31 protein-coding genes and 9 pseudogenes are annotated in these 44,676 nt (G+C 44.0%); 27 read left to right on the top strand and 13 right to left on the bottom strand.

The annotated features are described in order from the left end of the window. Positions 1-185, top strand: a 185-nt coding sequence (locus AACU19_RS21150) for a hypothetical protein (RefSeq protein ID WP_105278500.1), incomplete at its 5' end; no start/stop codon positions are given. Further along, a complete protein-coding gene (locus tag AACU19_RS21145; RefSeq protein ID WP_105278499.1) occupies positions 179-436 on the top strand; it encodes a hypothetical protein in 258 nt (85 codons plus the stop codon). The genes AACU19_RS21150 and AACU19_RS21145, both read left to right, overlap by 7 nt. Positions 437-472: 36 nt before the next feature. On the opposite strand, the pseudogene AACU19_RS21140 reads toward AACU19_RS21145, so the two are convergent. Then, positions 473-1,395: pseudogene (locus AACU19_RS21140) on the bottom strand (IS5 family transposase). Between the two features lie 110 nt (positions 1,396-1,505). Between AACU19_RS21140 and AACU19_RS21135 the strand changes: the two are divergent. Next, positions 1,506-2,568: pseudogene (locus AACU19_RS21135) on the top strand (IS3 family transposase). Positions 2,569-2,645: 77 nt separating this feature from the next. Here AACU19_RS21135 and AACU19_RS21130 read toward each other — a convergent pair. Next, positions 2,646-3,173 (bottom strand): hypothetical protein, encoded by a 528-nt coding sequence (locus AACU19_RS21130; protein ID WP_105278498.1) that lies wholly within the window; start codon positions 3,171-3,173, stop codon positions 2,646-2,648. Between the two features lie 165 nt (positions 3,174-3,338). Here AACU19_RS21130 and AACU19_RS21125 point away from each other — a divergent pair. The 3 pseudogenes from AACU19_RS21125 to AACU19_RS21115 form a co-directional block, all read left to right on the top strand. Beyond that, positions 3,339-3,422, top strand: a pseudogene (locus tag AACU19_RS21125) (transposase); the annotation flags it as partial. Positions 3,423-3,425: 3 nt separating this feature from the next. Further along, positions 3,426-3,545 (top strand): annotated as a pseudogene (locus tag AACU19_RS21120) (transposase); the annotation flags it as partial. Positions 3,546-3,558: 13 nt separating this feature from the next. Beyond that, positions 3,559-3,925: pseudogene (locus AACU19_RS21115) on the top strand (DDE-type integrase/transposase/recombinase); the annotation flags it as partial. A gap of 121 nt (positions 3,926-4,046) precedes the next feature. Here AACU19_RS21115 and AACU19_RS21110 read toward each other — a convergent pair. The 3 genes from AACU19_RS21110 to AACU19_RS21100 are packed head-to-tail and all read right to left on the bottom strand — an operon-like array spanning position 4,047 to position 9,050. Beyond that, complete coding sequence (locus tag AACU19_RS21110; protein ID WP_023157064.1) at positions 4,047-5,237, bottom strand: 5'-methylthioadenosine/S-adenosylhomocysteine nucleosidase family protein; 1,191 nt, start codon at positions 5,235-5,237, stop codon at positions 4,047-4,049. Beyond that, positions 5,234-5,695, bottom strand: a complete 462-nt coding sequence (locus AACU19_RS21105) for a response regulator (protein ID WP_000593665.1) — start codon at positions 5,693-5,695, stop codon at positions 5,234-5,236. Before AACU19_RS21105 ends, AACU19_RS21110 begins: the two co-directional genes overlap by 4 nt. Further along, entirely contained in the window at positions 5,688-9,050 is a 3,363-nt protein-coding gene (locus AACU19_RS21100) for an ATP-binding protein (protein WP_029404079.1), read from the bottom strand. Before AACU19_RS21100 ends, AACU19_RS21105 begins: the two co-directional genes overlap by 8 nt. An 839-nt stretch (positions 9,051-9,889) precedes the next feature. Here AACU19_RS21100 and tcuR point away from each other — a divergent pair. From tcuR to AACU19_RS21080, 4 genes are all read left to right on the top strand, one after another. Then, a complete protein-coding gene (gene tcuR / locus AACU19_RS21095) occupies positions 9,890-10,816 on the top strand; it encodes a tricarballylate utilization LysR family transcriptional regulator TcuR (RefSeq protein WP_050153619.1) in 927 nt (308 codons plus the stop codon). A 97-nt stretch (positions 10,817-10,913) separates the two neighbouring features. Further along, complete coding sequence (gene tcuA / locus AACU19_RS21090; RefSeq protein ID WP_050153618.1) at positions 10,914-12,317, top strand: FAD-dependent tricarballylate dehydrogenase TcuA; 1,404 nt, start codon at positions 10,914-10,916, stop codon at positions 12,315-12,317. Then, positions 12,304-13,443: a tricarballylate utilization 4Fe-4S protein TcuB gene (gene tcuB / locus AACU19_RS21085; RefSeq protein WP_105278497.1), complete on the top strand. Its 1,140-nt coding sequence runs from the start codon at positions 12,304-12,306 to the stop codon at positions 13,441-13,443. Before tcuA ends, tcuB begins: the two co-directional genes overlap by 14 nt. A 54-nt stretch (positions 13,444-13,497) precedes the next feature. After that, entirely contained in the window at positions 13,498-14,793 is a 1,296-nt protein-coding gene (locus AACU19_RS21080; RefSeq protein ID WP_000193886.1) for an MFS transporter, read from the top strand. 766 nt (positions 14,794-15,559) lie between these two features. Here the strand turns inward: AACU19_RS21080 and AACU19_RS23775 are convergent. Continuing rightward, positions 15,560-15,694, bottom strand: a complete 135-nt coding sequence (locus tag AACU19_RS23775) for a type II toxin-antitoxin system PrlF family antitoxin (protein ID WP_445236466.1) — start codon at positions 15,692-15,694, stop codon at positions 15,560-15,562. A 275-nt stretch (positions 15,695-15,969) separates the two neighbouring features. On the opposite strand from AACU19_RS23775, the gene AACU19_RS21075 reads away from it, so the two are divergent. Continuing rightward, complete coding sequence (locus AACU19_RS21075) at positions 15,970-16,356, top strand: hypothetical protein (protein WP_105278496.1); 387 nt, start codon at positions 15,970-15,972, stop codon at positions 16,354-16,356. 115 nt (positions 16,357-16,471) lie between these two features. On the opposite strand, the gene AACU19_RS21070 is transcribed toward AACU19_RS21075, so the two are convergent. From AACU19_RS21070 to AACU19_RS21060, 3 genes and pseudogenes are all read right to left on the bottom strand, one after another. Beyond that, the gene (locus AACU19_RS21070) at positions 16,472-16,666 is read right to left on the bottom strand and encodes an MbcA/ParS/Xre antitoxin family protein (protein ID WP_105278495.1); all 195 of its coding nucleotides are present in this window, start codon (positions 16,664-16,666) and stop codon (positions 16,472-16,474) included. 880 nt (positions 16,667-17,546) lie between these two features. Next, positions 17,547-19,169, bottom strand: a complete 1,623-nt coding sequence (locus AACU19_RS21065; protein ID WP_105278494.1) for a hypothetical protein — start codon at positions 19,167-19,169, stop codon at positions 17,547-17,549. A 243-nt stretch (positions 19,170-19,412) separates the two neighbouring features. After that, positions 19,413-19,559: pseudogene (locus AACU19_RS21060) on the bottom strand (helix-turn-helix domain-containing protein); the annotation flags it as partial. 311 nt (positions 19,560-19,870) lie between these two features. Between AACU19_RS21060 and AACU19_RS21055 the strand changes: the two are divergent. Then, complete coding sequence (locus tag AACU19_RS21055; protein ID WP_105278493.1) at positions 19,871-21,826, top strand: ankyrin repeat domain-containing protein; 1,956 nt, start codon at positions 19,871-19,873, stop codon at positions 21,824-21,826. Between the two features lie 55 nt (positions 21,827-21,881). On the opposite strand, the pseudogene AACU19_RS21050 reads toward AACU19_RS21055, so the two are convergent. The 3 pseudogenes from AACU19_RS21050 to AACU19_RS21040 form a co-directional block, all read right to left on the bottom strand. Further along, positions 21,882-22,019 (bottom strand): annotated as a pseudogene (locus tag AACU19_RS21050) (helix-turn-helix domain-containing protein); the annotation flags it as partial. A gap of 85 nt (positions 22,020-22,104) precedes the next feature. After that, positions 22,105-22,251: pseudogene (locus AACU19_RS21045) on the bottom strand (IS481 family transposase); the annotation flags it as partial. A gap of 89 nt (positions 22,252-22,340) precedes the next feature. Continuing rightward, a pseudogene (locus tag AACU19_RS21040) lies at positions 22,341-22,511 on the bottom strand (alpha/beta hydrolase); the annotation flags it as partial. A gap of 456 nt (positions 22,512-22,967) precedes the next feature. Between AACU19_RS21040 and fimA the strand changes: the two are divergent. The 11 genes from fimA to AACU19_RS20985 all read left to right on the top strand — a co-directional run bounded on the left by fimA (position 22,968) and on the right by AACU19_RS20985 (position 36,527). Further along, positions 22,968-23,531 (top strand): type 1 fimbrial major subunit FimA, encoded by a 564-nt coding sequence (gene fimA / locus AACU19_RS21035; RefSeq protein WP_024218640.1) that lies wholly within the window; start codon positions 22,968-22,970, stop codon positions 23,529-23,531. 360 nt (positions 23,532-23,891) lie between these two features. After that, positions 23,892-24,602: a fimbria/pilus periplasmic chaperone gene (locus AACU19_RS21030; protein WP_105278492.1), complete on the top strand. Its 711-nt coding sequence runs from the start codon at positions 23,892-23,894 to the stop codon at positions 24,600-24,602. Between the two features lie 41 nt (positions 24,603-24,643). Beyond that, positions 24,644-27,295: a fimbria/pilus outer membrane usher protein gene (locus AACU19_RS21025; protein WP_105278491.1), complete on the top strand. Its 2,652-nt coding sequence runs from the start codon at positions 24,644-24,646 to the stop codon at positions 27,293-27,295. A gap of 13 nt (positions 27,296-27,308) precedes the next feature. Next, positions 27,309-27,839 carry a fimbrial protein gene (locus AACU19_RS21020; RefSeq protein WP_000682252.1) on the top strand — a complete coding sequence of 177 codons (531 nt, stop codon included), beginning with the start codon at positions 27,309-27,311 and terminating at the stop codon, positions 27,837-27,839. Positions 27,840-27,851: 12 nt separating this feature from the next. Beyond that, the gene (locus AACU19_RS21015; RefSeq protein WP_105278490.1) at positions 27,852-28,355 is read left to right on the top strand and encodes a fimbrial protein; all 504 of its coding nucleotides are present in this window, start codon (positions 27,852-27,854) and stop codon (positions 28,353-28,355) included. A gap of 58 nt (positions 28,356-28,413) precedes the next feature. Further along, positions 28,414-29,328 carry a fimbrial protein gene (locus AACU19_RS21010; protein ID WP_039021850.1) on the top strand — a complete coding sequence of 305 codons (915 nt, stop codon included), beginning with the start codon at positions 28,414-28,416 and terminating at the stop codon, positions 29,326-29,328. A gap of 348 nt (positions 29,329-29,676) precedes the next feature. Next, entirely contained in the window at positions 29,677-31,956 is a 2,280-nt protein-coding gene (gene ydeP / locus AACU19_RS21005) for an acid resistance putative oxidoreductase YdeP (protein WP_039021851.1), read from the top strand. A 247-nt stretch (positions 31,957-32,203) separates the two neighbouring features. Further along, entirely contained in the window at positions 32,204-32,401 is a 198-nt protein-coding gene (gene safA, locus AACU19_RS21000) for a two-component system connector SafA (protein WP_000543389.1), read from the top strand. A 74-nt stretch (positions 32,402-32,475) separates the two neighbouring features. Beyond that, on the top strand, positions 32,476-33,237 hold the full coding sequence (gene ydeO / locus AACU19_RS20995) for an acid stress response transcriptional regulator YdeO (protein ID WP_000060467.1): 762 nt from the start codon (positions 32,476-32,478) through the stop codon (positions 33,235-33,237). 398 nt (positions 33,238-33,635) lie between these two features. Then, positions 33,636-35,318 (top strand): sulfatase-like hydrolase/transferase, encoded by a 1,683-nt coding sequence (locus tag AACU19_RS20990; protein WP_039021852.1) that lies wholly within the window; start codon positions 33,636-33,638, stop codon positions 35,316-35,318. Between the two features lie 51 nt (positions 35,319-35,369). Continuing rightward, positions 35,370-36,527 carry an anaerobic sulfatase maturase gene (locus AACU19_RS20985; RefSeq protein WP_001299007.1) on the top strand — a complete coding sequence of 386 codons (1,158 nt, stop codon included), beginning with the start codon at positions 35,370-35,372 and terminating at the stop codon, positions 36,525-36,527. Here the strand turns inward: AACU19_RS20985 and AACU19_RS20980 are convergent. Then, positions 36,493-36,618 (bottom strand): hypothetical protein, encoded by a 126-nt coding sequence (locus AACU19_RS20980; RefSeq protein ID WP_122083086.1) that lies wholly within the window; start codon positions 36,616-36,618, stop codon positions 36,493-36,495. The genes AACU19_RS20985 and AACU19_RS20980 overlap by 35 nt on opposite strands. Before the next feature lie 199 nt (positions 36,619-36,817). On the opposite strand from AACU19_RS20980, the gene AACU19_RS20975 reads away from it, so the two are divergent. From AACU19_RS20975 to AACU19_RS20960, 4 genes are all read left to right on the top strand, one after another. Next, positions 36,818-38,503, top strand: a complete 1,686-nt coding sequence (locus tag AACU19_RS20975; RefSeq protein ID WP_105278489.1) for an ABC transporter ATP-binding protein/permease — start codon at positions 36,818-36,820, stop codon at positions 38,501-38,503. Positions 38,504-38,540: 37 nt separating this feature from the next. Further along, on the top strand, positions 38,541-40,913 hold the full coding sequence (locus AACU19_RS20970) for a TonB-dependent receptor plug domain-containing protein (protein ID WP_105278488.1): 2,373 nt from the start codon (positions 38,541-38,543) through the stop codon (positions 40,911-40,913). Positions 40,914-40,969: 56 nt separating this feature from the next. Then, the gene (locus AACU19_RS20965; RefSeq protein WP_198599082.1) at positions 40,970-43,753 is read left to right on the top strand and encodes a M16 family metallopeptidase; all 2,784 of its coding nucleotides are present in this window, start codon (positions 40,970-40,972) and stop codon (positions 43,751-43,753) included. 361 nt (positions 43,754-44,114) lie between these two features. Then, positions 44,115-44,676: pyridoxal-dependent decarboxylase (locus AACU19_RS20960; RefSeq protein WP_077516045.1), on the top strand; the 562-nt coding region annotated here is incomplete at its 3' end.

Genomic DNA, 44,676 nt, shown 5'->3' with positions numbered 1-44,676 from the left:
GGGCATTATCTGAACATAAAACACTATCAATAAGTTGGAGTCATCACCTTGAGCGTCTATACAAAGTTTTAAATATTTTAGGAGTGGAGATTTCGCTTAGTTCTGCACCACTTTCTACTTATACAAAGCCTGCAAATTTTGTAGAAAAGGAGTTTGATTCACCGGCAAGGCGTGAAGAATGGTGATAGAAGCCTGGCTATTTGATAAGCCTGTACATCAGGCACAGTCCCTAAATGGTGTTTATCATGCCGTCAGGTTAACAACTTTATCAATTGGAAGATCAATGCAGTCTGACGGGAAAGCGCTTTCAGAAAAGAGTTTAAAAACAGGGCCAGTAAGCTTCGCTCTTTCCACATTGCCCATTTGCTCCGGCGCTTGCAGTAATGTAAAAATCTCCTTCGAAAACAATCATCCTAAGGCTTTGTTGAATAAATAAGATTTCGTGCGAACGACCCTGTAGCTGGCTGGATTTTCAGGCAATACGCACGCTTTCTGGCATCCCAGCCTTTGTCATCCTGTTCAACGCACGCACCATGGCCATAGCTTCCGCTACCTGACCATCGTAGTCACGCTGCGTCAGTGAATCTCCCAACAACTGCTTCATTCTGTACATTGCCGTTTCCGCTATCGAGCGACGGTTATATTCCGTTGTCCATTTCCACCGTGCATTGCTTCCGCTCAGCCGCTGATTAGCAACGGCACGGTTGCGGTCTGCGTACTCACCGGGCCAGTAACCTGCTCCTTTTCGGGGAGGAATAAGCGCGCTGATTTTTTTGCGGCGCAGTTCATCGTGACAGAGCCGGGTATCGTAAGCCCCGTCTGCCGCGGCTGCCCTGATTTTTCTGTGAGTCTGCCGGATAAGGCCCGGGAAGGCTTCTGAGTCCGTGACGTTATTCAGCGACAGGTCTGCACAGACAACTTCATGTGTGTTGCTGTCAACAGCAAGATGCAACTTTCGCCAGATACGACGGCGCTCTTTGCCGTGCTTTCTGACTTTCCATTCGCCTTCACCAAAGACCTTCAGCCCGGTGGAATCAATCACCAGGTGTGCGATTTCACCCCGGGTGGACGTTTTGAAACTGACATTAACCGACTTTGCCCGCTTACTGACACTGGTGTAATCCGGGCAGCGCAACGGAACGTTCATCAGGGCAAAAATGGAATCAATAAAACCCTGCGCAGCCCGCAGGGTCAGCCGGAATACGCGTTTAATCACCAGAACGGTGGTGATGGCGAGATCAGAATAGCGCTGGGCCTTCCTCGTGATGAAGGCGTTGCCGACTCATACCAGGCCTGAATCGCTTCATCATCCAGCCAGAAAGTGAGGGAGCCACGGTTGATGAGAGCTTTGTTGTAGGTGGACCAGTTGGTGATTCTGAACTTTTGCTTTGCCACGGAATGGTCTGTGTTGTCGGGAGGATGCGTGATCTGATCCTTCAACTCAGCAAAAGTTCGATTTATTCAACAAAGCCCTTTCTTTTATCAAACAAAGAGGCCATTCCGTCATGAAAAAGACCCGCTATACAGAAGAACAGATCGCTTTTGCGCTGAAACAGGCCGAAACTGGCACTCGGGTGGAAGAAGTGTGCAGAAAGATGGGCATTTCTGAAGTTTGGCGGGATGGGCGTGACAGAACTGCGCCGTCTGCGGCAACTGGAGGATGAAAATCAGCGCCTCCGTCGTTTGGTGGCGGACCTCAGTCTGGACAAGGAAATGCTCCAGGATGTCATTCGAAAAAAGTTCTGAGGCCCGTCCAGAAACGGGAAGCGGTGGCTTATCTGCTGGATTGGTCTGCGCCGTGGCTGCCGTCTGATGATGCAGAGTCGTACGGTATACAACTACCGTAGCTGCCGCGATGACAGGGCCCTGACTCAGAGGATAAGAGAGATTGCAGAAGCGCGAGTTCGCTACGGTTGCCAGCGTATTCATATTCTTTTACGACGGGAAGGCTGGTTAATAAATCATAAGAAAACACATCAGATTTACTGTCTGGAAGGACTGAATCTGCGGACAAAACGACCCCGCCGACATGTCACTGCCAGACACCGGCGCGTCCGTCCGGAAGTTAGCGCAGTAGATCAGTGCTGGAGCATGGATTTTGTTGCTGATAATCTGTTCAACGGACGCCGGATCCGGGCGCTGGCTATAGTCGATAATTTTAGTCGGGAATGTCTGGCGATCCAGGTTGGACAGGGGTTACGTGGTGAGGATGTGGTGGTCGTTATGGAGCGTCTGAAGCAAATGAAGCGCCGTGTACCACTCCGGTTGCAGACGGACAATGGCAGCGAATTTATCTCCAAATCTCTGGACCGATGGGCCTATGAGAATAAGGTGACGATGGACTTCTCACGGCCTGGAAAGCCCACAGACAATGCACTGGTCGAGTCATTTAATGACAGACTTCGTGATGAATGTCTGAATGTGCACTGGTTCCTGTCACTGGAAGATGCTCAGGAGAAGATCGAGTGCTGGAGACAGGAATATAACCAGCAACGACCTCATTCATCATTAAACAACCTGACACCGGAGGAATTTATCCGAAGTCTGCAAAAAGGCCCGGATCTCTGATTTAACCTGGCACCGATATTGGGAATGGATCAGCAGCGCCAGCCCATATAAAAAATTTCGAATTTAAACTCCACGCATTAATCAAGGAAATCAGGATGTTGCTTTGATATGCATTCTGATACTTCGGTTATCACAGCAAGACAATTTTGAATAAAATCATCATCCACAAGGACCAAACCCTCAACACCTGAAACATCACCCTCTTCCTGAACAGGTGTAGTAGGTGTATCAACTACAAAATCAAGATTATTGAATTTAGCGACCAAATTGTTATAGCTAGCCCCATCACCATGCTTTAACGCATTGATTGCAAGATAGTAATCATGAAACTTATCTTTCAGCGAAATCTCGCCTGCCTGTTCGAGAATAGATTTAGCCTCTTTGAAACCGTCTCTACAGTGTAACCTGCGCTGTAAGTGAGCTTCGTAAACAGAAAACAACCCCACTGCATGAATCATTTTTTGCAGATTAAGAGCTTGCATATTTTTTAAAGGTGGTGTGGCACCAGTTTCAGATAATGCTTTAACTGATAAATCATAGCCTTCATTAATTTTTGCTAATGAGAAATTTGTGCATCTGTATGCTAACTCAGAAAATGAATGCATAGGTTCCTTAAAATCCCTGTTTAGTCAAAACAGTATTGATTCTAATTTGTAGTTGAAATAAGATCTATATCAGGTGCTCAAAATGTAAGTATCCTGACCTGCTCTCCGTTGATTAATACACCGCGATGTTAGTAATGTCTTCATAAGCTACATGAGGACATCCCCATGAAGAAGCGTTTTTCCGACGAGCAGATTGTCAGTATCCTCCGCGAAGCTGAAGCCGGGGTTTCTGCCCGTGAACTCTGCCGCAGTATGGACACACCACGATTTACACCTGAATTTAAGGAAGAAGCCGCCCGTCAGATAACGGAGCGCGGTTATTCCGTCGCTGAAGTATCTGACCGTCTGGGCGTCTCTACACACAGCCTCTACTAATCTACTCTCAGCAGGAAATCGCTGGTTCTCACTGGTAGTGGTTATAGACCTTTTCCCTCAAAGGTTATCGGTAGGAGCCTGTTAGCAAATACCGATACTGCTCTAATAAGCATTGCCTTACGGATGGCGTATGAGGTGTGTGGTCAGCCGCAGGACGTCATGTTTCAAAGCGCTCAAGGAAGTCAGTACACAGGACTGAAATATCATAACTTCTTTGGCGTTAGAGGATTAAGCCAAGTGTCAGCCGACGGGAAAACTGTTTGGATAACAGTCCCATAGAACGTTTCTTCCGCAGTATGAAAAAAGAATGGGTGCCAACTAATAGCTACGCAGGCAAGAACGAGGCCCGCCAACAAACTAGCGGTTATTTTCTGAATTAGTACAACAGAATCACACCTCACCTCCGTACTTATCGGTACATAGGCTGGTTAACGCCCTACACTAATTTGCATATAATGGCCTAGTCAAATATGGAAAAGTAAATCACATAAACATTTATTAAATTAAATTATGATACTTATCAATGATGAGTTTTATAGCCACGGAAGCACTAGAATAAGCACAGTAGTTTTGAATCTCATCAGCTTTATGCTTATTCCCTAAATCACAAACTGATTTAATAACGGCACAAGGAATATCATAAGAAAAGGCCGCGGCCATTACTGCATAAGACTCCATTTCAATAGCTGTTACTTTACGATGTTTATCTGCAATATCATCTACAGTAGCTTGAGTTGCAATGACCGATGATCCACAAGCCATTGGGGCTATTAATATTTGCGGTGCCGATGTTAAAGTGTTGTGTGGCCAAGAAATAACTAAAGACTTCAAAAAAACAGTGTCTTGCGATAAATCTCTTAGCTGTTCCTTCACTTTTCTGTTGAGAGCCAATTGATGAGGGTCTGGCAAGAAAATTGTATTACCTTCGTGATCTTCAGATATTTTACCAGCTCCCCAATCCCAAACAGGATCGCCGACGATAATATCTCCTAACGAAGTTTTTCCTGATACACCGGCGCAAATCCCTGTCATCAGTATTATTCTTGGTTTGAATTTTTCAATAATTCTAGTTGCTAGTTGTGACGACCATGTAACGCCCATTCTCTCTGCAGAAGATGAAACAACTTTTAGTTTAGTTCCATTAACTGTAGTTACTTCATAGAAATAATACCTGTAGCCATCAATATTTGAAGAAGTGTATGATGGTGCTAGCTTTAATAATTCCTCTAACTCTGTATCTTCTAACGCCGTTATGATAGCAACATCAGCACTCATGTAATTTATATTTTTTTCAATTGCACGAGCTTTTGTGACAAGCAAGTCTTTCCAACAATCAGCATCGTTTCTTAAGTCAAACAAAGGCCAACCAAATTTTTTGAAAGTATCAAAGTGTGAGCTTACATCCGAGGAGTTTGATGTTAATCCAAAAATATATCGTGGTATTTTTGAATGAGTCAGATGTTCAACATTATTCAACAACTCCACGCCTCCTTGAGGGTTTATATCGCCCCCATCTATATCAGGAATCTGAATATCGATAATCATGATATCAAAGAGTGTCTTACTAAGCTCATCCAATGCATCACAAACAGAAGCTACTTTGGTAAAGTTTATATTATCAAAAATACTTAACGTTTTATTAATAATTGGATATTTGTCGTAATTATCTTCAACTAAAAGAATATTCAATTTAATACCTCGTATAATTTTTCTTTAAGCAATACTTTCCACTCATTAGAAATTGAGCGAAAGAAAATAGATCCTTTGTAAATTTCCGGGTGTTTTTTTGAAAGTTTATTATCTAATATTTTCAACGGAAAGGAATCATCTCCGGCACCAAACGTATCATATTGAGTAACGACGAGAATTGGAATTTTATAACCTAATAATTCCATTTGAGCTAAAAAATCCTCACCAGCAAAACTCTCAGGTATACCACCAACGGGATCTTTGTCAGAAATGTCATATGTTGACATGCTCATATCTAATAGGATTAGATCATAGTCAGGATTGTCAAGCACTTCAAATACACCGCTTGATAAAGATTCTCGGCATGTAATGTTATTTATATTTAGTTCATCACGAAGATATTCAGAAATTGCATTTGATTTATACAAATCATCTTCTATTATTAAAAGTTTAATCATAGATTAATCCTTTTGCATTTCTAAAGGAAGCAGTAGCTGAGAAATTGTTTTCTGACAAATAACGTAAGGTTACTTCCTCGCGAGCGTTTAATTCATAACGTATAGCACTTTTAACTCTAGCAATTCCAGTATTCCCCCCCTCTCGCTGCATTAAACTTCTTAGATTCTCAGAGGAAACAGGAGCACTATACTTTATTAACTCTTGGTTTTTTTCTTCGTAATTGCAGACTGCTAAACAGTCATTTCTGACTTCGATTGAAACTTTGTTGGTTGTTTTATCAGCGATACATTCAATCTCAATATTTACATTAGATGGATGCAAAAGAGAGTATTTGATAGCATTATTCACTAAATTATAAACTATATCAACAATTGCAGATAATATGTCATATTTTATTTTAATTTTGTTGTTATCTATTACTTTAATATTTTCAATTTGAACCATGTTTTTTATAATGCCAGTTATTATTTCCATATCATAACTTTCTTCATGGAAGTCCTGCTTAAGCTTGAACCAATTTATAATAACATCTAGTTGATTAAGGACATGTTGTTTTGAAATTGTTACTAGTCTATTGAATTCATATGAAACACTACAGCCACTTTCACGCTGTATTTCATAAAGAAAATCTTCAAAATCATCAAATAACGCTAATATATCAGTTCTGCTTTTATTATCTAATGATGATATTACTCGTAAACAGGAAGAGGCAAGTTTATCTTCAATAAATTCATCTAAATAACCACAGCATTCATTGAAACTCTGTGAGAGTTCTATTTTCTTTGTGATTCTAATTAAATCATATTCATCAAAATAAAAATTAAATTTTTGTTTTGTAGGTATTGGCGAATCTATAGATATTTGCAACCAGTCATTAATAATCTCATTTATAATGAAGTAAAGTTTTTCCTTGAACTCATTCCTTTTTCTTTTTAATTGCGCGATCAAATCTTCTGGCGTATCTTTTAATAGATTGTAGAATTGCCTATCTTCATCATTATCATCGGCAGGCATGAACCCATTACTTACTAGACTACTTGTAATGGTTGATTCTAACGTGCCGTGTCGAATTCTTGTACTAAGATATGTATTAAGTCCTTTCAGTCCAAAACAATACTCCTCAATGTACGTCTTAATCATTTGAAATATTGCTTTTAACTTATAATTTTGTCCAAGAGCTGCATATTGGAGTATGTGTACGGGTAAAATATTTAACCCCATGTTTGTCACGGTGCTTATATCAACCTTTTCTAGATCCAAGTTTTTTAAAACTCGTTCAATCTCGCTATCGAGAATATCTCCAAACTCACTTCGTTTTTCTACTATGTCTTTAAAAAGAAAGTTCAACTGCTCCCAAATATTATTTAGTATATAATCTTTATCCGCATAGATCTTAGTGCTATTAACTTGTTTTTCTGCAACTTCTAGAACTTTTCTTTTAGACAATATCTTCGACTCATTTACTAATTTATCTTGATTGCCCATTTTGTTGCTAACTAGTATGTTGCAAATTCTAATTCTTTCATCATATGCTTCGCTTTGAGTTCTATACAACCATGATTTAGTTAATATATCCTTTTCGCAAACATCAGATAAATAGAAACTTAACATTCCATCAGCCTTATCAATTGGCAATTCTGAAGGATGTTTTAATCCCATATATCTAATTGATTTACCTATAGCGATACCTGTAGCGTTGATATTCATTTTTTTATCGACAAAACTATCTTTGCATAAATATAAGCAAATGGCCGTGTCAATATTAGTTGCATTTTTAGCACTTGACTCAAGTGCAGAGTAAAATTCTTCAGTAATAAAGTAGTTGATTGCTGAAGGCGAAATCTTGTACATATCTAAAAAACATCTGCATGCATCTTCTATTCTTCCCGTCATCGATTTGATTTTTATGTATAGCTGAGATAATTCCTTGTCTTTATAAGTTACTTTATCGACAAGATAATTCGATGCCTCACTGACTTTATTTTCATTCATTAACTGAAATATGAAGTACTTGAGCCTTCTTTCATTATGATGGATATCATGAGGTTCTTCTTTTTTCATGAAGATGTCTGCAGTTACTCCTTTTAGTTTGTAACTATTACTTCCCTGTGCTCTATTAGATAAAATGATAGACTTCAAAGGGGTATTATCTTTTGAAAATAAAAGTTCAGCCTTGATAATATAGGATTCTTTCTCGTTATAATATCCTTTTGACTCAATATTAATTCTGTGTTTTATCAAATTAAAAACTAAGGTTCCTCTAAACGCCAAATTTAAATTAGATAGTCTAGTTGACGAATGTTGGAATTTTTCATTTTTTGAATAGACATCAGACATCAGATTTGATTGCAAGAAATAAAAACATTCCTCAGGTAATTTTGTATCAGTTAATGATAGTGATTTTGTGAAAATCTTGAATCTTGAAGGATCGAACTCCTTTGTTTTAGATAATAGATTGATAGTGACAGCATAATCATTCAGCGTATAGCTATCATAAATCAACTGTGCTTCTTCTGATAAATCTTCATTTGAGTTTAAGTTTCTAAAAAGATAGTGATCTATAGAAGAAATATATTTCAGTATGTCGTCATAATATGGTTCATAACCACTGTATATGCCGGTAATGGTCATGTAACAGAGTGTTTCAAATGCCTTGTATAAATCTACTAATGTTGAACTTAACTCATGTTTAATTACTTGAAAAATGTCAAACGTAATATCACTGCTATTTAAACCAAAAATTCTATAGTTGATGAAGCTATAAATACCGTTCTTCAAAGCTTCTGAGTCTATTATTTCCGGGGCGATTAAAATCCCATCATTTATTTCATTTAAGTTGCTTTGGTGAATTTTTATTAAAATGTCATCAACATCATTATAATTTTTTGTTTCATCACCAATTCGAACCTCTCCATACATTAGGTATTCTATGTTATTTCTTTGGGTAATACTCCAAAAACTTAGACCAAAACTCGAATCAATTTCGTCTAAAATATCAAGTGCATCTTTCGGTTTATCGAATAGCAAACTGTCAATATATTTTTTCTCTAAAGAGATGAGTTTAGATATTGAATTTTGATTTCGATTAAGAATTCCAATCACATAATGAAATAGTACATTGTTACTAGCAGATTTCACAGGCTCAGGTATAAATATTTTGAATTCATATATCGTTCTGTTTTCAATTGCTTCGCCGATACTAGTCACATTATTGAAAGGAAATTTTTTATACATAATCTTAGAAAAAGTTTGAAGAGTTTTTGGTTCTAGTTCTTTAAATGCCTTTTTCAAGATAACATTTTTATTTCCGCTGCTTTTGAATATTTTGTCTAAAGTGCTTATTTTTCTTGCCATTTTTGGCTCCACTTAAGGTGGCATATTTATTCATTCAGTATCAGGAATAACTGTTCAGACCTAGTATGTTTTCACCTGTTCAAGTCAGGGAGTAACCTTTCGCTTCACAGTTTTGTAGGAAAACCTGTTAATTTGTTAAAATTCCGTTGCCTTAGCGCTCCGTGTGCAATGTTGATGGCACAATGCTACCGCCCTCAGAGGCAAGAGCCCTTGATAAACTCTATGCTAGCGCAACCTACACTTTATTCAATAGATCAATCAGATAACTAATCAAAACAATGAGATGATTGTTTTGAAAATGTGATGAGAAATGATTAATGAACTGTAGTTAGGCCTATCAGCTAAAAACATCCATACGGGTTGTGCAGGACCAGTTCATGAAGCGAGGTAACAAAATATTATGTTTTTTTATGGAAATCAATTATAAAAACAATACATTAATCGGCGCGATGTCAGTGAACTAGCGTTGCAATCAACATAAGTTAAATATGGTGGGTTTGCTCTTAAGTTCATAAGACACTCCCACTAACTGATAAATCAATACGTTAGGATTTCTGATCTCCCCTCTCGTTTCTTGCATTAGGTACAGAGTACATTCTCTTCATGTTGTTCTGAGGTGAGCATATCACCTCTGTTCAGGTGGCCAAATTCAGTGTGCCACTTCAGTATTGATCGGAAGGTCGTTAGTGAACACTCGCACGAAGCGAAATAATTTGCACTATTTTGAAAAGCCAACCTGTCGGTTTTTTTGTTATGCGCGCCATTCGCCACTCAGCGCTTTCTTCTGACAGCATGTTGCTTTAATGTAAAATATACTCAGCCTTCTCCGGAGAATCGAAATGGAACTTCGCCAGTTACGTTATTTTGTCCGTATTGTGGAAACCGGCAGTATGGGCAGCGCGGCGCTTGATCTCGACATCGGTGTCTCAGCGCTCAGTCAACAGATGACAAGGCTGGAAAATGAACTCGCCATTCGTCTGTTGCAACGAACCTCGCGTGGTGTAACGCCAACTAACTCGGGTCTGGCCTTTTACTCACAGGCACAGCTGGCGTTGCGTCATGCTGATGATGCCATTCTTGCTGCGCGCGATGCGCGTCTGTCCGGACACGTCAGCGTCGGTATGGCCCCCAGTACAGCCTCCGTCCTGGGTGTGCCGTTTATTCATGCCATGCGGGCACATTACGCCGACGTTCGCCTGCATGTGGTGGAAAGCCTGTCAGGTAATCTGGAACGGATGATCAACACCCGTCAGATTGATCTGGCCGTTGTTTTTCGGAAAGAAAAGCACCTGCGCTGGAGCGCCAGGCCAGTTCTCGAAGAGCAGCTTTTTCTGATTGGCACACATGATCTGCTGACGGATATTCCGGATGACACCATAACCCCTGCTCAACTGGCGAATATTCCCCTGATCATGCCAAGCTCAGGCCACGGCTTGCGCGGCCTACTGGAGGCTATTAGTCAGGAACACGGGCTGAAGGTTGATATCGCCACGGAAATTGACGGCCTGGCGTTACTGATGCGCGCCGTTGGCAGCGGACTCGGCGCAACATTACAACCCGGAGCAGCCATTTCGCATCTTGAGAGTGAATCATTAAGAGTGATCGGCATCCATAATCCCATACTCAGTCGCCCCAATTTTCTGGTCAGCCTATCGGACGATGAACTCCCACCCGCCGCTCTTGCAGCCCGCGTGATACTTACAAAAGTCATGCGTAAACTTGTTGAAATCGGCCATTGGCCGGGCGCAACCATTTACGCTCCCTAAACCCCCCTTTAGTTATTCGTTATAGCGCTTACACAACACATAAATATACACTTCATTTACAAATTTAACAGACAGTTAAAAGGTAGTGGAGTAGACGATGGTTGATGTACTGGTGATTGGCGGTGGTAATGCCGCGCTATGCGCCGCCTTAACCGCTCGTGAGGCAGGAGCTTCCGTGCTGCTGTTAGAGGCTGCGCCTAGGGAATGGCGCGGCGGGAATTCCCAACACACGCGCAATTTACGCTGTATGCACGATGCACCACAGGATGTGCTGGTCGAGAGTTATCCCGAAGAGGAATTCTGGCAGGATCTCTGGCGTGTCACCGAAGGCAATACCAATGAAGCGTTGGCGCGCTTGGTGATTCGAACCTCTTCCCAGTGTCGTGACTGGATGCGTAAGCATGGGGTTAATTTTCAGCCTCCGCTTTCCGGCGCGCTGCATGTGGCGCGCACCAATGCCTTCTTCATGGGCGGTGGTAAAGCCCTCGTGAACGCCTATTACCGCAGTGCAGAAAAGCTGGGGGTACAGATTCGCTACAGCACGCCGGTACAGGCGCTTGAATTGCACAACGGCAAATTCGTCGCAGCCCTGGCAGGTCACGAACGCATTGAGGCGAAAGCCTGCGTACTCGCCGCCGGCGGGTTTGAATCCAACCGTGAATGGCTACGCGACGCCTGGGGAGAGAACACTCGTGGCGAATGGCCAGCCGATAATTTCCTTATCCGCGGCACCCGCTTTAATCAGGGCGTATTGCTCAAATTTATGATCAATGCCGGGGCAGACATTATCGGTGATCCGTCTCAGTCCCACTGTGTGGCGATCGACGCACGGGCACCGTTGTACGACGGCGGAATTTGTACCCGCGTGGATTGTGTCTCACTGGGTGTGGTAGTCAACCGGGATGCAGAACGCTTTTACGATGAAGGGGAAGATTTTTGGCCGAAACGCTATGCCATCTGGGGACGACTGGTTGCCCACCAACCGGGGCAGATTGGCTACTCCATTATCGACAGCAAAGCGATCGGTCACTTTATGCCGCCAGTTTTCCCCGGCGCACAGGCCAATACGCTAAGAGATCTGGCCCGCCAGTTGGGGCTGGATCCCGAACACTTTACCCACACCGTGGAACACTACAATCAGGCCTGTCAGCTGGGTCAGTTTGATCACACTAAGCTGGACAACTGCGCGACGCAGGGCCTGACGCCACCGAAAACTCACTGGGCACGGCCTATTGATACCCCCCCCTACTACGGTTATGCCCTGCGACCAGGGATCACCTTTACCTATCTCGGACTGAAAGTGAATGAACACGCTGCGGTCCATTTCGCAGGCACGCCCAGCTGTAACCTTTTCGTTGCCGGTGAAATGATGGCTGGCAACGTACTGGGCAAGGGCTATACCGCCGGGGTCGGCATGTCCATTGGCACCACGTTTGGTCGCATCGCAGGTAAAGAAGCCGCGCAGGCAGCACGCAAGGAGGCGCATCATGAAGCAGCTTGAAAAGTTGATTATCGAGGCCAAAATTCTCACCGAACCAGAGGCTGAAGTCGAGCGGGTGATGCAGGTTTGTAACGCATGTCGCTACTGTGAAGGATTTTGCGCCGTGTTCCCGGCAATGACTCAACGACTGGAATTTGGCAAAGCCGACATTAACTATCTGGCAAACCTGTGCCATAACTGCGGCGCTTGCCTGCACGCCTGCCAGTATGCCCCACCCCATGAGTTTGCGATCAACGTGCCGAAAGCAATGGCGGAAGTGCGTCTGGAAACGTATCAACACTACGCGCAACCGGCGGCCTTCGGAGCGCTGTATCGCCAGGCTGGCGTTACCGTGACGCTGGCACTGGTCTTTAGTCTGATCCTCTTTTTACTCCTCGCGATGGGGCTGAAGGGATCGCTACTCCATCCGCCGCTGGCCGGTGATTTCTACCAAATCTTCCCGCACAACCTGCTGGCATGGATGTTTGGATCGGTTTTCATGCTGGCGATCGGTTTACTAATGGCAGGGGTGATCCGCTTCTGGCGCGAGATCTCTCCCGTCGGGCCGCGTCCGGTGGAAATTGCCGAAGCGTCGCACAACGCGCTGACGCTGAAATACCTCGATGGCGGACATGGAAAAGGCTGCAACGAGGCGGACGATGCTTTCACATTGATGCGTCGTCGTTTCCACCATTTCACCTTCTACGGCTTTATGCTCTGTTTCGCTGCGACCGTGGTGGCGACGGGTTACCACTACTTCGCCGGCTGGGAAGCCCCCTACCCGTTCTTCAGCGTGCCGGTCATGCTTGGCACGCTCGGAGGAATCGGTTTAATTGTCGGCCCGGCAGGCCTGCTGTGGTTAAACCTTAAGCGCTCGCCACTGCATGGCGACGCGCGACAGAAACCGATGGATCGCGGTTTTATTTTACTGCTGCTCCTGACCAGCCTGACCGGTATAGGTTTGCTGGCGGGAAGAGACACCTCATGGATGGGGATCCTGCTTGCCATCCATCTTGGCGTGGTCATGGCGCTTTTTTTGACCATTCCATACGGAAAATTTGCCCACGGATTTTACCGCTGCGCGTCTTTACTCAAATGGGCGATTGAGAAGCGACGTGGAAAACAGGCGGGGGTCGCAGGCGACTAACCCGCAAACTCTTACCTCTATACATAATTATGATAAGACAGTGGAGCAACTTCAATGACTCAACAACCATCGCGCGCTGGCACGTTCGGCGCAATACTGCGTGTGACCAGCGGTAATTTTCTCGAACAGTTCGATTTTTTCCTGTTTGGTTTTTACGCCACTTATATCGCAAAGACGTTTTTTCCTGCCGAAAGTGAGTTTGCCGCATTAATGCTTACTTTTGCCGTTTTTGGCTCCGGATTTTTAATGCGCCCTATCGGGGCCGTGGTGTTGGGCGCATATATCGACAGGATCGGCCGACGGAAAGGGCTGATGGTCACCCTGGCGATTATGGGCTGCGGCACGTTGCTCATCGCCCTCGTGCCGGGTTATCAGACTATCGGCCTGCTGGCTCCCGTGCTGGTCCTGGTGGGGCGTCTGCTACAGGGATTTTCTGCTGGCGTCGAACTGGGCGGCGTCTCTGTTTATCTTTCTGAGATCGCCACGCCAGGCAATAAAGGCTTTTACACCAGTTGGCAATCGGCCAGCCAGCAGGTGGCGATTGTCGTCGCAGCGCTGATCGGCTACGGTCTGAATGTCACGCTGGGACACGATGAAATCTCCGAATGGGGTTGGCGAATCCCGTTCTTCATTGGCTGCATGATTATTCCGCTGATTTTTGTTCTTCGACGTTCGCTACAGGAAACTGAAGCCTTTTTACAACGTAAACACCGTCCGGACACCCGGGAAATTTTTACCACCATTGCTAAAAACTGGCGCATCATCACCGCGGGTACCCTGCTGGTGGCGATGACGACCACGACCTTTTATTTTATTACTGTCTATACCCCCACTTACGGGAGAACGGTGTTGAACCTGAGCGCACGTGACAGCCTAGTAGTCACCATGCTGGTAGGGATTTCTAACTTCATCTGGCTGCCGATTGGCGGCGCTATCTCTGATCGGATCGGGCGACGCCCGGTGCTGATGGGCATCACCTTGCTCGCCCTCGTCACCACCTTGCCGGTGATGAACTGGCTTACCGCTGCCCCTGACTTCACCCGCATGACGCTGGTGCTGCTCTGGTTCTCGTTCTTTTTTGGCATGTATAACGGCGCGATGGTGGCGGCCCTGACTGAAGTGATGCCGGTTTATGTCCGAACTGTGGGTTTTTCGCTGGCCTTTAGTCTCGCCACGGCGATTTTCGGCGGCCTGACACCAGCCATCTCCACCGCATTGGTCCAGTTGACTGGAGATAAAAGTTCTCCTGGATGGTGGCTAATGTGCGCTGCGCTGTGCGGACTCGCTGCGACGACAATGCTGTTTGCTCGTCTCAGTAGTGGTTATCAGACAGTAGAGAATAAGCTCTGAAACGCAAGCAGGCAGAGAAATATCTCTGCCTGCTTTCTCCAGTGGGCCGTAAAACCGTGGCCACCGTGACACGGGAGTTACGTAACCGGGCTATATACCAACACTTCAGTGAGTTCGCCGGTGCATCGATGACTGGTTATGCCAGCAATGTTCAGAGGGAAGAATAATAATTGCGCAGGTAACGTAATATTCTCTTCAGAGATATATCATTTATGAATGAATAAGCTAAGTGCTAGTATCATCAAAATTTCGAATTTCATTTAATTTCGGCTATATTTATGCATGGAAGTATCGAATACCATGGTAATAATGATTTCAGTGCAAACATATCAGTTATTACTGATATCATTAAAACTCTTCGTATGATCATTGCTCGCTTATTACTTGCCTAGGTTAAATTTCAGACGGCTCAATCCATAAAATCGGTGACTGGGCTTAACGGAAATTCGATAAGATCCCGTCATGCAGTGGATTAACCACCTTTCACTCCATCGGTCCTGAAATCTGGCTTAAAAAACACTCATGAAAGCAGATTTTCCAGCCGTTTCTAAGTATTCCATTTGTCACCGGCGTTTCTTAATCGTTAATTATTGGCAAACGGTGCGTCCAAATCAACATCAACTCTCGCAGTTAATGCTTTCATGCTTTCATGCTTTCATGCTTTCATGCTTTCGCAGAAAATTGTCGGAACTGGAGCAATCTTCTGTGGGTTCTTTTTCATGTCGTTTTGAAGAAAAGTCAGAAACTGCGAAATCAGCGGGTCGTCCTAGTCTTCATCCTGTCGTGACATGATGACCTTACCACCTGCAAGCAAAGTGTAATGAATATACTCACCGAGCTTGAGATGCAAAGCATCGTGTATTACTGCCGGAATTGTCGTCTGACTACATTGATATGTCAGGATTTCGAATGCGATGGAAAAAGTTGAAGTAACACATGCTGTAAGAAAATGCTCATAAGATGGATACTCCCTGTTAGTTCATGAAGTTCTTTGCAGGTGAATTCACCATCACACTAAATAACATATATAAAACAATAAGATACTAGTCCACATTTTGTGAAGTAAATTTTTACTCAACATAAGTTAAATAGCCTACGATGGTAAACAACTTCATATCTCTCCATTGCCTCTCACGAAAGGAACTGGACACACTGATCGAGCACGAATTACAACTGATGCTGGCTGAAGGCTTTGACAAGTCCCCTATTTCCGCCAAGGCCCTGCATATTCGGCTCAAGGCAAAAGGTATCGTTAACGGTGGTTTAAGTACGCTGAGCAGCCTTGAGCGAAAACGCCTAATTGCTGCCTATGTTGATCAGCAACTTGGCCCGTTGAATCTACGCCCAAAAGAAAAACAGCAATACGTCAACCGCAAAACCCGTCAGGCCTTGCTGGCCAGAAACCAGCAGTTGCAGGCGGAAGTCAGTGAACTGCAAGACCAACTGGCGCAGAATACCCTATCGTTGATAGAAATTGTCAAAGCGGTAAAAATCAATACGGTTATTCCGGTGGAAAGTCTGTTGGCCAAACATGTAATTCGGGAGTTACACAAGTCGTCATAATGCTGGTTATAATTTTCGGCAAAGGGCATGGACGATTTCTTTCCGTCATTCTGTATATTGCTTACCTTCCCAAATTTCTCCAACCGTTAGTTGGAGAAATTAGATGAGTCGTAAATCATGAATAAACCCCTTGCTCTATTCGAAAAATGAGCATGGCAACTTTCAACACCCCATCTTCTGAGTCCATTATCTCAGAGGGCGTTTTCCACTGTAATGCTCTGTTTGGTTCATTGCACCAGTTTAATGCTGCACTTTCGTTACCTTCAAAAAGATCAATAGCCTTTTGAAGAACATCATTTTTTGTCAGCATGTTTTACACCTGAAGACGTTTTGAGTGCTTCGATAAGACTAAGTAGTTCAACGGCACGTTTAACTCTGCCGCCATCCGTCGAATCGTATCAATATCGGGGACATGGCGCCCTTTCTCATAATGATTCATACGACTGCTAGCCGATGCGGGATCAAAGCCAACATGAAGAATTGATAATTGCCGTGCCGAGCAGAGAAAATGAATTCCGGAAACTTTCTCTTGAGCAAGATAAAAGACATATTAAGATAAATGAAAAAATAAAAACACTGATTAGGATTGGTAATAAAAATATTACAATAAGGCAATGAATTTTAAAAAGGATTTGAAGTTTAATACAGTCATAAAAAAGAGAGGGCAAAGCCGACCCCGCCCTCTCCCTTCATGCACTGATAAGCCTCACTAATAGGAGTGTTAGCAGCGCGTACCACTATATGCTAGACCTGAAAAATATAATCTCAGTCAGTCCCAGATGCAACCTTTAACACTTCAACGCAACAAATTAAACAACGAATAGCCACAAACGTGTAGACAGTGCACTGATACGGATAAAAGTAACGCTCCTGAATTGCTCAATCAATGATATATACCCTGTTTTACTGACATATCTGACAGCGGGTGGACTTCCTTCAATTATTGATATAACACCATACGCACTACATCTGTCTCCACCAGAATATGAGGTGAAATTGTTGCGCACCGGTTAATCCGGGTGTACTGGTCAAACTGTTTTTACGGTGCGCCTGTTTTATAGCCTTCAGTTGCGCAATGCGTCGACTTCGCATGGTTTTCCTCATGACTGCCGCTTTACCATTGCGCAATTCACCGATGTAGTCGGTGCCCCCCGGAAAATCAAACGGTTCTGGTTGTTCTCTGTACTGCTTCAGGGCGTATAGCCCGATACCTCAGCAGACGGGTTTTCCCTGGAGCGAGGCCTCTGGGGTTCATAATTAATCGTACAGCCAAAGTACCAAGCGTTCGGCCGGCTGGGCGGCAGGCTGGGCTTGCTGGTCAGATTGTTCCAACACACATTAAGCATCTCCAGTCCGCTGGGCAGGCGGTCCGGCAGGCTGGTCAGCTGGTTATTACTCACATCAAGCACCTTCAGCCTGACGGGCAGCACCGGCAGATGGATCAGCTGGTTATTACTCACATTAAGCGTCCTCATATAGCCGGGCAGCTCCGGCAGGCTGCTCATGAGGTTAAAACGCACATCAAGCGTCACCAGCCCGGCGGGCAGCGCCGGCAGGCCGGACAGCTGATTATTACTCACATCAAGCATCACCAACCCGGTGGGCAGCACCGGCAGGCTGCACAGCCGGTTTCTACTCACATCAAGCTTCTCCAGACTGGCGGGCAGCACCGGCAGGCTGCAAAGATGGTTTTTACACAAATAAAGATGCTTCAGCCCGGCGGGCAGCACCGGCAGGCTGTCCAGCCCGTTTCTTCTCACATCAAGCTCCTCCAGCCCGGTGGGCAGCTCCAGCCCGGTGGACATGAAGAGATTGTTTCCACCCACATTAAGGTGCTTCAGCCCGGCGGGCAGGACAGGCAGGCTGCACAGCCGGTTTCTACTCACATCAAGCTTCTTCAGCCCGGCGGGCAGGACCGGCAGGCTGTCCAGCAAGTTTCTTCTCACATAAAGCTCCTCCAGCCCGGTGGGCAGGACCGGCAGGCTGCACAGCTGGTTTCCACTCACATCAAGCTTCTCCAGCCCGGCGGGCAGCTCCGGCAGGCTGGTCAGCATCAGATTTGCCAGTTCTAGTTCCAGTGCCGAAGCACTATTGCATGCTCTATTGTATATATATGCCTTCACCCTACTAAGAGCTTCTGCCCTGTATTCCCCGGGAGCATTCACCTTGGCCCAGGCACGCCATGCCGTTATCTGGGCCACCCAGTCCGGGACTTTATCGATATACTTCCGGAGCAGTTTACAGTGTGGTTTATCGCCAGTCAGAGTTACAGACAACGCTACTTTTGGCATACCTGGTATGTACATTGTCATGATGGGCTCATCGACGACGGACAGGTTCAGTAAGAGCCCTATCGGCGGGTCTTCCTTTTTGGCCGGGATGGTGTAAATATTGGGATTGTCTGTGGACTCGAAGCTCAGGAACATATTTGTCAGCTGATCACTTTTGGTCAAACATTGATCGTGAAGGAGGGAACGACAAACCATGTGGATGAAAGTTTCTTCGGATGCGTTGTGTAATATGGTTGTATAATCTGATGAGGATAAATCATCCCAGTTTTCTATCTTGCTGGTCTTGCTGGTCTTGCTGGTCTTGCTGGTCTTGCTGGTCTTGCTGGTCTTGCTGGTCTTGCTGGTCTTGCTGGTCTTGCTGGCTGCGATATCGTTTAATGAATTGTTTAATAAATCGGTTAATACATAGCCGATATGAAGACGGTTTGCTGTCTGGCTGGATTCATCGGGTGCCCAATATTCATTTTCATTGGGTTTAACATATACACCGGATGCACCGGATAAAGAAGTAGGCTGGAGCATGATACCTCACAAAAATGTGTTGATGAAAAGCCGGATTCTGTCCATATTCCCGTGAACCGGCTATCAAAATTCGCGCATTTTGCCAGGTATTCATGTGGTTAAAATTTATCTGGTGCGTTTCCGGTGGTTTTGCAGTTCACCAGCTACAATCGCTAGCAACGGCACATTTATACTCAACATAAGTTAAATCATATTGACTGTTAACTTACTTCATGAACCAAGATGCATCGTCAATGGCGGCTTAACATGGCGTCCTGTCTCATAATGATTCATACGACTGCTAGCCGATGCAGGGTCAAAGCCAACAAGGAGACCCAGAGAGCGCTGTGATAATCCCGCCCTGCATCTCGCTTCCTTAAGTCGCTCTGGTATCGGATTTTTTTCAGACACTGATTCATCTTCATTTGCCTCGAATGCTTAGAACGAAGAATGGAATGAATCGTATCATCATGTGACCCCGTAAATTTCTCGTTCAAGTCAGTTGCAACTCGAATTCGAATATCGTGAGGCAGGTGCCCCAGGTGGGGTAACTTCTGAATGACAAAAGCATAAAAGAAATCATTTAAAATGAGCGATATTTGATAGTTTTTCTCCGGTTTTAAAATAGTATCAGGTGAATCTTTATCCCGGCATTATCCGGGATAATATTCAGATTTCTGTTAATGTCAGTAATGGGTTCGATAAATTAAAAGGTGATTATTATGATGTCCGTTAATGGTGATGTCCACACTATAATACTCAGATCTTCTACTACAAATACTACAAAAGACCTGTACTATGATGGAAACAAGATGCCACTGGCGGGTGTCAAAGCCATACTTGATACAAGTACCGGAGGATTTTCCAGTTGGGTCAAAAAGTTATTATATGCTATTGCTCATTTGTTAGGAAGCGAAAAAATTCCGAACAATGAGAATATGCGGGAAGGCATGGAATATCTTAAGTTGATTTTTCAAAGCGCCATTCAGGAAGAGAAGTACAGATATGTCATCCGGGATGAGAGTGGCGAGGTTTATGTAGAAATAAACTTTGCCCCGGAAGCGAAACAGTTGTCCATCAGTTGTGCCGGGGGGAACGAATCAATATGTTGTACAGAAAAAGAGTTTACAAACGTTAAACAAAACCTCATAGAAAAATATTGTCCGAGAAATTACCAAACGTCCTATGATCTGGTTGCGAACAAGCTTTACAGGTATGACATTTTAGAAGAGCTGATGGCTTGCGACAACAGGGGTGAGAGCATTTTGTTCAGGGCTATGCGGGACGGGGATACAGATTTGATTGAAAGCCTTCACCTGTCCGAACTTACCGGTAAAGGCGGACTCACCTCCAGTAAGATGCTAAAATTATTGGAGACGTCAAGCGAAGGGGGTACCCCGGGTTTGTATATGGCCATGAAGAACGGACGCTATGACATGCTGGATACAATACTGGGCTTGCTCGCCAAACTGCCCGTTAATTATGACATTAACAAAAATGATGTACTGAGGTTACTGAAAGCAAAAAACTCTGATCCGAGATCTAATTCGATTGAAGGGTTGGAAATTGCCATGACGGAAGGACATGATAAAATACTGATAACGATGTTGGAAATGCTTCCCGACGTGGTCAAGAGGTTTGGAATTACCAATGATGAGATGCGGGATTTAATCAATCCACGTAGGGGTGATGATCGCGCTTTGAGCAAAGCCATGCTTAATGGGAAAGAAAACATAGTGACCGCTATGCAACGGTTACTCCCCGACCATGCCGAGAAATTACAACTCAGCAAAGAGGATGTCTTTAATATACTGTCTTCATTCAACGATAAAACTTCCCAAAACCCCTCGGGTTTATTTAAGGTCATGTCACATGGGAAGGTAAATATGCTGAAGTTCATGCTGGATAATCTCTGCGCGCTACCGGAGGAGGTATTTACCAAAGAGGATATTCTGGGTTTCCTGGCTGTAAGAAATGCGAATGGCATGACGGGGATGGCGCATGCTATGTCTTATGGTCATGTGGAAATAGTGAAGACCATGCTGGACCGTCTTTGCTCGATGAAGGGGGAGTTTAATATTACCAAAGACTATGTCCTCAATAATATACTGGCTTCAAAAAACGGCAACGGCTGGACAGGGATATCTTTAGCCATAGCGCACGGACATGTGGAAATACTGAAGACCATACTGGACGCGCTCCCCATGCTGAATGATAAGTTTGACATTACCGGCGCGGATATACAAAAGTTTCTGTTTGCAAAAATCGACGAAGACATCTCGGGTTGGACCAAAGGTATGGACAGAGGGAATAAGGACAAACTGATAAGCATGTACAAAATGCTGTTCGATAACATACTGATGGATAATAAGTCAGATATTCCTGTTGATTTGCTGAGGGAATTAAATATTGTCAGCCATATTGTATTGACAGAAACTGGAAAACCAAAAACAGACGAAATAGCAAGGCAGTCTGAAACCAGCCTCACCTACGGACAACTCCGGCAATGGAGTGATCTGAGTGTACGGCGGGCGGCCGGGAGTTTAGAGGAGTACTGTCAGAACCTAAACATTAATGTGGACACTGTCAAACCCTACCTGACCCCAGACGGGCTTACCCCCCTCGGCGAAGAGATGCGGGATGATGTAAAAGTGCCGGGGCTCACTGTTGTAGGGTAAGGCCCTGCACATCCCGTGGCCCCCTGCATGGCTATAGCATGGAAAGCGGAAGAAAAAGCGCAATGAGGTCGTAGGACGAACGGTTCGGGGAAGGCTGAAGAGTACGTTTCTGGTCCTGAAGACCGGATAAACCTTCATCGGTCCAACGTTTAAGCCACTTGTAGCTAGTGGCAGGAGAAATGCCGTAGTGACGGACCCTGTAAATAATTCTGTGTAACTGCCCACGATTAAAGGTGGCCGCTCAGGCGGTCACCGTATTCGATAATAAATTGTGTGATTCATAGACATCCTTTCAATTTTCTCAGCTCAAGTTCAAGCTGGTTATTCTGTTCCTGTATATGCTCCTCATTGGGCTGATAGTTTGCGTGAACGGCATCAGAGTATGGCGTTTTCTCAGCAAGTTCAAAGTAGCGCGCCATCGGAGTTATCAGCCACCCACAGCTGGTCAGGATGTTCTGCCACGAACTGACGATTCACACAGTCGCCTGCGGCAACGACTTTCCTGCTGACTGTAAACAGAACGACGGTCGGCGGTGAAATAACGGTCTTTGCCCTCACCTACGCCATGGCCCAGCGCCCGGCTCATGTCGTACATCACGTTAGTAGCCATCGCTTTCACGCGGGCATCCATTGCGGCGTCGTTCAAAACCATACCTCCCCAGCCGCAAATACCGGGTAACCTGATACTTCACAATAAGATTGGTGCGTGGATGATAGATTGCCAAATAATAATCCATCAAGAAATAATGACAACAAAAAAACATCAAGCATTCCTAATGTTATTTGGCCATATAAAACATTAATAACTCTTGACCTTTCCTGACATTTTCCATATTCGCAATCATATTCTGTTTAGACGTTGTTTATAAACATCATGCATAATGAAATCGTCATGTTATTTGGCGATATAAAAAAGTCTTTGAAAATACTCTCTACAACAAGTGCAGTTATAAGCTTGTTGTGACTGAGCGTCCTTGTGATTTAAAGATATTATCGTTCTTCATCAGATGTAATAACTCAGGAAATTATATTTTCAGGGTGACAGGCTAATCAAGAATGATTCTTTTTTATAAACAATAACCGAATGACTGAATTGTTATATTTCTTTATTCAGCTGCTTAAATATAAACTTTGGAGAATTATGAAACTCAAACATGTCGGAATGATTGTCGTTTCTGTGTTGGCGATGTCTTCGGCTGCGGTTAACGCAGCCGAAGGTGATGAGTCAGTTGCGACCACCGTAAATGGCGGTGTTATTCATTTTAAAGGTGAAGTGGTAAATGCAGCTTGTGCGATTGACTCAGAATCAATGAACCAAACGGTTGAGCTGGGTCAGGTCCGTTCTTCTCGCCTGGCTAAAGCGGGTGACCTCAGTAGCGCTGTAGGCTTCAATATCAAGCTGAATGATTGTGATACCAATGTTTCCAGTAATGCGGCTGTTGCATTCCTTGGGACTACTGTCACCAGTAATGACGATACGTTGGCGCTTCAGAGTTCAGCGGCAGGCTCTGCCCAGAATGTCGGTATCCAAATTTTGGACCGTACGGGGGAGGTATTAATACTGGATGGGGCAACTTTTAGCGCTAAAACTGACTTGATTGATGGCACGAATATACTGCCATTCCAGGCTCGTTATATTGCCCTCGGGCAGTCAGTGGCCGGTACTGCAAATGCAGATGCGACCTTCAAAGTCCAATACCTATAATTGAGTATTCAGGTGGCTATACGTCATCTGAAATTGAAACAGGGTGTGTGTGGCATGGCTACTCACACCCGAAAAAATTCATCAATGTTTATCTCATTATTACTAAGGAATGACTTATATTTTGGAACGATATGAAAAAATCATAGAGTATCTAAACGATTAATAAACAAGACAGTTAAATTTACTGTGATTTTAAAAATCACTTTGAAGACAATTTTTATTTCAATAGAGAACCAAATTTTATTACCAGCGCATTAAGTCTGGAAACCCGGCCATCCGCCATAGCATTAGCAATATTTACCATTTTCTGATGTGACGGTTTCCCCCGCTTAGCCTATCAACACATGGAGAACACATCAGATGCAGACGACTCGTACGCCCTACTCTGTTTCTTTTATGGCGACAGTATTACTTTCATTGGTCTTTCTTTGCCATAGTACCATTGCCAATGCAGCGGTAGCTCTAGGTGCAACTCGTGTAATCTTTCCAGCAAATCAGAAACAGGTTTTATTGCCTGTCACGAATAATGATCCTGCCAGTGTCTATCTTATTCAGTCATGGATAGAAAATGCAGGTGACCAAAAAGACACCCAGTTTGTCATTACCCCACCGCTTTTTTCCATGCAAGGTAAAAAAGAGAATACGCTGCGGATAATCAACGCCACTAATCATCAGTTACCAGGCGACCGTGAAAGCCTGTTCTGGGTTAATGTCAAAGCTATTCCTGCTATGGAAAAAGACCAGAAGAATGAGAATACATTACAGCTGGCAATTATTAGCCGCATAAAAATGTTTTATCGCCCTACGAACCTGGCAATAGCACCTGATGAAGCGCCTGCAATGCTTCGGTTTCGTCTCAGCGGTAGCAAACTTACTCTTATTAATCCAACGCCCTACTTCATTACCGTAACGAATATGAAAGCAGGAAATAGCAATCTCCCAAACACCATGGTGCCGCCAAAAGGTGAAGTATCGGTGGATATCCCGCATGCCGCATCCGGAGATATCAGTTTTCAGACGATCAATGATTACGGTGCATTAACTCCGCGTATTAAGGCAACCATGCAGTAAGCCAGTGACCTAATTAGTAATAAACTCAATCGGAATTAATAATGACAGCCTTTCGTGCCGCATTTAAGGCATATCGTATGCATCAGGTGTTAATACTGCCTCACTTTGCACAGCTTACCTTTGCCCTTGGCTTAGCAACTGCGGTTTTTCCCGTTGACGCAGAGTATTATTTTAATCCACGGTTTTTAAGCAATGATCTTGCTGAGTCTGTTGATTTATCTGCCTTTGCTAAGGGACGCGAGGCACCACCTGGTACATATCGGGTCGATATTTATTTGAACGACGAATTTATGACCACTCGGGATGTTACTTTTGTTGCAGATGATAATAACGCAGATCTCACCCCATGTCTGAGTACAGACCTTCTTGTCAGTCTTGGCATAAAAAAATCAGCGCTATTAGCCAATAAGGGCCATTTGGCAGAAAAAAATGTGCCGGATAACAACGCATGTACACCACTTCAGGATCGTTTGGCCGACGCATCTACTGAGTTTGATGTTGGTCAGCAACATCTGTCGCTCTCCGTTCCGCAGATTTATGTCGGCAGAATGGCCCGTGGTTATGTCTCTCCTGACCTGTGGGAAGAAGGAATAAACGCAGGCCTACTGAACTATAGTTTTAACGGTAATGCTATTAATAATCGTAGTAACCATAATGCAGGAAAATCCAACTATGCATATTTGAATTTACAGAGTGGCATCAACATTGGCAGTTGGCGACTACGTGATAACTCAACGTGGAGTTATAACAGTGGGAGTAGCAATTCATCTGACAGCAATAAATGGCAGCATATCAATACGTCGGCTGAACGTGACATTATTCCCTTACGCTCACGGTTAACGGTGGGTGATAGTTATACCGATGGCGATATTTTTGAAAGTGTGAACTTTCGTGGCCTTAAAATAAACTCAACGGAAGCGATGTTGCCCGATAGCCAACATGGTTTTGCTCCGGTGATTCATGGTATAGCCCGTGGCACAGCCCAAGTCAGTGTTAAACAGAACGGATACGATGTTTATCAGACTACGGTCCCTCCCGGTCCTTTTACTATTGATGATATTAACTCTGCGGCTAATGGCGGTGATCTGCAAGTTACGATAAAAGAGGCAGACGGCAGTATTCAGACTTTATATGTCCCTTATTCATCTGTCCCGGTTCTCCAACGTGCTGGTTATACGCGTTATGCACTTACCTTGGGAGAATATCGTAGTGGAAATAACCTGCAAAGCTCCCCCAAATTCATTCAGGGCAGCGTAATGCATGGTCTGGAGGGAAACTGGACACCTTATGGCGGGATGCAAATTGCAGAAGATTATCAAGCTTTCAACGTGGGTATTGGTAAAGATCTTGGCCTTTTAGGTGCCTTTTCTGTCGATATCACGCAAGCCAATACGACACTTGCGGATGATACTCGTCGCAGCGGACAATCGGTAAAATCTGTTTACAGTAAATCTTTCTATCAGACGGGAACGAATATCCAGGTCGCAGGATATCGATATTCTACGCAAGGATTTTATAACTTATCTGACAGTGCATACAGTCGAATGAGTGGTTACACCGTCAAGCCTCCGACCGTAGACACCAATGAACAGATACAATTTATTGATTATTTTAATCTGTACTATAGTAAGCGTGGTCAGGAACAAATAAGTATTTCCCAGCAGCTTGGAAATTACGGTACGACCTTTTTCAGTGCCAGTCGCCAAAGTTACTGGAACACGTCACGCAGCGATCAGCAAATATCATTCGGGTTAAATGTACCGTTTGGCGATATTACGACTTCGCTGAATTACAGCTATTCCAGTAATATATGGCAAAACGATCGGGATCATTTACTCGCTTTTACACTTAATGTTCCCTTCAGTCATTGGATGCGTACAGACAGTCAGTCGGCATTTCGTAATTCAAACGCTAGTTATAGCATGTCAAACGATTTGAAAGGCGGTATGACCAATCTATCTGGGGTTTATGGCACACTGCTGCCGGATAATAACCTGAATTATAGTGTTCAGGTCGGTAATACCCGCGGAGGTAATGCATCATCTGGCACCAGTGGTTACAGTTCTCTTAATTATCGAGGGGCTTACGGTAATACTAATGTCGGTTACAGTCGTAATGGCGATAGCAACCAGTTTTACTACGGAATGAGTGGTGGAATTATTGCTCATGCTGATGGTGTCACCTTTGGACAGCCGATGGGCGACACTATGGTTCTGGTTAAGGCTCCTGGCGCGGAGAATGTTAAAATAGAGAACCAGACAGGAATACATACAGACTGGCGTGGCTATGCAATATTACCATTTGCGACAGAATATAGAGAAAATCGTGTCGCTCTTAACGCTAATTCCCTTGCCGATAATGTTGAACTGGATGAAACCGTTGTCACGGTCATCCCTACTCATGGTGCTATTGCCAGAGCAACATTTAATGCACAAATCGGCGGTAAAGTATTAATGACTCTGAAATACGGCAATAAACCAGTTCCATTCGGTGCAATTGTGACTCACGGTGACAATAACAATGGCAGCATTGTTGCTGAAAATGGTCAGGTCTATCTGACAGGACTTCCACAATCAGGAAAATTACAGGTTTCATGGGGCAACAATGCAAACGCTAAATGTATTGTTAATTACAAGCTTCCTGAAGTCTCTCCTGGGAACTTACTGAGTCAGCAAACAGTAGCCTGTCGCTAAGGAACACTAGATTATGAAACACAATAGCATTATTTTCCTCGGTTTATGTCTGGGGTTAACCACCTATTCTGCTTTATCTGCAGATAGCGTTATTAAAATTAGCGGGCGCGTCCTGGATTATGGCTGCACAGTTTCATCTGATTCGCTTAATTTTACCGTAGACCTACAAAAACACAGTGCCAGGCAATTCCCAACGACTGGAAGCACAAGTCCAACCGTTCCTTTCCAGATTACGTTAAGTGAATGTAGCAAAGGGACAACAGGGGTTCGGGTTGCATTTAGCGGGATAGAGGATTTAGAAAATAATACTCTGCTGAAACTGGATGAAGGAAGCAATTCTGCTTCCGGTTTGGGTATTGAAATTCTGGACGGAAATATGCGCCCAGTAAAATTAAATGACCTTCATACCGGAATGCAGTGGATCCCTCTGACTCCTGATCAGGATAATATTTTGCCTTACTCGGCCCGTTTGAAGTCAACACAAAAGTCCGTCAATCCAGGTCTGGTTAGCGCTTCGGCAACATTTACCCTTGAATTTCAATAATCAGAGTGAGATATGAATAGAACTTTCCAAAGATTTCTGTTGGCTACGCTCTGTGCGCTATTTTCAGCAACTCTCCAGGCCGCTGATGTCACTATCACTGTTAATGGTCGGGTAGTTGCTAAACCCTGCACTATTCAAACCAAAGAGGCTAGCGTTAATCTCGGGGATCTTTATACACGCAATCTGCAACAACCTGGTTCTGCATCTGGCTGGCACAATATTACTTTATCATTAACCGATTGTCCGATTGAAACAAGTGCAGTGACGGCAATCGTAACAGGTTCAACTGACAATACGGGTTATTACAAAAATGAAGGTAGTGCCGAAAATACTCAGATAGAGCTGAGGGATGACCAGGATGCTGCGTTAAAAAATGGCGATAGCAAAACGGTTATTGTTGATGAGATCACACGTAATGCACAGTTTCCACTTAAGGCAAGAGCTATCACGGTGAATGGAAACGCAAGCCAGGGAACGATCGAGGCGCTAATCAATGTGATCTATACCTGGCAATAACATCGATTCGATTTTATAAGCCTCTTTTTTAAATCAATTTTTAACCTAAGGATTTATCATGGGAAAAAAAATTAGTATAAATGTCCTGTTCAGTATTTATTTTCTTTTGATGGCAGGTAAAGTCTTCGCCTTCAGTTGTAATGTTGATGGTGGGTCAAGTATTGGCGCAGGTACAACTTCTGTGTATGTTAATCTCGATCCTGTCATTCAACCAGGTCAGAATCTGGTTGTAGATTTGTCTCAGCATATAAGTTGCTGGAATGATTACGGCGGCTGGTACGACACAGATCATATTAACTTAGTACAAGGCTCAGCTTTCGCAGGCTCCCTACAGTCATATAAAGGATCGCTGTACTGGAATAATGTGACCTACCCCTTTCCGTTGACGACAAATACCAACGTGCTGGATATTGGTGATAAGACACCGATGCCCTTACCGTTAAAACTCTATATTACCCCTGTCGGGGCGGCCGGTGGCGTTGTCATAAACGCGGGAGAAGTTATTGCTCGCATTCATATGTATAAAATTGCAACGTTAGGAAGTGGAAATCCGCGTAACTTTACATGGAATATTATTTCAAATAACAGTGTTGTTATGCCAACGGGCGGCTGTACCGTTGATAGTCGTAATGTCACAGTGAGTCTCCCGGACTTTCCTGGAAGCGCAGAAATACCCTTGGGCGTATATTGCTCAAGTGAGCAAAAGCTCTCATTTTATCTTTCGGGCGCTACCACTGACAGTGCCCGACAAGTGTTTGCTAATACCGCACCTGACGCAACAAAAGCATCAGGAGTCGGTGTCTCCCTGATGCGTAATAGAAAAATACTGGCTACGGGAGAAAATGTCTCCCTGGGAACTGTAAATAAAAGCAAAGTACCCCTGGGCTTAAGTGCAACTTATGGACAGACAGGAAGCAAGGTCGCAGCTGGAGCAGTACAGTCAGTCATTGGCGTTACATTTATCTATGAATAATTGTGATGTTGACCCTGTTATACTTTAGGTTGTGCTTTCCATTCACTAAAATTACGCGGATAATTCTTTCCTGAAAGAAATTATCCTACACCTGTAAGAAAATCCGCGCACAATTGAAGTCAGAGTCTTATTTTATATATTGAAAAGTATGTTAACTTAAAGACTATGAGAGATGATGCTTAACTTATCGCATTTATACTATTCTGTTATGTGACGATAATGAGTTAAAAATAGAATGAGAGTAGCCCCCTACTCTCATATATCCAAATGGCCGATAAACCCATTATATATACTGCGCATCATCGCTATTACAAATCCTAATAATTCATTTCCACACAGGATAAGCTGATGAAGAAAAAAATTGAATCCTACCAGGGAGCTGCCGGTGGTTGGGGGGCTGTCAAATCTGTAGCGAATGCAGTCCGTAAGCAGATGGATATACGCCAGGAAGTGATTGCCATGTTTGACATGAATAAGCCAGAAGGCTTTGACTGTCCAGGATGTGCATGGCCAGATCCTAAGCACAGCGCGTCATTCGACATTTGTGAAAACGGCGCAAAAGCAATCGCCTGGGAAGTCACCGATAAGCAGGTGAATGCCTCTTTTTTCGCTGAGAATACGGTTCAATCATTACTTACCTGGGGAGATCACGAACTCGAGGCTGCGGGGCGTCTCATTCAACCTTTGAAATATGATGCCGTCAGCGACTGTTACCAGCCATTAAGCTGGCAACAAGCTTTCGACGAAATTGGCGCACGTCTTCAAAGTTATAGTGATCCAAATCAGGTTGAATTCTATACTTCGGGCCGCACTTCCAATGAAGCTGCCTTTCTTTATCAGCTTTTTGCCCGTGAATACGGTACCAATAACTTTCCCGACTGCTCAAACATGTGCCATGAACCGACCAGCGTGGGTTTGGCAGCGAGTATCGGCGTGGGTAAAGGGACCGTGTTACTGGAAGACTTTGAGAAATGCGATTTAGTCATTTGCATTGGGCATAACCCTGGTACAAACCACCCTCGCATGCTGACTTCGTTGCGCGCTTTAGTGAAACGGGGAGCGAAAATGATTGCCATCAATCCTCTGCAGGAGCGTGGCCTGGAGCGATTTACCGCACCACAGAACCCGTTTGAAATGCTGACGAACTCCGAGACTCAATTGGCTAGTGCTTACTATAATGTGCGCATTGGTGGCGATATGGCGTTGCTAAAGGGGATGATGCGCCTGTTAATTGAGCGCGATGATGCTGCAAGTGCTGCGGGTCGGCCCTCATTGCTGGATGACGAATTCATTCAAACGCATACCGTCGGCTTTGACGAGCTACGCCGTGACGTTCTCAATTCCGAGTGGAAAGATATCGAACGTATTTCTGGACTAAGTCAGACACAAATCGCCGAACTTGCTGATGCATATGCCGCTGCCGAACGAACCATTATCTGTTACGGAATGGGGATCACTCAGCACGAACATGGTACCCAGAACGTACAGCAACTTGTCAATCTGCTGTTGATGAAAGGTAACATTGGCAAGCCTGGTGCGGGTATCTGCCCACTACGTGGTCACTCTAATGTACAGGGCGACCGAACCGTCGGTATCACCGAGAAACCGTCTGCAGAGTTTCTGGCTCGCCTGGGTGAGCGCTATGGCTTCACCCCACCTCATGCACCTGGACATGCTGCAATTGCCAGCATGCAAGCAATATGTACGGGGCAGGCTCGAGCATTGATCTGCATGGGGGGCAACTTTGCACTGGCAATGCCAGATCGGGAAGCGAGCGCTGTACCGTTAACACAATTAGATCTGACGGTACACGTAGCCACTAAGCTTAACCGCTCTCATCTGCTGACCGCACGGCATAGCTATATTCTGCCGGTTCTGGGACGCAGCGAGATTGACATGCAAAAAAGCGGTGCGCAGGCGGTAACCGTTGAGGATTCAATGTCAATGATTCATGCCTCGCGTGGCGTGTTAAAACCCGCAGGTGTCATGCTGAAATCAGAGTGTGCTGTGGTCGCGGGAATCGCGCAGGCAGCGCTCCCTCAGAGCGTGGTGGCCTGGGAGCATCTGGTGGAAGATTATGATCGCATTCGCAATGACATTGAAGCTGTGCTGCCAGAGTTCGCCGACTATAACCAGCGCATCCGCCATCCTGGTGGTTTTCACCTCATAAACGCAGCTGCTGAAAGGCGCTGGCTGACGTCGTCAGGTAAGGCTAATTTCATTACCAGCAAAGGGCTGTTAGAAGATCCCTCTTCGGCGTTTAACAGTAAGCTGGTCATGGCGACAGTACGCAGTCACGATCAGTACAACACGACGATTTATGGTATGGATGATCGCTATCGAGGGGTATTCGGTCAACGAGATGTGGTCTTCATGAGTGCTAAACAAGCTAAAGTTTGCGGTGTAAAAAACGGCGAAAGAGTTAATCTTATTGCACTCACGCCAGAGGGTAAGCGTAGCTCACGCCGCATGGATAGATTAAAAGTGGTCATTTACCCCATGGCTGACCGCTCACTGGTGACCTATTTTCCAGAATCGAATCACATGCTAACACTTGATAACCACGATCCATTAAGTGGCATTCCTGGCTATAAAAGTATTCCGGTTGAATTAGAACCATCAAATTAATTCGCCTCCTCATTTCTTCTGCTGTCATCCGCACAGCAGAAGAATTCCTGATTGACCATTGTCGCGCAATTTACTCACATGTGCTAAATTAAACTGCTCGCTATAAGATTTATACCTCCGCCTACAGCTGTAAGAAACTCCGCTCAGTACTGAAGCACCAGTCCTATTTCCTCTTTTTTCCAGCCTGTTATATTAAGCATACTGATTAACGATTTTTAACGTTATCCGCTAAATAAACATATTTGAAATGCATGCGACCACAGTGAAAAACAAAATCACGCAAAGAGACAACTATAAAGAAATCATGTCTGTAATTGTGGTTGTCTTATTACTGACACTTACGTTGATAGCCATTTTTTCGGCAATTGATCAGCTGGGTATTTCAGAAATGGGTCGCATTGCAAGAGATCTTACACATTTCATTATCAATAGTTTGCAAGACTGAAAATAAACAGCAAATTATAAATATGAAATGTTAAAAAAGTATCGATAAAAACTTTATTGTTTTAAGGAGATAAAATGTCGCTCGTTTGTTCTGTTATATTTATTCATCATGCCTTCAACGCTAACATTTTAGATAAAGATTACGCCTTCTCTGACGGCGAGATCTTGATGGTAGATAACGCTGTTCGTACGCATTTTGAACCTTATGAGCGGCATTTCAAAGAAATTGGATTTAATGAAAACACCATTAAAAAATATCTACAATGCACTAATATTCAGACAGTGACTATGCCTGTTCCTGCGAAGTTTTTACGTGCTTCAAATGTACCAACTGGATTACTTAATGAAATGATTGCTTATCTCAACTCTGAAGAACGCAATCATCAGAATTTTTCTGAACTTTTGCTTTTTTCTTGCCTGTCTATTTTTGCTGCATGCAAAGGTTTCATTACATTATTAACTAACGGTGTGCTATCCGTATCAGGGAAAGTGAGAAACATTGTCAATATGAAGCTGGCACACCCATGGAAACTAAAAGATATTTGTGATTGCCTGTATATTAGTGAAAGCCTGCTGAAGAAAAAACTAAAGCAAGAGCAAACGACATTCTCACAAATTCTTTTAGATGCCAGAATGCAACACGCAAAAAATTTGATACGCGTAGAAGGTTCAGTCAATAAAATTGCCGAAAAATGTGGTTATGCCAGTACATCTTATTTTATTTATGCTTTCCGCAAACATTTCGGCAACAGTCCAAAGAGAGTTTCAAAGGAGTACCGTTGTCAAAGGCACACGAATATGAACACGGGCAACACGATGAATGCTTTGGCTAATTGATTATTCGCTCACAAATAGTCAACCACACGCTAAGTAAGAATTAAAGGGGCAGCTATTACCTGCCCCAATGTGTCATTACGAATTGTATTTTATGATGAGAATTGGTGATATACATCACATATTTATGAATCTAAATAATCTGTTTCATATTTATTTATGATCCCAATGCAATAAATTGCCATCAAAACACATAAATACACTAAATATCAATTAGTTAGATATTTATCATTGAGAAATTACTTGGCTCAACAGAAAGCAATGTCAACGCTTTTCAGACTGTTGTTTCTCTTTTTTTAGCCAAATCTGCTATCTCTTTATGTGACTCACTTCACTTACATCATCTTATTTCTCTTCGTAAAATTACTTTGGAATTAAGTACAATAAGAAGAGGAACATTTATGAAGTCTGCATTGAAGAAAAGTGTCGTAAGTACCTCGATATCTTTGATACTGGCATCTGGTATGGCTGCATTTACCGCTCATGCGGCAGATGATGTAAAGCTGAAAGCAACTAAAACAAACGTTGCTTTCTCAGACTTTACGCCGACTGAATACAGTACTAAAGGAAAGCCAAATATCATCGTACTGACCATGGATGATCTGGGTTATGGACAACTTCCTTTTGATAAGGGTTCTTTTGACCCAAAAACAATGGAAAATCGTGAAGTTGTCGATACCTACAAAATAGGGATAGATAAAGCCATTGAAGCTGCACAAAAATCAACGCCAACACTCCTTTCGTTAATGGATGAAGGTGTACGTTTTACTAACGGCTATGTGGCGCACGGTGTTTCCGGTCCCTCCCGCGCCGCAATAATGACCGGTCGAGCGCCCGCTCGTTTTGGTGTGTACTCCAATACTGATGCTCAGGATGGTATTCCGCTGACAGAAACTTTCTTGCCTGAATTATTCCAGAATCATGGTTATTACACTGCAGCAGTAGGTAAATGGCACTTGTCAAAAATCAGTAATGTGCCAGTACCAGAAGATAAACAAACGCGTGACTATCATGACAACTTCACCACATTTTCTGCGGAAGAATGGCAACCTCAAAACCGTGGTTTTGATTACTTTATGGGATTCCACGCTGCAGGAACGGCATATTATAACTCCCCTTCTCTGTTCAAAAATCGTGAGCGCGTCCCCGCAAAAGGTTATATCAGCGATCAGTTAACCGATGAGGCAATTGGCGTTGTTGATCGTGCTAAAACACTTGACCAGCCTTTTATGCTTTACCTGGCTTATAATGCTCCGCACCTGCCAAACGACAACCCTGCACCAGAGCAATATCAGAAGCAATTTAATACCGGTAGCCAAACAGCAGATAACTACTACGCTTCCGTTTATTCTGTTGATCAGGGCGTAAAACGCATTCTTGAACAACTAAAGAAAAACGGACAGTATGACAATACAATTATTCTATTTACCTCCGATAATGGTGCAGTTATCGATGGTCCTCTGCCGCTGAACGGAGCGCAAAAAGGCTATAAGAGCCAGACTTATCCTGGCGGTACCCATACACCAATGTTTATGTGGTGGAAAGGAAAACTTCAGCCCGGTAATTATGACAAGCTGATTTCCGCAATGGATTTCTACCCGACAGCTCTTGATGCAGCCGATATCAGCATTCCAAAAGAGCTAAAATTGGATGGTGTTTCATTGCTGCCCTGGTTGCAAGATAAGAAACAAGGTGAGCCACATAAAAATCTGACATGGATAACATCTTATTCTCACTGGTTTGATGAGGAAAATATTCCCTTCTGGGATAATTACCACAAATTTGTCCGCCATCAGTCAGACGATTACCCGCATAACCCCAACACCGAAGATTTAAGCCAATTCTCTTATACGGTGAGAAATAACGATTATTCGCTAGTCTATACAGTAGAAAACAATCAGTTAGGTCTATACAAACTGACAGATCTACAGCAAAAAGATAACCTTGCCGCCGCCAATCCGCAGGTCGTTAAAGAGATGCAAGGTGTGGTAAGAGAGTTTATCGACAAAAGCCAGCCACCGCTTAGCGAGGTAAATCAGGCGAAGTTTAACAATATCAAGAAAGCACTAAGCGAAGCGAAATAACTAAACCTTCATGCGGCGGATTTTTCCGCCGCCTTATTGAGCGAGATAGCGATGCACGTTACAGCCAAGCCCTCCAGTTTTCAATGTAATCTCAAATGTGATTACTGTTTTTACCTTGAAAAAGAGTCGCAGTTTACTCATGAAAAATGGATGGATGACAGCACTCTGAAAGAGTTCATCAAACAATATATCGCAGCGTCTGGCAATCAGGTCTATTTTACCTGGCAAGGCGGTGAACCCACTCTGGCTGGCCTGGATTTTTTCCGTAAAGTTATTCACTATCAACAACGCTATGCAGGCCAAAAACGTATTTTTAATGCATTACAAACGAATGGCATTTTATTGAATAATGAATGGTGTGCCTTTCTCAAAGAACATGAGTTTCTGGTTGGTATCTCGATCGATGGACCCCAGGAGCTACATGACCGTTACAGACGCAGTAATTCAGGTAACGGTACTTTTGCAAAAGTGATAGCAGCCATCGAGCGTCTGAAATCATATCAAGTAGAGTTTAATACGTTAACCGTCATTAATAACGTTAATGTCCATTACCCTCTTGAGGTTTATCATTTTTTAAAATCTATCGGCAGTAAACATATGCAATTTATCGAATTGCTCGAAACCGGGACGCCGAATATTGATTTCAGTGGTCATAGTGAGAACACATTCCGTATCATTGATTTTTCTGTGCCTCCCACGGCTTATGGCAAGTTTATGTCAACCATTTTTATGCAATGGGTTAAAAACGATGTGGGTGAAATTTTCATCCGTCAGTTTGAAAGCTTTGTCAGCCGTTTTTTGGGGAATGGGCATACCAGTTGTATTTTCCAGGAGTCCTGCAAGGATAATCTGGTTGTTGAAAGTAATGGAGACATTTACGAATGCGACCATTTTGTCTATCCACAGTACAAAATTGGAAACATTAATAAATCTGAACTCAAAACGATGAATAGTGTTCAACTGACAGCGCAAAAAAAACGGATTTCAGCGAAATGTCAGCAATGTGCATATAAACCTATCTGCAATGGCGGTTGTCCTAAGCATCGTATTACTAAAGTAAACAATGAGACTGTTTCCTATTTTTGTGAAGGTTATAAAATCCTTTTTTCAACCATGGTGCCTTATATGAACGCCATGGTGGAGTTAGCTAAGAACAGAGTTCCGCTTTACCACATTATGGATGTTGCAAAACAAATGGAGAATAATTAATAACGCTCCCCCTTAGTTCCATTCTTAGCCTCCTTCTTATGACCTTAACAAGGCACCCGACATAAATTCCTGTCGGGTGTTTCGTCTTCATCATCTTCCTTTGCGAAAATCCTGGCTTACGTGGTATGCGTCAGGGTATTAGCAATATCCTTGATTATCAATAGCATAACCATAACCACTGAAAATGAAATATTTCTTTATATTTCATATTGTTAAATGATACTTAAATAAATTTCATCAGTAAATCATTGCCATAGATAATCATTGGATGGCACAATCAATTTTCGCTAATGATAACCATTCCCATTACGTTTCGTATGTTGATAGCAAAGTATCTCTGTCTGCTGAAGCCCTTTTGGCTGCGTAAGAACAATAAAACTTCACTGTTGTTAATCATTATTATCCTCGCCATGATCCTTGGTGTGGTTAAAATTCAGGTCTGGTTAAACGACTGGAACAATGATTTTTTCAATGCGCTAAGCCAGAAAGAAACCGATAAACTTTGGCAACTTGTTCTGTGGTTCCCTGCCCTGCTGGGGATCTTTGTATTAATATCCGTAAACAAAACATGGCTAATTAAACTACTGACTATTCGCTGGCGCGAATGGTTAACAGATTACTACCTTAATCGCTGGTTTGCAGATAAAAACTACTACTTCACGCAGATCTACGGCGAGCATAAAAATACAGATAACCCTGACCAACGTATCGCTGAAGACATTCTCTTACTGATCAGCAAAACGCTCAGCCTTTCATTTGGCTTCATCCAGTCACTGAGCATGCTGGTCACCTTCACCGTTATTCTTTGGCAAAGCGCGGGTACGCTCTCATTCACTGTTAGTGGAACAGAATGGAATATCCATGGGTATATGGTCTATACTGTCGTGCTTATTGTGATCGGAGGAACATTATTTACCCATAAGGTTGGAAAACGCATTCGACCACTTAACGTGGAAAAACAACGTAGCGAAGCGACATTTCGAACTAATCTTGTGCAGCATAATAAACAAGCAGAACTGATTGCGCTAAGCAATGCTGAATCTCTACAACGGCAGGAGTTGAGCGACAATTTTCATATCATTAAAGAGAACTGGCATCGTTTAATGAATCGCCAGCGGTGGCTTGATTACTGGCAGAATATTTATTCGCGCTCGCTTAGCGTTCTTCCCTACTTTCTGTTATTGCCGCAGTTTATTAGCGGACAGATCAATCTGGGCGGACTGATGAAATCGCGCCAGGCATTTATGCTGGTATCGAACAATTTAAGCTGGTTTATTTATAAATATGACGAACTTGCTGAACTGGCTGCGGTTATCGATCGTTTGTATGAGTTCCATCAACTCACCGAACAGCGCCCTACGAATAAGCCTAAAAATTGCCAACATGCGGTACAAGTGGCTGACGCGAGTATTCGTACTCCTGATAATAAGATCATATTAGAGAACCTGAACTTTCATGTTTCGCCAGGCAAATGGCTATTACTGAAAGGTTACTCTGGTGCGGGAAAAACCACACTGCTTAAAACATTATCCCACTGCTGGCCGTGGTTTAAAGGTGATATTTCGTCTCCTGCTGACAGTTGGTATGTGTCACAAACACCGTTAATCAAAAGCGGCTTACTGAAAGAGATTATTTGTAAAGCACTTTCCCTGCCCGTAGACGATAAATCGTTGAGCGAAGTACTGCATCAGGTTGGTCTGGGGAAATTGGCTGCGCGTATTCATGACCACGATCGCTGGGGAGATATTCTTTCCAGCGGCGAAAAACAACGTATCGCCCTGGCACGATTAATTTTACGACGTCCGAAATGGATATTTCTTGACGAAACTACCTCTCATCTTGAGGAACAAGAGGCTATCCGCTTACTGCGTTTAGTGCGTGAAAAACTACCCACTAGCGGCGTCATTATGGTTACACATCAACCCGGTGTCTGGAACCTGGCCGATGATATTTGTGACATTAGCGCGGTTTTATAAAAACAATAAAAGCCCTGCTGTACGGAGATAAAAATAAATGAAGCGAGTTCTTATTCCTGGCGTCATTTTATGTGGCGCTGATGTGGCGCAGGCCGTCGATGACAAAAACATGTACATGCATGTTTTTGAAGAGATGACGGTCTATGCTCCTGTCCCTGTACCCGTAAACGGCAACACGCATTACACCAGTGAAAGCATCGAGCGTTTACCGACCGGGAATGGCAATATCAGCGATCTGCTGAGAACCAACCCTGCGGTGCGCATGGATTCAACGCAAAGTACCTCGTTGAACCAGGGAGATATTCGCCCGGAGAAAATCTCTATTCACGGTGCGTCGCCCTATCAGAATGCCTATCTGATTGACGGTATTAGTACAACTAATAACCTGAACCCAGCGAATGAGTCCGATGCCAGTAGTGCAACCAATATTAGCGGGATGTCACAGGGCTATTATCTTGATGTCAGCTTACTGGACAATGTGACGCTTTATGACAGTTTTGTGCCGGTTGAATTCGGTCGCTTCAATGGCGGGGTAATTGATGCAAAGATCAAACGCTTCAATGCTGATGATAGCAGCGTGAAACTGGGTTATCGCACTACGCGTTCAAACTGGTTAACATCGCATATCGATGAGAATAACAAGAGCGCATTTAATCAAGGTTCTTCAGGAAGTACTTATTACTCTCCAGATTTTAAAAAGAACTTTTATACTTTGGCGTTTAATCAGGAACTCGCTGATAACTTCGGCGTTACCGCCGGTTTATCGCGCCGCCAGTCTGATATCACCCGCGCGGATTATGTTTCGAATGACGGCATTGTCGCCGGTCGGGCACAGTACAAAAACGTTATCGATACCGCAGTGAGCAAATTTACCTGGTTTGCCAGCGACCGCTTTACCCACGATTTAACCTTAAAATATACCGGCTCCAGCCGTGATTATAATACCAGCACCTTCCCGGAGTCTGATCGCGAAATGGGTAATAAATCCTATGGTCTGGCATGGGATATGGATACCCAGCTCGCATGGGCCAAACTGCGTACCACCGTTGGTTGGGATCATATTAGTGATTATACCCGTCACGATCATGACATCTGGTACACCGAACTTTCATGTACATATGGTGATATTACAGGGCGTTGCACCCGTGGCGGATTAGGACACATTTCCCAGGCTGTAGATAATTACACCTTCAAAACACGCCTTGACTGGCAAAAATTCGCCGTGGGTAATGTTTCGCATCAACCCTACTTCGGCGCGGAATACATCTATTCCGATGCATGGACTGAACGCCATAACCAGTCTGAATCCTATGTGATTAATGCTGCCGGAAAGAAAACTAACCATACCATTTACCATAAAGGTAAAGGCAGCCTGGGAATAGACAATTACACGCTGTATATGGCGGATCGCATTAACTGGCGTAATGTGTCGTTAATGCCCGGCGTGCGGTATGACTATGATAACTATCTGTCAAACCACAATATCTCCCCGCGCTTTATGACGGAATGGGATATTTTTGCTGATCAAACCTCAATGATTACCGCAGGTTATAACCGTTACTATGGCGGGAATATTCTTGATATGGGATTACGTGATATCCGCAATAGCTGGACGGAATCGGTATCAGGCAATAAAACCCTGACGCGCTATCAGGATTTGAAAACGCCTTATAACGATGAACTGGCAATGGGATTGCAGCAAAAAATCGGTAAGAACGTTATTGCGCGCGCAAACTATGTTTACCGTGAAGCGCATGATCAAATCAGCAAAAGCAGTCGTACCGACAGCGCGACTAAAACCACCATTACTGAATATAACAACGACGGTAAAACCAAAACGCATTCGTTCAACCTCAGTTTTGAACTGGCCGAACCCCTGCATATCAGCCAGGTAGATATTAACCCGCAAATTGTCTTTAGCTATATCAAGAGCAAGGGCAACTTGTCGTTAAACAATGGTTATGAGGAGAGCAATACCGGTGATAACCGGGTGGTTTATAACGGTAATCTGGTCTCTTACGATAGCGTTCCAGTGGCGGATTTTAATAATCCACTAAAGATCTCCTTAAACATGGATTTCACGCATCAACCGAGCGGGTTGGTGTGGGCGAATACGCTGGCCTGGCAAGAAGCGCGTAAAGCTCGCATTATCCTGGGTAAGACGAATGCGCAATACATCAGCGAATATTCAGATTACAAGCAGTATGTTGACGAAAAACTGGATAGCAGCCTGACCTGGGACACCCGCTTGTCCTGGACGCCACAATTTCTGAAACAACAAAACCTGACGATCAGTGCCGATATTCTCAATGTACTGGATAGCAAAACCGCTGTTGATACAACGAATACCGGCGTGGCGACCTACGCCAGTGGCCGTACTTTCTGGCTTGATGTCAGCATGAAATTTTAATAGTTCGGATTTTACTTAACCGGGTAAATTCGCCCGGTTTTCGCATGGAGATAATTATGAGAAACCTCTGTTTCTTACTGACGTTAGTGGCAACTCTGTTGCTCCCCGGGCGACTGATTGCCGCCGCCTTACCGCAGGATGAAAAGTTAATTACCGGGCAACTGGACAATGGCTTGCGATATATGATTTATCCGCATGCTCAACCTAAGGATCAGGTAAATTTATGGCTGCAAATTCATACCGGTTCATTGCAGGAAGAAGACAATGAGCGCGGCGTGGCTCATTTTGTAGAACATATGATGTTTAACGGCACAAAAACATGGCCGGGTAATAAAGTCATCGAAACATTTGAGTCAATGGGCCTGCGTTTTGGTCGCGATGTTAATGCCTATACCAGCTATGACGAAACGGTGTATCAGGTGAGTTTGCCGACTACGCAGAAACAAAATCTGCAACAAGTGATGGCAATCTTCAGTGAATGGAGTAATGCCGCAACCTTTGAAAAACTCGAAGTAGACGCTGAACGTGGCGTAATTACTGAGGAATGGCGTGCCCATCAGGATGCGAAATGGCGCACCTCTCAGGCGCGCCGCCCTTTCCTGCTGGCAAATACCCGTAATTTAGAGCGTGAACCTATCGGCCTGATGGATACTGTCGCCACGGTCACACCGGCACAATTGCGCCAATTTTATCAACGCTGGTATCAACCAAATAATATGACCTTTATCGTGGTCGGCGATATTGACAGTAAAGAAGCGCTGGCGCTGATTAAGGATAATTTAAGTAAGCTTCCGGCTAACAAAGCAGCTGAAAATCGCGTCTGGCCGACAAAAGCCGAAAACCACCTGCGCTTTAATATCATTAATGATAAAGAAAACCGGGTGAACGGCATCGCACTCTATTATCGCCTGCCAATGGTGCAAGTGAGCGATGAGCAAAGCTTTATCGAACAAGCTGAATGGAGCATGTTGGTTCAGCTGTTCAATCAGCGTCTGCAGGAACGCATACAGTCGGGCGAGTTGAAGACTATTTCTGGCGGCACTGCGCGCAGCGTTAGAATTGCACCCGATTATCAGTCGCTGTTTTTCCGTGTAAATGCACGAGACGATAATATGCAGGATGCTGCGAATGCATTAATGGCAGAGTTGGCAACTATTGATCAGCATGGTTTTTCTGCTGAAGAACTCGATGATGTCAAATCTACCCGTCTCACCTGGCTGAAAAATGCGGTTGATCAGCAAGCTGAACGTGATTTACGTATGCTGACCAGTCGCCTGGCATCCAGCTCATTAAATAATACGCCGTTCTTGTCGCCGGAAGAGACATATCAACTTTCGAAACGTCTGTGGCAGCAAATTACCGTGCAAAGTCTGGCGGAAAAATGGCAGCAGCTAAGAAAGAACCAGGACGCATTTTGGGAGCAAATGGTGAATAACGAGGTTGCAGCCAACAAAGCATTATCTCCTGCGGCTATCCTGGCGCTGGAAAAAGAGTACGCCAACAAAAAGCTGGCAGCTTACATCTTCCCAGGCAGAAATTTATCGTTAACAGTAGACGCTGACCCACAGGCGGAAATTAGCAGCAAAGAAACGCTGGCTGAGAATCTGACATCATTAACACTTTCCAATGGTGCCAGGGTTATTCTGGCAAAATCCGCGGGTGAAGAGCAAAAGCTACAAATTACTGCCGTATCTAATAAAGGCGATTTAAGTTTCCCTGCGCAGCAAAAAGCACTTATCGCGCTGGCAAATAAAGCAGTAAGCGGAAGCGGCGTTGGTGAACTCTCCTCTTCCAGCCTGAAACGCTGGAGTGCGGAAAACTCGGTAACCATGAGCAGTAAAGTCAGTGGCATGAATACATTGCTCTCTGTTAGCGCGCGAACTAATAACCCTGAACCTGGTTTCCAGTTGATTAACCAGCGAATCACCCACAGCACGATTAACGATAATATTTGGGCATCGCTACAAAATGCTCAAATTCAGGCGTTGAAAACGCTCGACCAGCGTCCAGCGGAGAAATTCGCCCAGCAGATGTATGAGACGCGCTATGCTGATGACCGCACGAAATTACTGCAAGAAAATCAGATTGCACAGTTTACTGCCGCAGATGCGCTGGCTGCCGATCGCCAGTTGTTTTCATCTCCAGCGGATATCACGTTTGTCATTGTCGGTAATGTCGCAGAAGACAAACTCCTGCCGTTAATTACGCGTTACTTAGGATCAATCAAACACTCTGATTCGCCATTAGCCACAGGTAAACCATTAACTCGCGCGACGGACAACGCATCGGTTACGGTAAAAGAACAAAATGAACCTGTGGCACAGGTTTCACAGTGGAAGCGTTATGATTCCCGGACACCTGTAAATCTGGCGACGCGTATGGCGCTCGATGCTTTTAACGTCGCACTGGCAAAAGATCTACGCGTTAATATTCGTGAACAGGCATCTGGAGCATACAGCGTTTCTTCTCGCCTCTCGGTTGATCCTCAGGCCAAAGATATCAGTCATTTGCTGGCTTTTACTTGTCAACCAGAACGACATGATGAACTGTTAACGTTAGCGAATGAAGTGATGGTTAAGCGTCTGGCTAAAGGGATCAGTGAGCAAGAACTGAATGAATACCAGCAAAACGTTCAGCGCAGCCTCGATATCCAACAGCGTAGCGTTCAACAATTAGCGAACACCATTGTAAATAGTCTTATTCAATATGACGATCCTGCAGCATGGACTGAGCAGGAGCAATTGTTGAAACAAATGACGGTAGAGAATGTTAATACTACCGTTAAACAATATCTTTCTCATCCGGTAAATACTTATACCGGAGTATTATTGCCAAAATAATAACAGCCCCGTCAACACATCGTTGGCGGGGATTTTATCAATATTCGCTATTTTTATGTAATAATTTTATAAATGCGTTCAAAATAATAACCAAGTACTAATAGTGATATTTTAAGGTCTGATTTTTACGTGATAATTCAGGAGGCGTAGAAAGTGCATAAAAATAACAACATAAAACACCTTGCCACCACCCAAGAATTCAATAATATATTGATTTTCAATGAAAATATATTATTCGCATAATATCTCACGATAAATAACATTAGGATTTTGTTATTTAAACACGAGTCCTTTGTACTTGCTTACTTTATCGATAAATCCTACTTTTTTAATGCGATCCAATCATTTTAAGGAGTTTAAAATGGATAAGAAGCAAGTAACGGATTTAAGGTCGGAATTACTCGATTCACGTTTTGGTGCGAAGTCTATTTCCACTATTGCAGAATCAAAACGTTTTCCGCTGCACGAAATGCGTGATGATGTCGCATTCCAGATTATCAATGACGAATTATATCTTGATGGCAACGCTCGTCAGAACCTGGCCACTTTCTGCCAGACCTGGGACGACGAAAATGTCCATAAGTTGATGGATTTATCCATTAACAAAAACTGGATCGACAAAGAAGAATATCCGCAATCTGCAGCAATCGATCTGCGTTGCGTAAACATGGTTGCCGATCTGTGGCATGCGCCTGCACCGAAAAATGGTCAGGCCGTTGGCACCAACACCATTGGCTCTTCCGAGGCCTGTATGCTCGGCGGGATGGCGATGAAATGGCGTTGGCGCAAGCGTATGGAAGCCGCAGGCAAGCCAACGGATAAACCTAATCTGGTGTGCGGCCCGGTACAAATCTGCTGGCATAAATTCGCCCGTTACTGGGATGTGGAGCTGCGTGAAATCCCTATGCGCCCCGGTCAGTTGT

It is taken from the genome of Escherichia sp. MOD1-EC4550 (assembly GCF_963876935.1).
GTDB lineage: Bacteria > Pseudomonadota > Gammaproteobacteria > Enterobacterales > Enterobacteriaceae > Escherichia > Escherichia coli_F.
This window is presented reverse-complemented; position numbering and strand designations above follow the sequence as displayed.

Excerpts from the sequence above, each read along its gene's own strand:
- tcuA (WP_050153618.1), top strand. The coding sequence starts at position 10,914 with ATGGTTGATGTACTGGTGATTGGCGGTGGTAATGCCGCGCTATGCGCC.
- AACU19_RS20965 (WP_198599082.1), top strand. The coding sequence starts at position 40,970 with ATGAGAAACCTCTGTTTCTTACTGACGTTAGTGGCAACTCTGTTGCTC.
- AACU19_RS21080 (WP_000193886.1), top strand. The coding sequence starts at position 13,498 with ATGACTCAACAACCATCGCGCGCTGGCACGTTCGGCGCAATACTGCGT.
- fimA (WP_024218640.1), top strand. The coding sequence starts at position 22,968 with ATGAAACTCAAACATGTCGGAATGATTGTCGTTTCTGTGTTGGCGATG.
- AACU19_RS20970 (WP_105278488.1), top strand. The coding sequence starts at position 38,541 with ATGAAGCGAGTTCTTATTCCTGGCGTCATTTTATGTGGCGCTGATGTG.
- AACU19_RS20990 (WP_039021852.1), top strand. The coding sequence starts at position 33,636 with ATGAAGTCTGCATTGAAGAAAAGTGTCGTAAGTACCTCGATATCTTTG.
- AACU19_RS20975 (WP_105278489.1), top strand. The coding sequence starts at position 36,818 with ATGATAACCATTCCCATTACGTTTCGTATGTTGATAGCAAAGTATCTC.
- AACU19_RS21015 (WP_105278490.1), top strand. The coding sequence starts at position 27,852 with ATGAATAGAACTTTCCAAAGATTTCTGTTGGCTACGCTCTGTGCGCTA.
- AACU19_RS21055 (WP_105278493.1), top strand. The coding sequence starts at position 19,871 with ATGATGTCCGTTAATGGTGATGTCCACACTATAATACTCAGATCTTCT.
- AACU19_RS21145 (WP_105278499.1), top strand. The coding sequence starts at position 179 with ATGGTGATAGAAGCCTGGCTATTTGATAAGCCTGTACATCAGGCACAG.
- safA (WP_000543389.1), top strand. The coding sequence starts at position 32,204 with ATGCATGCGACCACAGTGAAAAACAAAATCACGCAAAGAGACAACTAT.
- AACU19_RS20980 (WP_122083086.1), bottom strand. The coding sequence starts at position 36,618 with ATGAAGACGAAACACCCGACAGGAATTTATGTCGGGTGCCTTGTTAAG.
- AACU19_RS21100 (WP_029404079.1), bottom strand. The coding sequence starts at position 9,050 with ATGGCAAGAAAAATAAGCACTTTAGACAAAATATTCAAAAGCAGCGGA.
- AACU19_RS21030 (WP_105278492.1), top strand. The coding sequence starts at position 23,892 with ATGCAGACGACTCGTACGCCCTACTCTGTTTCTTTTATGGCGACAGTA.
- AACU19_RS21130 (WP_105278498.1), bottom strand. The coding sequence starts at position 3,173 with ATGCATTCATTTTCTGAGTTAGCATACAGATGCACAAATTTCTCATTA.
- tcuB (WP_105278497.1), top strand. The coding sequence starts at position 12,304 with ATGAAGCAGCTTGAAAAGTTGATTATCGAGGCCAAAATTCTCACCGAA.
- AACU19_RS21010 (WP_039021850.1), top strand. The coding sequence starts at position 28,414 with ATGGGAAAAAAAATTAGTATAAATGTCCTGTTCAGTATTTATTTTCTT.
- AACU19_RS21065 (WP_105278494.1), bottom strand. The coding sequence starts at position 19,169 with ATGCTCCAGCCTACTTCTTTATCCGGTGCATCCGGTGTATATGTTAAA.
- AACU19_RS21105 (WP_000593665.1), bottom strand. The coding sequence starts at position 5,695 with ATGATTAAACTTTTAATAATAGAAGATGATTTGTATAAATCAAATGCA.
- tcuR (WP_050153619.1), top strand. The coding sequence starts at position 9,890 with ATGGAACTTCGCCAGTTACGTTATTTTGTCCGTATTGTGGAAACCGGC.
- AACU19_RS21025 (WP_105278491.1), top strand. The coding sequence starts at position 24,644 with ATGACAGCCTTTCGTGCCGCATTTAAGGCATATCGTATGCATCAGGTG.
- AACU19_RS20985 (WP_001299007.1), top strand. The coding sequence starts at position 35,370 with ATGCACGTTACAGCCAAGCCCTCCAGTTTTCAATGTAATCTCAAATGT.
- AACU19_RS21020 (WP_000682252.1), top strand. The coding sequence starts at position 27,309 with ATGAAACACAATAGCATTATTTTCCTCGGTTTATGTCTGGGGTTAACC.
- ydeO (WP_000060467.1), top strand. The coding sequence starts at position 32,476 with ATGTCGCTCGTTTGTTCTGTTATATTTATTCATCATGCCTTCAACGCT.
- AACU19_RS21075 (WP_105278496.1), top strand. The coding sequence starts at position 15,970 with ATGCTGGCTGAAGGCTTTGACAAGTCCCCTATTTCCGCCAAGGCCCTG.
- AACU19_RS21070 (WP_105278495.1), bottom strand. The coding sequence starts at position 16,666 with ATGCTGACAAAAAATGATGTTCTTCAAAAGGCTATTGATCTTTTTGAA.
- ydeP (WP_039021851.1), top strand. The coding sequence starts at position 29,677 with ATGAAGAAAAAAATTGAATCCTACCAGGGAGCTGCCGGTGGTTGGGGG.